The organism is Amycolatopsis sp. NPDC104587 (assembly GCF_055583645.1).
On sequence record NZ_JBVJNO010000007.1, the window covers coordinates 1 to 54690 of the forward strand.

At 71.4% G+C, this 54690-nt stretch carries 60 protein-coding genes; 40 read left to right on the plus strand and 20 right to left on the minus strand.

Annotation, left to right across the window (positions count from 1 at the left end; translation table 11 throughout):
* Positions 1-170: 170 nt before the first annotated feature.
* From ACZ61C_RS21835 to ACZ61C_RS21875, 9 genes are all read right to left on the minus strand, one after another.
* Positions 171-944 carry an enoyl-CoA hydratase family protein gene (locus ACZ61C_RS21835; protein ID WP_465309461.1) on the minus strand — a complete coding sequence of 258 codons (774 nt, stop codon included), beginning with the start codon at positions 942-944 and terminating at the stop codon, positions 171-173.
* Between the two features lie 161 nt (positions 945-1105).
* Entirely contained in the window at positions 1106-1735 is a 630-nt protein-coding gene (locus ACZ61C_RS21840; protein ID WP_465309463.1) for a cyclase, read from the minus strand.
* Positions 1736-1887: 152 nt separating this feature from the next.
* Positions 1888-2625 (minus strand): sirohydrochlorin chelatase, encoded by a 738-nt coding sequence (locus ACZ61C_RS21845; RefSeq protein ID WP_465309465.1) that lies wholly within the window; start codon positions 2623-2625, stop codon positions 1888-1890.
* Positions 2622-3884, minus strand: a complete 1263-nt coding sequence (locus tag ACZ61C_RS21850) for a sulfate adenylyltransferase subunit 1 (protein ID WP_465309467.1) — start codon at positions 3882-3884, stop codon at positions 2622-2624. The genes ACZ61C_RS21845 and ACZ61C_RS21850 overlap by 4 nt, the downstream gene beginning before the upstream one ends.
* Positions 3884-4804 (minus strand): sulfate adenylyltransferase subunit CysD, encoded by a 921-nt coding sequence (cysD, locus tag ACZ61C_RS21855; RefSeq protein ID WP_465309469.1) that lies wholly within the window; start codon positions 4802-4804, stop codon positions 3884-3886. Before cysD ends, ACZ61C_RS21850 begins: the two co-directional genes overlap by 1 nt.
* A gap of 10 nt (positions 4805-4814) precedes the next feature.
* Positions 4815-5510: a phosphoadenylyl-sulfate reductase gene (locus tag ACZ61C_RS21860; RefSeq protein ID WP_465309471.1), complete on the minus strand. Its 696-nt coding sequence runs from the start codon at positions 5508-5510 to the stop codon at positions 4815-4817.
* Entirely contained in the window at positions 5507-5662 is a 156-nt protein-coding gene (locus tag ACZ61C_RS21865) for an Insertion element protein (protein ID WP_155545716.1), read from the minus strand. Before ACZ61C_RS21865 ends, ACZ61C_RS21860 begins: the two co-directional genes overlap by 4 nt.
* Positions 5659-7347, minus strand: coding sequence for a nitrite/sulfite reductase (locus ACZ61C_RS21870; RefSeq protein ID WP_465309474.1), 1689 nt, complete (start codon positions 7345-7347; stop codon positions 5659-5661). The genes ACZ61C_RS21865 and ACZ61C_RS21870 overlap by 4 nt, the downstream gene beginning before the upstream one ends.
* Positions 7348-7455: 108 nt before the next feature.
* Positions 7456-7590 (minus strand): putative leader peptide, encoded by a 135-nt coding sequence (locus tag ACZ61C_RS21875; RefSeq protein WP_465309476.1) that lies wholly within the window; start codon positions 7588-7590, stop codon positions 7456-7458.
* A gap of 116 nt (positions 7591-7706) precedes the next feature.
* Between ACZ61C_RS21875 and ACZ61C_RS21880 the strand changes: the two genes are divergently transcribed.
* The 3 genes from ACZ61C_RS21880 (at position 7707) to ACZ61C_RS21890 (ending at position 10337) form a co-directional block, all read left to right on the plus strand.
* Positions 7707-8123, plus strand: a complete 417-nt coding sequence (locus tag ACZ61C_RS21880) for a VOC family protein (RefSeq protein WP_465309478.1) — start codon at positions 7707-7709, stop codon at positions 8121-8123.
* Between the two features lie 14 nt (positions 8124-8137).
* Positions 8138-9355 carry a radical SAM family heme chaperone HemW gene (gene hemW, locus ACZ61C_RS21885; protein WP_465309480.1) on the plus strand — a complete coding sequence of 406 codons (1218 nt, stop codon included), beginning with the start codon at positions 8138-8140 and terminating at the stop codon, positions 9353-9355.
* Positions 9356-9416: 61 nt separating this feature from the next.
* The gene (locus tag ACZ61C_RS21890) at positions 9417-10337 is read left to right on the plus strand and encodes an NADP-dependent oxidoreductase (protein ID WP_465309482.1); all 921 of its coding nucleotides are present in this window, start codon (positions 9417-9419) and stop codon (positions 10335-10337) included.
* Here the strand turns inward: ACZ61C_RS21890 and ACZ61C_RS21895 are convergent.
* Complete coding sequence (locus ACZ61C_RS21895) at positions 10334-11038, minus strand: TetR/AcrR family transcriptional regulator (RefSeq protein WP_465309484.1); 705 nt, start codon at positions 11036-11038, stop codon at positions 10334-10336. The genes ACZ61C_RS21890 and ACZ61C_RS21895 overlap by 4 nt on opposite strands.
* A gap of 84 nt (positions 11039-11122) precedes the next feature.
* Here ACZ61C_RS21895 and ACZ61C_RS21900 point away from each other — a divergent pair, with 84 nt between their 5' ends.
* From ACZ61C_RS21900 to ACZ61C_RS21915, 4 genes are all read left to right on the plus strand, one after another.
* Complete coding sequence (locus ACZ61C_RS21900) at positions 11123-11539, plus strand: SgcJ/EcaC family oxidoreductase (RefSeq protein ID WP_465309486.1); 417 nt, start codon at positions 11123-11125, stop codon at positions 11537-11539.
* Positions 11540-11631: 92 nt separating this feature from the next.
* Positions 11632-11871 (plus strand): hypothetical protein, encoded by a 240-nt coding sequence (locus tag ACZ61C_RS21905; RefSeq protein ID WP_465309488.1) that lies wholly within the window; start codon positions 11632-11634, stop codon positions 11869-11871.
* 65 nt (positions 11872-11936) lie between these two features.
* Positions 11937-12749, plus strand: a complete 813-nt coding sequence (locus tag ACZ61C_RS21910) for a siderophore-interacting protein (protein WP_465309490.1) — start codon at positions 11937-11939, stop codon at positions 12747-12749.
* A 113-nt stretch (positions 12750-12862) separates the two neighbouring features.
* Positions 12863-14092 carry a serine hydrolase domain-containing protein gene (locus ACZ61C_RS21915; RefSeq protein WP_465309492.1) on the plus strand — a complete coding sequence of 410 codons (1230 nt, stop codon included), beginning with the start codon at positions 12863-12865 and terminating at the stop codon, positions 14090-14092.
* Between the two features lie 66 nt (positions 14093-14158).
* On the opposite strand, the gene ACZ61C_RS21920 is transcribed toward ACZ61C_RS21915, so the two are convergent.
* Positions 14159-14749, minus strand: coding sequence for a GNAT family N-acetyltransferase (locus tag ACZ61C_RS21920; protein WP_465309494.1), 591 nt, complete (start codon positions 14747-14749; stop codon positions 14159-14161).
* A 93-nt stretch (positions 14750-14842) separates the two neighbouring features.
* Here ACZ61C_RS21920 and ACZ61C_RS21925 point away from each other — a divergent pair, with 93 nt between their 5' ends.
* Positions 14843-16078: a styrene monooxygenase/indole monooxygenase family protein gene (locus tag ACZ61C_RS21925; protein WP_465309496.1), complete on the plus strand. Its 1236-nt coding sequence runs from the start codon at positions 14843-14845 to the stop codon at positions 16076-16078.
* Here ACZ61C_RS21925 and ACZ61C_RS21930 read toward each other — a convergent pair.
* The 5 genes from ACZ61C_RS21930 to ACZ61C_RS21950 all read right to left on the minus strand — a co-directional run bounded on the left by ACZ61C_RS21930 (position 16075) and on the right by ACZ61C_RS21950 (position 22328).
* Positions 16075-17520 carry an alpha/beta hydrolase gene (locus ACZ61C_RS21930; RefSeq protein ID WP_465309498.1) on the minus strand — a complete coding sequence of 482 codons (1446 nt, stop codon included), beginning with the start codon at positions 17518-17520 and terminating at the stop codon, positions 16075-16077. The genes ACZ61C_RS21925 and ACZ61C_RS21930 overlap by 4 nt on opposite strands.
* Before the next feature lie 71 nt (positions 17521-17591).
* Entirely contained in the window at positions 17592-18590 is a 999-nt protein-coding gene (locus tag ACZ61C_RS21935) for a TIGR03842 family LLM class F420-dependent oxidoreductase (protein WP_465309500.1), read from the minus strand.
* Positions 18591-18599: 9 nt separating this feature from the next.
* Positions 18600-19982, minus strand: coding sequence for a dihydropyrimidinase (gene hydA / locus ACZ61C_RS21940; RefSeq protein ID WP_465309502.1), 1383 nt, complete (start codon positions 19980-19982; stop codon positions 18600-18602).
* A complete protein-coding gene (locus ACZ61C_RS21945) occupies positions 19982-20764 on the minus strand; it encodes a nitrilase-related carbon-nitrogen hydrolase (protein WP_465310201.1) in 783 nt (260 codons plus the stop codon). Before ACZ61C_RS21945 ends, hydA begins: the two co-directional genes overlap by 1 nt.
* 10 nt (positions 20765-20774) lie before the next feature.
* Positions 20775-22328, minus strand: coding sequence for an NCS1 family nucleobase:cation symporter-1 (locus ACZ61C_RS21950; RefSeq protein ID WP_465309504.1), 1554 nt, complete (start codon positions 22326-22328; stop codon positions 20775-20777).
* A gap of 220 nt (positions 22329-22548) precedes the next feature.
* Here ACZ61C_RS21950 and ACZ61C_RS21955 point away from each other — a divergent pair, with 220 nt between their 5' ends.
* From ACZ61C_RS21955 to ACZ61C_RS21965, 3 genes are all read left to right on the plus strand, one after another.
* Positions 22549-23235: a response regulator transcription factor gene (locus ACZ61C_RS21955; protein WP_465309506.1), complete on the plus strand. Its 687-nt coding sequence runs from the start codon at positions 22549-22551 to the stop codon at positions 23233-23235.
* A 2-nt stretch (positions 23236-23237) separates the two neighbouring features.
* A complete protein-coding gene (locus ACZ61C_RS21960) occupies positions 23238-24224 on the plus strand; it encodes a HAMP domain-containing sensor histidine kinase (RefSeq protein WP_465309508.1) in 987 nt (328 codons plus the stop codon).
* 529 nt (positions 24225-24753) lie between these two features.
* Positions 24754-26160, plus strand: a complete 1407-nt coding sequence (locus ACZ61C_RS21965; RefSeq protein ID WP_465309510.1) for a DUF4153 domain-containing protein — start codon at positions 24754-24756, stop codon at positions 26158-26160.
* A 93-nt stretch (positions 26161-26253) separates the two neighbouring features.
* Here ACZ61C_RS21965 and ACZ61C_RS21970 read toward each other — a convergent pair whose 3' ends face one another.
* Both ACZ61C_RS21970 and ACZ61C_RS21975 read right to left on the minus strand, forming a co-directional pair.
* Positions 26254-26586 (minus strand): SSI family serine proteinase inhibitor, encoded by a 333-nt coding sequence (locus tag ACZ61C_RS21970; protein WP_465310202.1) that lies wholly within the window; start codon positions 26584-26586, stop codon positions 26254-26256.
* Between the two features lie 58 nt (positions 26587-26644).
* On the minus strand, positions 26645-28279 hold the full coding sequence (locus ACZ61C_RS21975; RefSeq protein ID WP_465309512.1) for a PucR family transcriptional regulator: 1635 nt from the start codon (positions 28277-28279) through the stop codon (positions 26645-26647).
* A 134-nt stretch (positions 28280-28413) separates the two neighbouring features.
* Here ACZ61C_RS21975 and ACZ61C_RS21980 point away from each other — a divergent pair, with 134 nt between their 5' ends.
* From ACZ61C_RS21980 to ACZ61C_RS22075, 20 genes are all read left to right on the plus strand, one after another.
* Positions 28414-29910, plus strand: coding sequence for a CoA-acylating methylmalonate-semialdehyde dehydrogenase (locus ACZ61C_RS21980; RefSeq protein ID WP_465309514.1), 1497 nt, complete (start codon positions 28414-28416; stop codon positions 29908-29910).
* Positions 29911-30070: 160 nt separating this feature from the next.
* On the plus strand, positions 30071-31093 hold the full coding sequence (gene hrcA, locus ACZ61C_RS21985; protein ID WP_465310203.1) for a heat-inducible transcriptional repressor HrcA: 1023 nt from the start codon (positions 30071-30073) through the stop codon (positions 31091-31093).
* Between the two features lie 31 nt (positions 31094-31124).
* Positions 31125-32294, plus strand: a complete 1170-nt coding sequence (gene dnaJ, locus ACZ61C_RS21990; protein WP_465309516.1) for a molecular chaperone DnaJ — start codon at positions 31125-31127, stop codon at positions 32292-32294.
* A gap of 3 nt (positions 32295-32297) precedes the next feature.
* Positions 32298-33050 (plus strand): 16S rRNA (uracil(1498)-N(3))-methyltransferase, encoded by a 753-nt coding sequence (locus ACZ61C_RS21995; RefSeq protein ID WP_465309518.1) that lies wholly within the window; start codon positions 32298-32300, stop codon positions 33048-33050.
* A gap of 435 nt (positions 33051-33485) precedes the next feature.
* Positions 33486-33845 carry a histidine triad nucleotide-binding protein gene (locus ACZ61C_RS22000; protein WP_465309520.1) on the plus strand — a complete coding sequence of 120 codons (360 nt, stop codon included), beginning with the start codon at positions 33486-33488 and terminating at the stop codon, positions 33843-33845.
* A 90-nt stretch (positions 33846-33935) separates the two neighbouring features.
* The gene (locus ACZ61C_RS22005) at positions 33936-35012 is read left to right on the plus strand and encodes a PhoH family protein (protein ID WP_465309522.1); all 1077 of its coding nucleotides are present in this window, start codon (positions 33936-33938) and stop codon (positions 35010-35012) included.
* Positions 35009-35581: an rRNA maturation RNase YbeY gene (gene ybeY, locus ACZ61C_RS22010; protein ID WP_465309524.1), complete on the plus strand. Its 573-nt coding sequence runs from the start codon at positions 35009-35011 to the stop codon at positions 35579-35581. The genes ACZ61C_RS22005 and ybeY overlap by 4 nt, the downstream gene beginning before the upstream one ends.
* 9 nt (positions 35582-35590) lie before the next feature.
* Positions 35591-36937 (plus strand): hemolysin family protein, encoded by a 1347-nt coding sequence (locus ACZ61C_RS22015; RefSeq protein WP_465309526.1) that lies wholly within the window; start codon positions 35591-35593, stop codon positions 36935-36937.
* Positions 36930-37268: a cytidine deaminase gene (locus ACZ61C_RS22020; protein WP_290060591.1), complete on the plus strand. Its 339-nt coding sequence runs from the start codon at positions 36930-36932 to the stop codon at positions 37266-37268. Before ACZ61C_RS22015 ends, ACZ61C_RS22020 begins: the two co-directional genes overlap by 8 nt.
* The gene (gene era / locus ACZ61C_RS22025) at positions 37265-38161 is read left to right on the plus strand and encodes a GTPase Era (RefSeq protein ID WP_465309528.1); all 897 of its coding nucleotides are present in this window, start codon (positions 37265-37267) and stop codon (positions 38159-38161) included. The genes ACZ61C_RS22020 and era overlap by 4 nt, the downstream gene beginning before the upstream one ends.
* A 190-nt stretch (positions 38162-38351) precedes the next feature.
* Positions 38352-38720: a CD225/dispanin family protein gene (locus ACZ61C_RS22030; RefSeq protein WP_465309530.1), complete on the plus strand. Its 369-nt coding sequence runs from the start codon at positions 38352-38354 to the stop codon at positions 38718-38720.
* Positions 38721-38746: 26 nt separating this feature from the next.
* A complete protein-coding gene (locus tag ACZ61C_RS22035; protein WP_465309532.1) occupies positions 38747-39100 on the plus strand; it encodes a CD225/dispanin family protein in 354 nt (117 codons plus the stop codon).
* Positions 39097-39570 (plus strand): DUF2752 domain-containing protein, encoded by a 474-nt coding sequence (locus ACZ61C_RS22040; RefSeq protein WP_465309534.1) that lies wholly within the window; start codon positions 39097-39099, stop codon positions 39568-39570. Before ACZ61C_RS22035 ends, ACZ61C_RS22040 begins: the two co-directional genes overlap by 4 nt.
* 194 nt (positions 39571-39764) lie before the next feature.
* Entirely contained in the window at positions 39765-40808 is a 1044-nt protein-coding gene (locus tag ACZ61C_RS22045; RefSeq protein WP_465309536.1) for an RDD family protein, read from the plus strand.
* A gap of 69 nt (positions 40809-40877) precedes the next feature.
* Positions 40878-41348, plus strand: a complete 471-nt coding sequence (locus tag ACZ61C_RS22050; RefSeq protein ID WP_465309538.1) for a CD225/dispanin family protein — start codon at positions 40878-40880, stop codon at positions 41346-41348.
* A gap of 49 nt (positions 41349-41397) precedes the next feature.
* Positions 41398-42159 (plus strand): DNA repair protein RecO, encoded by a 762-nt coding sequence (gene recO / locus ACZ61C_RS22055; RefSeq protein ID WP_465309540.1) that lies wholly within the window; start codon positions 41398-41400, stop codon positions 42157-42159.
* 42 nt (positions 42160-42201) lie between these two features.
* Entirely contained in the window at positions 42202-43014 is an 813-nt protein-coding gene (locus ACZ61C_RS22060; RefSeq protein ID WP_465309542.1) for an isoprenyl transferase, read from the plus strand.
* Positions 43011-43433: a YbjN domain-containing protein gene (locus ACZ61C_RS22065; protein ID WP_465309544.1), complete on the plus strand. Its 423-nt coding sequence runs from the start codon at positions 43011-43013 to the stop codon at positions 43431-43433. The genes ACZ61C_RS22060 and ACZ61C_RS22065 overlap by 4 nt, the downstream gene beginning before the upstream one ends.
* A gap of 112 nt (positions 43434-43545) precedes the next feature.
* Positions 43546-44544, plus strand: a complete 999-nt coding sequence (locus tag ACZ61C_RS22070) for a permease (RefSeq protein WP_465310204.1) — start codon at positions 43546-43548, stop codon at positions 44542-44544.
* Positions 44541-45329 carry a TIGR03943 family putative permease subunit gene (locus ACZ61C_RS22075; protein ID WP_465309546.1) on the plus strand — a complete coding sequence of 263 codons (789 nt, stop codon included), beginning with the start codon at positions 44541-44543 and terminating at the stop codon, positions 45327-45329. The genes ACZ61C_RS22070 and ACZ61C_RS22075 overlap by 4 nt, the downstream gene beginning before the upstream one ends.
* 97 nt (positions 45330-45426) lie before the next feature.
* On the opposite strand, the gene ACZ61C_RS22080 is transcribed toward ACZ61C_RS22075, so the two are convergent.
* Together ACZ61C_RS22080 and ACZ61C_RS22085 are read right to left on the minus strand one after the other, a co-directional pair.
* Entirely contained in the window at positions 45427-45840 is a 414-nt protein-coding gene (locus tag ACZ61C_RS22080) for a Fur family transcriptional regulator (protein ID WP_465309548.1), read from the minus strand.
* The gene (locus ACZ61C_RS22085) at positions 45840-46205 is read right to left on the minus strand and encodes an ArsR/SmtB family transcription factor (protein ID WP_465309550.1); all 366 of its coding nucleotides are present in this window, start codon (positions 46203-46205) and stop codon (positions 45840-45842) included. Before ACZ61C_RS22085 ends, ACZ61C_RS22080 begins: the two co-directional genes overlap by 1 nt.
* Positions 46206-46464: 259 nt before the next feature.
* Here ACZ61C_RS22085 and ACZ61C_RS22090 point away from each other — a divergent pair, with 259 nt between their 5' ends.
* From ACZ61C_RS22090 to ACZ61C_RS22130, 9 genes are all read left to right on the plus strand, one after another.
* Positions 46465-47550, plus strand: coding sequence for an LPXTG cell wall anchor domain-containing protein (locus tag ACZ61C_RS22090; protein ID WP_465309552.1), 1086 nt, complete (start codon positions 46465-46467; stop codon positions 47548-47550).
* A complete protein-coding gene (locus ACZ61C_RS22095; RefSeq protein ID WP_465309554.1) occupies positions 47551-48189 on the plus strand; it encodes a class F sortase in 639 nt (212 codons plus the stop codon).
* A 79-nt stretch (positions 48190-48268) separates the two neighbouring features.
* Positions 48269-48910 carry a class F sortase gene (locus ACZ61C_RS22100; protein WP_465309556.1) on the plus strand — a complete coding sequence of 214 codons (642 nt, stop codon included), beginning with the start codon at positions 48269-48271 and terminating at the stop codon, positions 48908-48910.
* Positions 48911-48999: 89 nt separating this feature from the next.
* Positions 49000-50388 carry a glycine--tRNA ligase gene (locus ACZ61C_RS22105; RefSeq protein WP_465309558.1) on the plus strand — a complete coding sequence of 463 codons (1389 nt, stop codon included), beginning with the start codon at positions 49000-49002 and terminating at the stop codon, positions 50386-50388.
* Between the two features lie 94 nt (positions 50389-50482).
* Entirely contained in the window at positions 50483-51415 is a 933-nt protein-coding gene (locus ACZ61C_RS22110; RefSeq protein WP_465309560.1) for an ABC transporter ATP-binding protein, read from the plus strand.
* Positions 51412-52152, plus strand: a complete 741-nt coding sequence (locus ACZ61C_RS22115) for an ABC transporter permease (protein ID WP_465309562.1) — start codon at positions 51412-51414, stop codon at positions 52150-52152. Before ACZ61C_RS22110 ends, ACZ61C_RS22115 begins: the two co-directional genes overlap by 4 nt.
* Before the next feature lie 16 nt (positions 52153-52168).
* Positions 52169-53374: a sensor histidine kinase gene (locus tag ACZ61C_RS22120; RefSeq protein ID WP_465309564.1), complete on the plus strand. Its 1206-nt coding sequence runs from the start codon at positions 52169-52171 to the stop codon at positions 53372-53374.
* Complete coding sequence (locus ACZ61C_RS22125; protein WP_465309566.1) at positions 53371-53976, plus strand: response regulator transcription factor; 606 nt, start codon at positions 53371-53373, stop codon at positions 53974-53976. The genes ACZ61C_RS22120 and ACZ61C_RS22125 overlap by 4 nt, the downstream gene beginning before the upstream one ends.
* A gap of 32 nt (positions 53977-54008) precedes the next feature.
* Positions 54009-54662, plus strand: a complete 654-nt coding sequence (locus ACZ61C_RS22130; RefSeq protein ID WP_465309568.1) for a YdcF family protein — start codon at positions 54009-54011, stop codon at positions 54660-54662.
* The last annotated feature ends 28 nt before the right edge of the window (positions 54663-54690 follow it).

The following is a 54690-nucleotide window of genomic DNA, read 5'->3' on the forward strand; positions in this document are numbered from 1 at the left end:
AATGTTTGGGTTGGGGGGGGGCGAGATAGCGGGGAAAAGAAAAAACAAAGAACGCCTTGTGGGCCCGGGGTTTTTTTTTCGGGGAAGGGGGGGGGGGGGGGGGCGGGCCCCCCGCCCCCCCCCCCCCCGGTTCGTGGCGGCTCACCGTCGTGCTGCCGGACGCCTGAGCCTCAGTCCTGCGGGACCCAGTTCGGCTTGCGCTTCTGGGCGAAGGCGAGGATGCCCTCCTGGCCTTCCTCGCCGGCGAAGAACTTCGCGGACAGGCCGAGCATCTCCTCGAAGCCGTCCGACGGCGTCGCCGCGCGCGGGCGGCTCAGCAGCGCCTTCGTCTCGGCCAAGGCCTTCGGCCCGCCCTGCGCGAGCGCCTTGACGAACCGGGCGACCTCGCCGTCGAGCTCGTCGGCGGGGACGGTGGAGTTCAGCAGGCCGATCTCGACCGCGCGGCGGGCGTCGAACGTGTCGCCGGTCAGGAAGAGCTCGTGCGCCGCACGGGCGTTGAGCCGGGGCAGCACGGTCAGGGAGATCACCGCGGGCACCACGCCGATGCGGACTTCGGAGAAGGCGAACGTCGCCTCCGGCACCGCCACGGCGATGTCGCACGCGGCGACCATGCCGATCCCGCCGGCGCGAGCAGGGCCGGCGAGCCGGGCGACCACCGGCTTCGGGCTGGTCCACAGCTGGTCGAGGATCTTCGGGAACTCGTTCACGCCCTGGTCGCCCGCGCCGGCGCCGCGGGCCTCCTTGAGGTCCATCCCCGCGCAGAACACCGGTCCGGTGTGGGTCAGCACGACCACGCGCACGGCGTCGTCCCCGGCGGCCTTCGTCAGCGATTCCGCGAGCTCCCGGCGCAGCTGGGACGACAGCGCGTTGCGGTTGTGCGGGGAGTCCAGGGTGATCGTGGCGGTGCCGCCCACCACGTCGTAGTGCACCAGTTCGTCAGCCATGACCGACACCCTTGCACACTCCCCGCACGCCGCCGGTGTTACGCGGGGCACAGCCGATCGGGATCACCCTCGCGGGCTTCGGCGACTGGCGAGAAGTGCCCATTCCCCCTGCGGCCACCCTGCGGGCGGTTACGCCCGCAGGGTGGCTTTTTCTGCCGTGCTCAGCCGATGGTCGTCGTGGTGAAGACCGGGCTGGGGTTGGGGAAGCAGGCGGTCGGGGCGGTGATGTCACCGATGAAGGTGCCCGCCACCGCCTTGAAGGTCAGGCCGGGGTCGCTGTAGCTGGTGCCGGACAGCTTCGTCTCGATCGTGCCCGACGAGCCGGCGGTCAGGTGGACGGTGATGGTCGGCAGCTCGAAGGTGGCGCCGCCGGCGATCGGGCCGGGGAAGCTCAGGGTCGCGACGCCGTTCGCGGCGCCGATGGTCGGAGCCGTGCTGCCGAGGCCGGACCCGCCGGCGAGGTCGGCGCCGACGTAGGTGGAGTTGGCGGGGACCGGGAACTTCAGGGCGAAGGTGTTGATGTTCTTGACGGTGTTCCCGGCCACCTCGCTCGGCACCTCGTTCGGCGCCGGGTCGATGACCACGTCGAAGGCGCCGCCGGGCGCGACGGTGGCGGGCGCGGTGACGTCGGCGTCCTGGTTGAGCGACACCTGCTGCGGCCCGACGATCGGGGCGTCGGCCTGACAGTCGAAGGCGATCGTGGTGGCCGCCTGGGCCGGGGCGGCGAGGGCGATCGGGAGGGCCGCGGCCGCGGTCAGAGCAGCCAGCCGGGAAAAGTGAAGCGCTTTCATCTGTATCCACCTACCTGCGGTTTTGGAGGGGAGGAGAGAGCGCTTAGAGAGTTACCGGCAAGTTAAGTAGCACGTCAAGGATTTTCCGTTCCCAGGCACGCTGGGTAACAGAAATGTGAATAAGACTCGCCTTTTGGCGGTGTCGGCGTGAGCTACGCGTGCTGGCGGAGCAACCCGCTCGTCGCCGTGGCGTAGCGGCTGATGACAACGTCGGCGACGCGCGGATCGTCGGCCAGCGGCTCCGCGACGAACGCGCGCGGGTCGGCCTCGCGGGCCAGCCGGGCGATCCGGTCCGGCAGCAACCCCGGCGCGAGGAACCACGACGCCACGACCAGGTGCCGCGCACCCCGGTCCCGCAACCGGGCCGCCGCCGTCGGGATGTCCGGCTGGGTCGCCGACGCGAACGCCTCGCTCACCGGCACACCCAGCCGCGACTCCCACCGCGAAGCCAGCGAAGCGACGACGGCGTTCGCCGAGGCGTTGGACGAGCCGACCGCGCTCAGCAGCACGCCCGTCCCGCGACGGCGAGGCGCGGCCGCCAGCCGGTCCAGGGCCACCGCCTCCAGGGCCGGGTCCGCGCCCAGCACGTCCGACACCTCGACGCGGAAACCCGGGCACTCGGCAACGACCTGCTCGATCAACGCCGGCAGGTCGACACGGGCGTGGAACGCGCTGCCCAGCAGCAAGGGCACCACGACCGCCGTCCGGTGGCCGGCCGCGTGCACCGACCGCAGCACGTCCGTGAGCCGGGGCTCCGACAGGTCCAAAAAGGACTCGTGCACCGCAAGCCCGGGCGCCTGCGCGCGCACGACGTCGACGAGCGCCCGCACGGTCGCGGCCGAGCGGGGGTCGCGGCTGCCGTGCGCGACGGCGACCAGGGGAGGCGTCACGAGAAGCGCTCACCGACCAGGCCCGCGGCGAGCGTGTCGCCGTCCTTCGGGTCGATCACCAGGAACGCGCCGGTGCGCGGGCTGACGCCGTAGTCGTCGACGCTCAGCTCTTCGGCCAGCGTCAGCGTCACCAGCCCGATGTCGTTCAGCTCCAACGCGGCCGGAGCGTCCACACTGGACAGCTTCTGCTCGTCGAACCGCGCGTGCAGCTCGCCGGCCAGCGCCTGGACCGTGCGGGCGCCGTGCTTGACGAGCACCCGCGCCCCGGGCTTCAGCGGCTTCGACGACAGCCAGCACAGCGTGCCGGTGATCTCGGCGGTCACCCGTGGCGGCGCGTCCGCGGCGGCGATCAGGTCACCGCGGGAGATGTCGATGTCGTCGGTGAGCAGCAGCGTCACCGACGTCCCGGCGCCGGCCTCGGCCAGCGGCCCGTCGGCGGTGTCGATCTGCTCGACGCGGCTGCGGATGCCTTGGGGCAGCACGACGATCTCGTCACCCGGGCGCACCGTGCCCGCCGCGATCTGGCCCGCGTAACCGCGGTAGTCCGGGTGCTCGGGCGTGCGCGGGCGGATCACGTACTGCACCGGGAAGCGCAGCGCCTGGTCGTGCGGGTCCGGCGCCACCGGCACCTCTTCGAGGTGCTCCAGCAGGCTCGGCCCGGCGTACCACGGCGTCCGCTCCGACCGCGTCGCGACGTTGTCGCCCTCCAGCGCCGACACCGGGATCGCGAGCACCGAGCCGCGCTCGTAGCCCAGCGATTCGGCGTGCGTGGCGAACTCCTCGGCGATCACCGTGAACGTCGCCTCGTCGTAGCCGACCAGGTCGATCTTGTTCACCGCCAGCACCAGCTGCGGCACCCCGAGCAGCGCCAGCACGGCCGCGTGCCGCCGGGTCTGCTCGATGACGCCCTTGCGCGCGTCGACCAGCAGCACGGCCAGCTGCGCGGTGGACGCGCCGGTCACCGTGTTGCGCGTGTACTGCACGTGCCCGGGCGTGTCCGCCAGCACGAACGACCGCTTCGGCGTCGCGAAGTAGCGGTACGCGACGTCGATGGTGATGCCCTGCTCGCGTTCCGAGCGCAGGCCGTCGACGAGCAGGGACAGGTCCGGAGTGGACAGTCCTTTGTCGACGGACGCGCGGGTGACCGCGTCCAGCTGGTCCGCGAGCACCGACTTGGTGTCGTACAGCAGCCGCCCGACCAGGGTGGACTTGCCGTCGTCGACGCTCCCGGCCGTGGCCAGGCGAAGCAGCGAGCTCATCAGAAGTACCCCTCACGCTTGCGGTCTTCCATGGCCGCCTCGGACATCCGGTCGTCGGCGCGGGTCGCGCCGCGCTCGGTCAGCCGGGACGCCGACACCTCGGCGATGACCTCTTCGACGGTGGCCGCGGTGGATTCGATCGCGCCGGTGCACGAGCCGTCGCCGACGGTCCGGTAGCGCACGGTCCGCTCGGTCACCTCTTCACCCGGCCGCGGGCCGCCCCACGGACCTTCGGCCAGCCACATGCCGTCGCGCAGGTACACCTCGCGCCGGTGCGCGTAGTAGATCGAGGGCAGCTCGACCTTCTCGCGGGCGATGTAGTTCCAGACGTCGGCCTCGGTCCAGTTGGACAGCGGGAAGACGCGGACCTGTTCACCCGGGCGGTGCCTGCCGTTGTAGAGGTTCCACAGCTCGGGCCGCTGCCGCCGCGGCTCCCACTGGCCGAAGGCGTTGCGGAGGCTGAAGATCCGCTCCTTCGCCCGGGCGCGCTCCTCGTCGCGGCGGCCGCCGCCGAACACCGCGTCGAACTTGTTCTCCGAGATGGTGTCCAGCAACGGCGTGGTCTGCAACGGGTTCCGCATGCCGTCGGCGCGCTCTTCGAGCCGCCCGTCGTCGATCCAGTCCTGGACCTTCGCGACGACCAGGCGCAGCCCGTGCCGCTCGACGACGCGGTCGCGGAACTCGATGACCTCGTCGAAGTTGTGCCCGGTGTCGACGTGCAGCAGCGGGAACGGCACCGGCGCCGGCCAGAACGCCTTGATCGCCAGGTGCAGCAGCAGCGTCGAGTCCTTGCCGCCGGAGAAGAGGATCACCGGCCGGTCGAACTCGCCCGCCACCTCCCGGAAGATGTGGATGGCCTCCGACTCCAAAGCCGCGAGGTTGTCTTGCGCCGCATCGGTGGCGGGCTCCAAGGTCGTCATGCGTCCTTCCTCAGCCGTGCAGTCCGCACTCGGTCTTGCTCTGCCCGGCCCAGCGGCCGCTGCGCGGGTCCTGGCCCGGCTCCACGCGGGCGGTGCACGGCGCGCAGCCGATCGACAGGTACCCGATCGAGACCAGCGGGTTCTCCAGGATCGAGTGCTCCTGGATGTAGCCGGTGAACTCGTCGTCGGTCCACGCCGCGATCGGGTTGATCTTCACCAGCCCGTTGCGGTCGTCCCAGGTGACGATCGGGGTGTTCGCGCGGGTCGGCGCGTCGACGCGGCGGACGCCGGTCACCCACGCCGAGTAGTTCGCGAGGGTCTTGCGCAGCGGCACGACCTTGCGCAGGTTGCAGCACAGCGTCGCGTCCCGGTCGTGCAGCTTCGCGCCGTACTCGGCGTCCTGCTCGGCGACGCTCTGCTCGGCCTGGGCGTTGACGATGCGCACGTCCGGGTAGACGGCCTGCACCGCGTCGCGGGTGCCGATCGTCTCGGGGAAGTGGTACCCGGTCTCCAGGAACAGGACGTCCACATCGGACTTCACCTTCGTGGCGAGGTCGATGAGCACGGCGTCCTGCATGTTGGACGCGACGATGAAGTCGTCGCCGAACGTCTCGGTCGTCCAGCGCAGCGCTTCTTCCGCGGTGGCCTCGGCGAGCTCCTTCGAGGCACGCTCGGCGAGGGTCTTGTAGTCGGCTGTGGCGGTCATCGGGACACCTCCGGGAGGGACAGTCCGAGGAACTTCACCGAGAAGACCCGGCGACAGGCGGAACACAGCCAGCCGCCGTTCTCTTCCGGCCGCAGGTCTTCGTCGCCGCAGTACGGGCAGTGGTACGGCACCGCGCGTTCGGTGGAGGTCACTGCAGGGCACTCTCTTCGGCCCGGGCGGCCCACTGCGGGAACCGCTCGCCGGGTTCGCGCCCGGTCACGTAGTTGCGCACGACGCGTTCGACGTACCCGGTCAGCTCGTCCGAGGTCACCTTGTGGCCGCGCAGCTTCCGGCCGAACCCGGCGTCGAGGCCGAGGCCACCGCCGAGGTGCACCTGGAAGCCTTCGACCTGGTTGCCCTCGGCGTCGGTGACGATCTGGCCCTTGAGCCCGATGTCCGCGGTCTGGATCCGCGCGCAGGAGTTGGGGCAGCCGTTGAGGTGCACGCTCACCGGCGTGTCGAGGTCCGCCTGGATGTCCGCGAGGGACTTCTCGAGGTCGGCGACGAGCTGGTGCGCGCGGGCCTTCGTCTCGACGATGGCGAGCTTGCAGAACTCCAGCCCGGTGCAGGCCATCACGCCGCGCCGCCACGGCGACGGCTTGGTCTCGAGGCCGATTTCGCTCAGCTCGGCCTCGAGGGAGGGGACCTGCGCTTCGGGGACGTCGAGCACCACGAGCTTCTGCTGCGGGGTGAGCCGCACCCGGTTCGAGCCGGCCCGCTCGGCGGCCTTCGCGACCGCGACGAGCGTGGCGCCGGAGGAGCGGCCGGCGATCGGCGCCGCGCCGACGTAGAACTTGCCGTCGACCTGCGGGTGCACGCCCACGTGGTCGATCGGCTGGGCGGGCTGCTCGGGCGCCGGGCCGTCGACCAGCTCGCGCTTGAGGTACTCGTCCTGCAGCACCTGGCGGAACTTCTCCGCGCCCCAGTCCTTGACCAGGAACTTGATCCGGGCGCGCGAGCGCAGCCGCCGGTAGCCGTAGTCGCGGAAGATCGAGATGACGCCTTCCCAGACGTCGGGGACCTCGTCGCGCGGCACCCAGGCGCCGAGGCGCTGCCCGAGCATCGGGTTGGTGGACAGGCCGCCGCCGACCCAGAGGTCGAAGCCGGGCCCGTGCTCGGGGTGGTTCACCCCGACGAACGCGATGTCGTGGATCTCGTGCGCGACGTCGGACTGGCCGGAGATCGCCGTCTTGAACTTGCGCGGCAGGTTCGCGTACTCCGGCTTGCCGATGTAGCGGCGCTTGATCTCGTCGATCGCCGGGGTGCCGTCGATCACCTCGTCGGCCGCGATGCCCGCGACCGGCGAGCCGAGGATGACCCGCGGGCTGTCGCCGCAGGCCTCCATCGTGGTCATGCCGGCGTTCTCGAGCTTCGCCCAGATCTTCGGGACGTCTTCGATCCGGATCCAGTGGTACTGGATGTTCTGCCGGTCGGTGATGTCGGCGGTGTCGCGCGCGTAGTCCTGCGAGATCTCGCCGAGCGCGGTGAGCTGGCCGGTGGTCAGCGCACCGCCGTCGAGCCGGACCCGCAGCATGAAGTAGCTGTCGTCGAGCTCTTCGGGCTCCAGCGTCGCGGTGCGGCCGCCGTCGATCCCCGGCTTGCGCTGGGTGTAGAGGCCGAACCAGCGGAACCGGCCGCGCAGGTCGCCCGGGTCGATCGCGTCGAAGCCGCGGTGGGCGTAGATGTTTTCGATCCGCGCCCGCACGTTGAGCGGGTGGTCGTCCTTCTTGGACCGCTCGTTCGGGTTCAGCGGCTCCCGGTATCCGAGCGCCCACTGCCCTTCGCCGCGCTTCTGCTTGACGCGCGCGGGGCGGGCGGGGGTCTGGGGCGTGGCCATGGCGGCGTCCTCCGAGAGGCTCTTCGTGGCGGCGGAGGGCCACCGGCTCGCGGGGGCTTCTCCGGCGCCGGCTGTCCAGGTTCGTGGCAGGTGGTGGCGATCGGTCAGTCAGCGAACGGGTGCGCAGAGGGCGCTGGCGACCCGCAGGAGGTCGACGTGGCGGCGGGCCACGAGGAGAACACCGGCATGAGTCACAGCGCCAGCGTGCCACGTGTCCACAATGTGGTCCAGGCCTGACCGCATGCTGGGAGAAGCGTCACCTGCCTGCGAAAACAGTGTCAACCGGGTCTCTTGCGGAGTTCATACCACTACGTCTAGAGTACTATGAGCTAAGTGGTTCGAAGAGAGGACTCCAGGGGATGCAGGTCAAGGGTTTCGGGGCGGGGTACCTGGTCGACGACGTCGCCGCGACCACCCGCTTCTACGCGGACGTCGTCGGGCTGCCGGTCACGGTCGAGCTCGACTGGTTCGCGAGCATCAACGCCGGGGCACCCGGCTACGAGATCAGCTTCGTCCAGCGCGGTCACGAGTCGGTCCCGCCGGCCTACCGCGCGAGCGAGACGACCGGGCTGATGTTCGGGCTGGTCGTCGACGACGCCGCGGCCGAGGCGAAGCGGCTGGTGGACGCGGGTGTCGAGCTCGTCACCCCGGTCGTCGACGAGGTCTACGGGCAACGGCACTTCTACTTCGCCGACCCCAACGGCGTCCTGCTCGACGTCATCGAGATGATCGCGCCGGACCCGGACTGGGCGGCGGCGAACCTCCCGGCGTCGTAGGGGACAATCCGGGGGTGCCCGTACTGCGTTCCGACCCCGCCACCTCGATCGATCCGGCCTTGCCGGAAAGCGCGCTGAAGGGGCTCGGCAGCAGAGCGTTCGGGGTCTACGTGCACGTCCCGTTCTGCGCGACACGCTGCGGTTACTGCGACTTCAACACCTACACCGCGGGAGAGCTCGACTCGGGCTCGTCGCCGCAGTCCTGGCTCGACGGGCTGCGGCGCGAGCTGGAGCTCGCCGCGAAGGTCCTCGTCGTGCCGCCCGCCGCCGACACCGTGTTCGTCGGCGGCGGCACCCCGTCGCTGCTCGGCCCCGACGGCCTGCGCTCGGTGCTCGACGCCGTCCGCGACGTCTTCGGGCTCGCCCCGGGCGCGGAGGTGACCACGGAGTCGAACCCGGAGTCGACATCGCCGGAGTTCTTCGCCGGGATCCGGGACGCGGGGTACACGCGGGTGTCGCTCGGCATGCAGTCGGCCGCGCAGCACGTGCTGAAGATCCTCGACCGCGTGCACACCCCGGGCCGGCCGGGCAAGGCCGCCGCCGAGGCCCGCGCGGCCGGGTTCGAGCACGTGAACCTCGACGTGATCTACGGCACGCCCGGCGAGCGCCCGGACGACCTGCTCGCGACGCTCGACGCCGTGCTGGCCGCGGGGGTCGACCACGTGTCGGCGTACGCGCTGATCGTCGAGGAGGGCACGGCGCTGGCCCGCCGGGTGCGCCGCGGCGAGCTGCCCGCGCCGGACGACGACGTGCTGGCCGCGGACTACGAGATGATCGACGCGACGCTGTCGGCGGCCGGGCTGCGCTGGTACGAGGTCTCGAACTGGGCGGCGTCCGACGCGGCCCGCTGCCGGCACAACCTCGGCTACTGGCGCGGTGACGACTGGTGGGGCGCCGGGCCGGGCGCGCACAGCCACGTCGGCGGCGTGCGCTGGTGGAACGTCAAGCACCCGGCGCGCTACACCTCGCTGCTGGCCGCCGGCGAATCGCCCGCCGGCGGGCGTGAGGTGCTCACCGAAGACGACCAGCACCTCGAGCGGATCATGCTCGAACTCCGCGTCGCCGAAGGGCTTCCGCTCGACGTGCTCGACGAGCCCGGGCTGGTCGAAGCGCGGTCGGCCGCGGCCGAAGGCCTGCTCGACCCGTCCGCTTTGGACTCCCGGGGCCGCGCGGTGCTCACCGACCGCGGGCGGCTCCTCGCGGACGGCGTCGTCCGCCGCCTGGCCGGCTGACGGGATTAAAACCGGGGACCCGGTCGTTGCTTGTATTCAGCAACGACTTAGAGGAGGGCCCATGGCGCGCGCGATCAGGTTCGACGAGTACGGCGACGTGGACGTCCTGCGGGTCGCGGAGGTGCCGCGGCCGGCGCCGGGCCCCGGGCAGGTGCTCGTCGAGGTGCGCGCCGCCGGGATCAACCCCGGCGAGGCCGCCACCCGCCAGGGGTTGATGCACGAGCGCTTCCCGGCGACGTTCCCGTCCGGCCAGGGCAGCGACTTCGCCGGCGTGGTCGCCGAGCTCGGTGACGGCGTCGAGGAGATCCAGGTCGGCGACGAGGTCATCGGGTTCGTCGAGACGCGCTCGAGCCACGCGGACCTCGTCGTGGCCGAGGCGGAGAACCTGACCCCGCGCCCGGACGGCGTCGAGTGGGAGGTCGCCGGATCGCTGTTCGTCGCCGGGACCACCGCGTACGCCGCGGTGCGCGCGGTCTGCCCGCGTGAGGGCGAGACCATCGTCGTGTCGGGCGCGGCCGGCGGCGTCGGATCTCTGGTGGTGCAGCTGGCGAAGCTGTCCGGCGCCACGGTGATCGGCCTCGCCGGGGAAGCGAACCACGACTGGCTGCGCGAGTTCGACGTGCTCCCGGTGGCCTACGGCGACGGTGTGCTGGAGCGGATCCGGGCCATCGCGCCGGACGGCGTGCACGCGTTCATCGACACCTTCGGCTCCGGGTACGTGGAACTGGCCCTGCACCTGGGCATCCACCCCGGACGCATCAACACGGTCATCGACTTCGCGGCGGCCCGGAAGTACAACGTGAAGACCGAGGGCAACGCCGCGGCGTCGTCGGCCGAGGTGCTGCGCGAGCTGAGCCTGCTGGCGGCCAAGGGGCTGCTGGAGGTGCCGGTCGCCGCCGTCTACCCGCTCGCCGACGTCCGCGACGCCTACCGTGAGCTGGAGAAGCGGCACACGCGCGGCAAGATCGTGCTGCGTCCCTAGTTCTTCGCCGCGAGGACCTTCAGGCCGGCCAGGTACGTCTCGAGCGCGAACTCGAGGCGTTCCTGCGCCGTCTCGGCGGAGAAGAACTCACCGATGTGGAGCATGTTCGGGAAGGCTTCGGGCGGCAGCGACCGCATGTAGGCCACCATCTGCTCACCGCGTTTCGCCGTCTCGGCTTCGTCGATGTCGCCCCAGGTCCAGCCGCTCGCTTCGTAGGCGTACGCCTTGGCGTACAACGACAACGCGTCACCCGCGAAGGTCGCCTGCCGGAGCGTCAGGCCGCCCGCGCGCAGCAGGGCCAGCATCGCCTCGCCCTGACGCAGCGAGCTGGGGGTGACCGGCACCGCGATGTCCCACGCGACGCGGGCGATGCCGGGGTGGGCGACCATCACCCTGATCTGGTCGCGGACCAGCTCCTTCACCTGCTCGTCCCAGCGCGCCGGGTCCGGTTCCGGCAGCGCGGCTTCGGCGAGCACGGCGTCGAGCATCAGCTCCGCCAGCTCGTCCTTGTTGGCCACGTGCGCGTAGAGCGACGCGGGCCCCGTCTCCAGCTCTTGGGCGACCCGTCGCATGGTCACCGCCTCGAGCCCCTCCTCGGCGAGGATCCCCAGCGCCGTCTTCACGATCAGGTCCTGGGAAAGCGCGGGCTTCGCGGCGCGGCGACGAGGGGCACTGCGCCACGGCGGCGGGGGAACGGTCACACGAACACTGTACTTGACGCGAACGCTGTTCGTAAGTAGAACTGCGTTCGCCGAACGAACGCCGTTCGCGAAAGGGGACTTCTGATGACCACGACCACCGCCGAAGCCGACGTCCGCGCCGTGCTGGGCCGGCTCACCGACGCGTGGAACGCCGCCGACGCCACCGCGTACGGGCGGCTCTTCACCGAAGACGCGGACTACATCACCTTCTTCGGGATGAACTTCCCGGGCCGGGAGGCGATCGAAAGCTCGCACCGCGCCCTGTTCGAAGGGCCGCTCAAGGGCTCGAAGCTGACCGGGCAGCTCGGCGTCACGGCGAAGGTGCGGTTCGTCCGCCCGGACGTCGCAGTCGTCGTGGTGGGCGGCGGCTCTTCGCTCGACGGCTCCGACACTGCCGACGAAGGCCGGGAATCGACGGTCAGCTTCGTGCTCGTCGAGGAGGACGGCGAGTGGCTGATCACGGCGTTCCAGAACACGCGCGTTTCGGATCCGCGCGGGTGAAAACGCTTGCGGAGGCCTCGGGGGTCGTCGCACGGCCGCCGGCGGAGGTGTTCGAAGCGGTGCGGCGCCGGGTGACCGGGGGTGGTCACCCGATGAAGACCGAAGTGGACCCCGACCGCGGGTTCGTCGCGGTGCAGGGCGGCTGGTGGTACCGCGGCGAATACCGCGTCACGCCGGATCCCGCCGGCGCCCGGGTGGAGCACCGGGTCGTCAACGCGGCTTCGTGGTGGCGCTGGGGAGTGCCACTGGCGAACCGGTTCTTCGTCGGGTTCCGGGCGAAGACGGCTGCCGGTTTTGCCCGGATGCTGGAAGAACTGGGTTCGGGCGGGTAGGCGTCGGCCGTCCGGGGCGCGTAGGGTGACTTAGGCAAGCCTTAGTACGAGCGAGGAGTTGGCCGATGGCCGAAGCACCCCGGCGGTCCGGACGGCCCGCGGTGAAACTGCGAGTGCTGCGCACCGAGCGGCTCACCCCGCACATGCTCCGGATCGTCGCGGGCGGTGAGGGCATCGCCGACTTCACCCCCAACGCGTTCACCGACGCCTACGTGAAGGTGCTGTTCAAGGTCCCGGGGGTCGAGTACCCGGAGCCGTTCGACGTCCAGGAGTGCCGGGCCACGCTGCCGCGGGAGCACTGGCCGCGGATGCGCTCCTACACCGTCCGGGCGTTCGACCCGCAGGCCGGCGAGCTCGTCTTCGACTTCGTGCACCACGGTGACGAAGGCATCGCCGGCCCGTGGGCCGCCGCGGCCCAGCCGGGTGACGAGCTGCTGCTGTCCGGTCCGGGTGGCGCGTACGCGCCGGGTTCCGAGGCGGACTGGCACCTGCTGGCCGGCGACGAAAGCGCGTTGCCCGCGATTGCGGCGTCGCTCGAAGCACTCCCGGCCGGCGCCGTGGCCCACGCCGTGATCCTGGTCGAGGACGCGGCTGAGGAGCAGGAGCTGCTCACGAAGGCGGACGCGCAGATCACGTGGCTGCACCGCTCCGCCGGGGACGACATCGCCGAGGCGGTGCGGGCGCTGCCGTGGCGCGACGGCGTCGTGCAGGCGTTCGTGCACGGCGAAGCGGGCTTCGTGCGCGACCTGCGCCGGTACCTGCTCGACGAGCGCGGGGTGCGGCGCGAGCTGCTGTCCATTTCGGGCTACTGGCGGCTGGGGAAGAACGACGAAGCCTGGCGCGAGGAGAAAGCGGCCGAGCGGGCGCGGGAAGGGTAGCGATCCGGCCAAAAGCAGGCCGACCCGCGAGCGAGGAAGCAACCGTTGCCACGAAAGCCATTCGGCCGTGGCTGTGGTCGGATCGGGACCGAACGGCAGAGTAACCTCGCGGCATGGCAGAACTCAAGGTGGACGTCGACCCGGCCGAAGCCGGGTTCGACGCGGCGCGGCTTTCGCGGCTGGACACGCATTTCGACCGGTACGTCGAGGATGGACGGTTGCCGGGCTGGCTCGCGGTGGTGAGCAGGCACGGCCGGATCGTGCACGTGGGCAGCGGCGGCCACCGCGACGTCGAAGCCGGCGCGCCGGTGGAGACCGACACGCTGTGGCGGATCTTCTCGATGACCAAGCCGGTCACCTCGGTCGCGGCGATGATCCTCGCCGAAGAGGGCCTGCTGGAGCTGGACGACCCGATCTCGCGGTGGCTGCCGGAGTTCGCTTCGCCGCAGGTGTTCGTGAAGGGGTCTTCGCTCAGGCCGCTGACCGAGCCCGCCACGTCGCCGATCCGGGTGTGGCACCTGCTGACGCACACAGCGGGCCTGACGTACGGCTTCCACCACGGCCACCCGGTGGACGCGATGTACCGCGCGGCGGGCTTCGAGTGGGGCACGCCGCCGGGCCTGGACCTGGCCGCGTGCTCCGAACAGTGGGCGAAGCTGCCACTGCTGTTCCAGCCCGGCGCCGAATGGAACTACTCGATCGCGTCGGACGTGCTCGGCCGGCTGGTCGAGGTGGTGTCCGGGCTGCCGTTGGACGAGTTCTTCGCGACGCGCATCTTCACGCCGTTGGGCATGACGGACACGGGCTTCTGGACGTCCACCCCGGACCGCCTGGCGGCGTTGTACATCCCGGACCCCGCTTCGGGGCGCGCGACCCGGAACGAGGCGTTCGGAAGCCTGGGCAAGTCCCGCCCGGACTGCCTCTCCGGCGGCGGCGGCCTGGTGTCGTCAGCGGCGGACTACTGGCGGTTCACGGAGATGCTGCTGCGCGGCGGAGCTCTCGACGACGTCCGCCTGCTGTCGCCGCGCACGGTGTCGTTGATGGCCAGCAACCACTTGCCGGGCCACGTGGACCTGGAGTCCTTCGGCCGCCCGCTGTTCGCGGAGATGCCGTTCGACGGGCACGGGTTCGGCCTCGGGTTCTCGGTGCTGGAGGACCCGGTGAAGGCCCGGACTCTGTCGTCGGCGGGGGAGTTCGCCTGGGGTGGGGCGGCTTCTACCGCTTTTTGGGTGGATCCGGATGAGGATCTGACTGTGGGGTTCTATACACAGCTGTTGCCTTCGAGTACCTATCGGTTGCGGTCGCAGCTGAGGCAGCTGGTTTACCAGGCGCTGGTGGACTGAGCGGCGTCGGCGCCGCGGTGAGATACCTCGCCACGGCGCCGCGTCCCGGCCTCCGGCGGTCGTCCGTTACGGATTCCGCTCGAAAAACGAAAACCCCGAAGCCCGCCTCATCTGTTCCGCGGCGACGTACGCCGGGGCAGCCGGGTGGTCGGCCAACCTGACCTCGGCCTCCGCCACTCCCTCCGCGATCACCTTGCGCCCGCGGGCGAAGTCCAGCAGTTCCGACACCGGCCGGTTGTCCGCCGAAAACACCGCCGTGAACCGGTCGAACCCCCTCTCCAACGCCGCCAGCCCCAGCATGTGCAGCAGTGCCGATGCCAAACCCACCCGGCGCCAGGCCGGGGCCACCGCCACCGCTATCTCCGCCACCCTTCGGCCCGTTGCCTCGTAACGCGCTATCGCCACACCCGGGCCCTCCTCGCTGCGGGCCACCAGGGCGAACCGGCGCTCGTAGTCCAGGACCGTCAGGCGCTCCAGGAGCCGGGGGGTCACCCTGGGCGCCGTGCCGCAGAAGCGGCGGCGCAGCGTCTCCGGGTCGGCCGTGCGGATCGCTTCGCCCAGCTCCGGCGCGTCCTGCGGGGTGAGGGGGCGGACCCGCACGCGACGGCCGTCGCGGAGGAGGAGTGTTCGGTCGAATCCCGGCGGCGGCTGCGTCACCGGGTCACCCTAGCGGCTGCCCTTTCGGGCAGGGCGGACTTCGGCCGGACGAGTACGTTGGGAACAAAGGGGTTTCCGGGGGGAAGGGCGGCCATGCGGCGGATCGGGATCGTCGGAGCGGGGCAAGCGGGACTGGTCCTCGCGATCGGGTTGCGGCAACGGGGGTACGACGTCACCGTGTTCGCCGAACGTCCTGCCGCCGAGGTGCGGGCGGGGCGGCTCGTCTCGAACCAGTGTCTCTTCCACCCCGCGCTCGAACGCGAGCGTGAGCTCGGCATCAACTTCTGGGACGCCGACGCGCCGCCGGTGCGGGAGGTCGCCTTCGCCGCCGCCGGGGAGACCGGGGATCCAGCCGTCTCCTGGCGGGTCGCGCTCGACCGGCCGGCGCAGTCGGTCGACCAGCGCGTCAAGGTTTCCGGCTGGCTGGCCGAGTTCGAACGCCTCGGCGGTGACCTGCGGCTCCGCCGGGTGAGCCCGGCCGAGCTCGACGAGTGCGCCCGCGAGTTCGAGCTGCTCGTGGTCGCCGCCGGGCGCGGGCCGCAGTTCGACGCGCTCTTCCCGCGGGACGACGAGCGTTCTCCCTACCGCGAGCCGCAGCGCGCGATCGGCGTGTTCTACGTCGCCGGGCCGGTGGACGCCGTTCCCGGGCTCACCTTCGGGATGTCGCCGGTGGGCGAGTTCTTCCTGCTGCCGGTGTTCTCGGTCCACGGCCCGGTGCACGGCCTCGGCTTCTTCGGCGTCCCCGGCGGCCCGCTCGACGTCTGGGACGGCGTCACCGACGTCGAGCAGCACCACGAGACGGCCCGGAAACTGCTGCGCACGCACTACCCGTGGCAGGCCGGCTTGCTCGACCACACGCAGCCCGCGGCGCCGGGCGACCTGCTGCACGGCCGGATCACGCCGGTCGTGCGCCACCCCGTGGGCACCCTGCCGTCCGGGGCGAAGGTCCTCGCGATGGGCGACACCGCGGTGACCAACGACCCGGTCGGCGGTCAGGGCGCCAACATGGCCGCCCGCGCGGCCCGGGCGTACCAGGAGGCGATCGTCGACCACGCCGACCGGCCGTTCGACGAAGAGTTCATGTACGGCACCTTCGCCCGCTACTGGCGGCACGCCCGGCACGCGACACTCTTCAACAACGACCTCCTGGCCCCGCCGGCCGACCACGTACTGGCCACTTTGGACACCGCGCAGCGGGTTCCCGAAGTGGCGCACCGGTTCGCGCACCTCTTCGAGAACCCCGCCGACTACGAGGGCTGGCTCGCCGACCCCCGGGCGTCGTACGGGTTCCTCGAAGAGGCGACGGCCCGGCTCGTCGCGACGCGCTAGCCGAACGGGCCGTGGTCCGGGGCGCAGACCGTGCCCCGGGCCGGCATCGAGCCGGCGACGAAGTAGCGGTCCAGCCACCCGTCCACACACGCGCTCTTGCCGCGCGAGCCGTGGCCGTACGTGTCGAGGCTCAGCAGCCGCGCGTTGCCCAGGAGCCGTTCCGTCCGCTGCGCCCCGGCGTACGGCGTTTCCAGGTCACCCTGGCGGTTGGCGAGGAGCAGGATCGGGGCGGTCGGGCGGTTCCACGGCCCGGTGTAACGACCGGGGTCCGCGACGTCCCAGGTCGCGCACGGGAGCGTCTTGTAGACGTCGTACCGGCCGAAGCCGCGTCCGACCTGGTCCGCGCGCCGGGCGTAGTCCCACCAGACCGCCGGGTCGCGCGGGTTCGCCGCGTCCGAGCACAGGGTCGCGCCGCCGCCCAGCAGCGAGTCGACGTCCGGCGGGCCGCCCGCGACGACCGGCGCCCGGGAAGCCGGATTCGCCAGCGCCTGCAGGTACGCCGCCAGCTGCGGCGCGGCCTGGGCGTCGGTCAGGTAGGTGTGGATCTGGCCGATCGCGCTCTGGTAGGTGACGGTCACCTGCTTGCCGGCGGTGTCCGTCACCGTGATCGGGCCGCGCTGGAGGCGGTCGAGGATCGCGTTGTAGTCGAAGGCGCAGCGCGACGCGCAGGCGTCCAAAAAGGACTTGATCGAACGGGGGCCGTCCTCGAAACCGCCGAGCCGGTAGCTCATCGGCCCGGCGCCGGTCGTCCAGCGCGACGGGTCGTCGACGGCGTCCAGCGCGAGGGTGCCGACCCGGCCCGGGAACAGGTTCGCGTACGTCTCGCCGATGTAGGTGCCGTACGACTTCCCGTAGAACCGCAGCCTGCTCTCACCGAACGCCGCGCGCAGGCGGTCGAGGTCCCGCGCGATCGTGCCGGTCGAGAGGTGGTTCACGAGCGGCCCGGCGTTCTGCTCGCACAGGTCGGTCACCGTCCGGGTGTCCGCGATCTGCTGCTGTTCGGCGTCACGGGTCAGCGGGAACGTGCCGAGCGCGCGCTGCAGCACTTCGAGCTGCGAGGGATCGGTGAAGCAGTGGATCTTCGAGCTCGCCCCGACGCCACGCGGGTCGATCCCGACGATGTCGAAACGCGCGTGCAGCTGCGGGGTGAGCGCCGGGGCGAAGCGCCCGGACGAGCCGGGGCCGCCGGGGTTGTAGAAGATCGTGCCCAGCTTGTGGGCCTGGTCGGTGGCCGGGAGGCGGCCGACCGCGATGGTCACCGTCCCGGCGGACGGGTCCTGGTACGACATCGGGACGTCGAGGTGGCCGCACTGGTAGCCGGCCTGACAGGTGTCTTCCCAGACGATTCCGGCAGGGCTCGCCGACGCCGCGGGTGCGCTCAACGCCACCACGCCCGCCGCGGCCCCCAGAGCCAGCGCAGCACGGAGTTTCGGAGATTTCATGCGCCGATCGTCCCGCCGCCGGGACCGGGGGCGCGCTGGTGCGCACCCCCGGAACCGGGGTAGGGCGAGCCCTACGCGGTCAGCTTCGGGATGATCTGCGACCCGTACGACGCCAGGGTGGCCTCGCGGTCGTCGTGCATCAGGTACAGCGAGAACTGGTCCACGCCCAGCTCGGCCAGCTCCTGCAGCCGGGCGATGTGCGCCGACGGCGGGCCGAGCAGGCAGAACCGGTCGACGATCTCGTCCGGGACGAACTCCGTCGACGGGTTGCCCGCCTTGCCGTGGTGGCTGTAGTCGTAGCCTTCCCGCTCACGGATGTAGTCCGTCAGCTCCTTCGGCACCGCACCGGAAGAGCCGTAGCGCGCGACCAGGTCCGCGACGTGGTTGCCGACCATCCCGCCGAACCAGCGCAGCTGTTCCCGCTGGTGCGGCAGGTCTTCGCCGACGTACGCCGGGGCCGCGACGCAGATCGTGATCCCGCCCGGGTCGCGGCCCGCGGCCCGCGCGGCGTCGCGGACCGCGCCGATCGTCCAGCGGGCGATCGCCGGGTCCGCACACTGGAGGATGAAGCCGTCGGCGTGCTCGCCGACCGTCTTCAGCGCCTTCGGCCCGTACCCGGCCATCCACATCTCGAGCCGGCCGTTGCGGATCCACGGGATCTGCACGGTCTTCTCGTTCATCGTCACCGCGCGGCCTTCGGCGAGGTCCTTCACGACCTGCATGCAGTCGCGCACGGTGGCCAAGGTGGACGGTGGCTTCCCGACGACCCGGTGCGCCGAGTCGCCGCGGCCGATGCCGCAGACCGTCCGGTTGCCGTACATGTCGTTGAGCGTCGCGAACGTCGACGCCATCACCGACCAGTCCCGCGTGCCCGGGCTGGTCACCATCGGCCCCACGACCAGCGACGACGTCGCGGCCAGGATCGCCGAGTAGATGACGAACGGCTCCTGCCACAGCACGCAGGAGTCGAAGGTCCAGCCGTAGCGGAACCCGGCGGCCTCGGCGTCCTTCATCAGCCGCACGACGTCCCGCGCGGGCGGGTCGGTCTGCAGCGCGATCCCGAAGTCCATGGCCCGCTCCTAATTCAGGTACTGGTTCAGCGAGCGGGACAGGAACTTCCCGTGCGACGTCGACCCGGTGAACCCGTCCGGCGACACGATCACGCGCCCCCGCGACAGCACCGTGTGCACCCGGCCGGTCAGCTCGAACCCTTCGTACGCCGAGTAGTCCACGTTCATGTGGTGCGTCTCGGCCGACAGGGTCTGCTTCGCCGACGGGTCGTAGACGACGATGTCCGCGTCCGAACCCGCCGCGATGACACCCTTGCGCGGGTACAGCCCGAACATCCGCGCCGGCGTCGCCGAGCACGTCTCGACCCAGCGCCCGAGCGTCAGCTCACCGGCGACGACACCCTGGTGCAGCAGGTCCATCCGGTGCTCGACCCCCGGCATCCCGTTCGGGATCGCCCGGAAGTCGCCCCGGCCCAGCTCCTTCTGGTCCTTGAAGCAGAACGGGCAGTGGTCCGTCGACACCACGGACAGGTCGTTGGTCCGCAGCCCGCGCCACAGGTCGGCCTGGTGCGACTTCTCCCGCAGCGGCGGCGAAGCAACGTACTTCGCGCCTTCGAAGTCGGGCTTCGCCAGGTCCTCAATGGACAGGTAGAGGTACTGCGGGCACGTCTCGGCGAAGACGTTCTGGCCGTCGTTGCGCGCTTCCGCCACCGCCGCCAGCGCTTGCGACGCCGACAGATGCACGATGTACAACGGCGAGCCGGTCACCTTCGCGAGCTGGATCGCCCGCGACGTCGCTTCTCCTTCCAGTTCCGGGGGCCGGGTGAGGCCGTGCTGCACAGGATCGATGTTGCCCGCTTCGAACGCCTGCGCCGCCAGCTGGTCGATCGCGATGCCGTTCTCCGCGTGCATCATGATCGTAGCGCCGATTTCCCGCGCTTTCTGCATCGCGAGCAGGATTTCCCCGTCCGTGGAGTAGAACACCCCCGGGTACGCCATGAACATCTTGAAGCTGCCGACCCCGCCGTCGACACAGGCTTCCATCTCCTTCAACGACTGGTCGTTGACGTCGGATACGATCATGTGGAAGCCGTAGTCGATCGCGCAGTTGCCGTCGGCCTTCGTGTGCCACTTGTCCAAAGTGGACAGCAGCGACGTGCCCTTGGCCTGCACGGCGAAGTCGATGATCGTGGTCGTCCCGCCCCACGCGGCCGCCGTGGTGCCGGTCGAGAACGTGTCGACCGAATGCGTGCCGCCGAAGGGCATCTCCATGTGCGTGTGCGCGTCGATGCCGCCGGGCAGCACGTATTTCCCGGTGGCGTCGATCGTCTCGTCGCCGGCCAGCGTCCCGGGCGCCCCGACGGCGGCGATGGTTTCGCCGTCGACGAGGACGTCCGCCAGGAGCGCGCCGGACGGCGACACGACCTGGCCGCCCGTGATGAGCGTGGTCATCAGGCCTCCGTGAGGGGGCCGTAGGTGTCCGGCCGGCGGTCTCGGTAGAACGCCCACAGGTCCCGGACCTCGTCGAGGAGCGTCATGTCGAGGTCGCGGATGACCACCTCGTCGTCGGTGTCGGACGCGGCGTCGCCGATCAGCTGCCCGCGCGGGTCGGCGAAGTACGTCTGGCCGTAGAAGTCGTTGTCGCCCAGCGGTTCCACGCCGACGCGGTTGATCGCGCCGACGAAGTACTCGTTCGCCACCGCGGCCGCCGGCTGCTCCAGCCGCCAGAGGTACTGCGACAGCCCGCGGCTGGTCGCCGACGGGTTGAACACGATCTTCGCCCCGGCCAGGCCCAGCGCACGCCAGCCCTCGGGGAAGTGCCGCTCGTAGCAGATGTAGACGCCGATGCGGCCCACGGCGGTGTCGAACACCGGGTAGCCGAGGTTGCCGGGCCGGAAGTAGAACTTCTCCCAGAAGCCCTTGACCTGCGGGATGTGATTCTTGCGGTGCTTGCCCAGGTACGTCCCGTCGGCGTCGATCACCGCGGCGGTGTTGTAGTAGACGCCGGGCTGCTCGACCTCGTACATCGGCACGACCAGCACCACGCCGTGGCGCTCGGCGACCTCCTGCATGAGCTGGGTCGTCGGCCCGTCCGGGATGCCCTCGGTGTAGGAGTAGAACTCGGTGTCCTGAACCTGGCAGAAGTAGGGGCCGTAGAACAGCTCCTGCAGGCAGACGACCTGGGCGCCCTGCGAGGCGGCGGTGGCGATGTGGTCGACCGCCGCCTTGATCATGGACTCCTTGTCACCCGTCCACCGCTGCTGGATCAATCCGGCTCGGACCGTGGTCACTGGCTACCTCCTTGGTCGTGGAACGCGACAGGGCGGCGAAGACGACGAGCGCGCCGACGAAGCCGACCACCCAGTTGTAGTCGTAAAGCGGCTTGAGGAACGGGATCAGCCCGCCGTCGGGGAACGGCCCGCCGTACGCGCCGCCGACCGCGAGGACGGCTCCCACCAGCGTCGCGACCAGCGCGCGCCAGTTCCAGCCGCCGGAGAACCAATACACCCCATCGGGTGTGTAGAGGTCCTTCAGCTTGAGCTGGGTGCGGGCGATCACCCAGTAGCCCGCGACGAGCACGCCGGCGACCGCGCCGAGCAGGCCGCCGTAGAAGCCGAGCCAGGCGAAGATGTAGATGTTCGGGTCGGAGTAGAGGCGCCACGGCTGGATCAGGATGCCGATGACCCCGGTGATGCCGCCGCCGACCGCGAAGGTGATCTTCTTCGGGAAGGCGTTCGAGAAGTCGTAGGACGGGCTCACGACGTTGGCCGCCAGGTTCGCCGAGATCGTGGCGAGCACCAGCGCGACCAGCGCGACGACCACCACGACCGGGCTGGCGAACTTGTCGGCCAGCTGCGCCGGGTCCCAGATGTCCTCGCCGTAGAGCACGTGCCCGCCCGACGTGGTCAGGATGGCGACGATCGCGATGAACGTCATCGTCGTCGGCAGGCCGAGGATCTGGCCGCGGACCTGCTTGCGCTGGCTGCCGCCGAAGCGCGTGAAGTCCGGCATGTTGAGCGAGAGCGTCGACCAGAACGCGATCATCGCCATCAGCGACGGCGCGAACACCTTCCAGAAGTCCGGGCCCCAGCCGAGCTTGCCGCCGTCGGACAGGATCGGGCCGAGCCCGCCCGCCTTGACCAGCACGTACCCGAGCATGATCAGGAAGCCGACGGACACCAGCGGCGCCGTCCAGTTCTCGAACCGGCGGACCGCCTCCATGCCGCGCCAGATGATCAGCATCTGGCCGATCCAGAAGACCACGAACGACAGCCACAGCGTCCAGTGCTGCCCGGCGACCTCCGGCGCGTCCCGCCACCACGAGCCGAGCAGGCGCCCGAGGATGACGTAGATGGCCTCGCCGCCGACCCAGGTCTGGATGCCGAACCAGCCGCACGCGATGAACGCGCGCAGCAGCGCGGCGAGGTTGGCGCCGCGCAGGCCGTAGAACGCGCGGGCGAACACCGGGAACGGGATGCCGTACTTCGTGCCCGCGTGGCTGTTGAGCAGCATCGGCGCGAGCACGACCAGGTTGCCGATCGTGATCGTGATGAGCGCCTGCACCCAGTTCATGCCGAGCGCGATCAGCGACGCGGCCAGGGCGTAGCTGGGGATGTTGTGGGCCATCCCCATCCAGAGCGCGAAGTAGTTGTAGGTGGTCCAGGTCCGCTTTGCGACGGGGACGGGGGCCAGCTCTTCGTTGAAGAACCGGCTGCCTTCGAGAGACCCGGCGTCGGCGGGGTCGAGCTCGACCCGGCCGTCGTCGTGCACGCGCTGGTCTGCGGGTGTCGGCGCCATTGCGGCATCCTGCGCGCCTGGTCATCGCCGGGGCAACGGCAGACTGTTCACTCTTCCCTGATCAGGAGTGCAGTCTGTCGATTGCGCGAACGGCCGTCGGAGTGCATGACCTGCGTCACACATCCGCTCGTCACGAACCGGCAAAGCGGGTGAAACGTCTCCACAGGATCTCCACACTTCACGCGAACCGTCTCCACCGGGGGTGCTTAAGGTCGTGACCATGGAACCGGGAGCAAGACGGGTGCTGGTCGTCGAGGACGACGTCACGATCGCCGCGTCGATCACGGCCCGGCTGCGGGCCGAAGGGTTCACCGTGGACGTCGCCCACGACGGGCCGGCCGCGGTCGAGGCGGAAGCGGCCGCGGAGCCGGACCTCGTCGTGCTGGACGTGATGCTCCCGGGGTTCGACGGCCTGGAGGTCTGCCGCCGGATCCAGGGGCGGCGGCCGGTGCCCGTGCTCATGCTGACCGCGCGGGCCGACGAGACGGACATGCTGGTCGGGCTGGGGGTCGGCGCCGACGACTACCTCACGAAGCCGTTCTCGATGCGGGTGCTCACGGCGCGGGTGCACGCGCTGCTGCGGCGCGTCGAGCGGTCTTCGTCCGGGCACGGCGCCCGGATCGTGCTCGGCGACCTCGAGATCGACGTCGACCAGCGGCGCGTCGCGCGGGCGGGGGTGGCGGCACAGCTGACCCCGATCGAGTTCGACCTGCTGGTGCACTTCGCGCGGCGGCCGCGGGTCGTGCAGCCGCGGGAACGGCTGCTGTCGGAGGTGTGGGACTGGGACGTCCACGGCACCTCCGCGGGGACGCGGGCGGTGGACAGCCACATCAAGGCGCTGCGGCGGAAGCTCGGCGCCGACCTCATCCGCACGGTGCACGGCGTCGGCTACGCGTTGGAGGCGTGATCGTGAACCTCGTTCCGCGGCCGCTGGACCGGATCCGGTCGATCAAGCTGAAGCTGGCGATCCTGATGGTCGCCTCGGGCGGCGTCGCGTTCGCGTTCTTCAACTGGCAGATCGGCTGGCTGCCACCGCGGACCACGCTCACGGCGATGGTGCTGGCCCTGGTGTTGTCGCAGGTCCTGGCCCACGGCATGACCCGGCCGCTGCGCGAGATGACGGCGGCGGCGCGCGCGATGGCCAAGGGCGACTACACGCGGCGCATCCGCGCGACCACCCGCGACGAGGTGGGGACGCTGGCCCGCGCGTTCAACCAGATGGCAGGCGACCTCGGCGACGCGGACCGGCAGCGCCGTGAGCTGGTGGCGAACGTGTCCCACGAGCTGCGCACACCGATCACAGCGTTGAGCGGAGTGCTCGAGAACCTCGTCGACGGCGTCGAGGACCCGGACCCGGCGACGCTGAAGACGGCGTTGCAGCAGACCGAGCGCCTGGCGACGTTGGTGGACGAGCTGCTGGACCTGTCGCGCCTGGACGCGGGGGCGATCCCGCTGCACAAGACGACGTTCCCGGTGGCGGAGCTGCTGTCGGAGGCGGTGTCCGAGGCCGCGTTGGTGCGCGGGGTGAGCTTCGAGGTGTCGGTGTCCCCGCCGGACGCGACGGTGTTCGCGGACCGCGGCCGGCTGTTCCAGGTGGTGGCGAACCTCCTGGAGAACGCGGCCCGCCACGGCCCGGCGGGCGGCTCGGTCCGCGTGACGGCGGAGGTGCGCCCGGGCGAGGTGCGCATCGAGGTGTGCGACGAGGGCCCGGGCATCGCCCCGGCCGACCGGGTCCGGGTGTTCGAGCGCTTCACGCGCGGTGAGCGTCCGACCGGGGGCGGGACGGGGCTGGGGCTGGCGATCGCCCGGTGGGCCGTGGATCTGCACGGCGGGACCATCGGGGTCGTGGATTCGGCGCCGGGGTGCCGGATCCGGGTCAGTCTTCCGACGGTTTAGCGCTCTTCGGTTCGGGTGGCCGGTTGACACGCTGCGGTTATTTGCAAAAGCGAACATGTGTGCGGGAAATGCTGACGAGAGAGCAGGCGAGATGCCGAAGAGCAGGTTTGGTGAGCCCGGGGAGTCGGGCGTGCCGCGGGGGAAACGGCGGCCGGGAGCCGCGGCAGGCGCGGTCGATGTGGCGGGAGGGGAGGCTGGTGTCTCGGTTGGTGGGCGCGCCGATGGTGGGGGAGGCTCGGCGGGCGGGGGAGGCTCGGCGGGCGGTGACGCCTCGGGCGGTGGGGTCGCCGGTGGTAGGGAAGGCTCGCCGGGCGCGGGCGCGGGCGGTGGCGGTGGTGCCTCGGTTGGTGGGCGCGCCGGTGGTAGGGAAGGCTCGGCGGTCGGTGGCGCCTCGGTCGGCGTGGCGGATGGCAAGCCGTCCGGCGGACCTCTGCGTCCTGATGGGGTTTTCGCCGGAGCGCCGGCGGGCGGGGTCGCCGTAGCCGCGCCTCCTCTTCTCCTCCGGCCCCTCCCGCCGCCGAAGTCGGTCGTGGTTCCTCTTCCTCCCGCCGTCCTTCCCGCTGCCGGGCTCGCCGGAGTAGCCGCCGCCCTCGTTCTCCCCGTCGATCGGCCCGGGATCGGCTGGCTTCTGTCCGGGATCGCCGTCACAGCAGCCGTTTTTGTCGCCGATCGGCGGTCAAGGGACCAAAGCGCCGCTCAACCCTTCACCTGGGCGAGCGCCGGCTGGGCGCTCCTCACCCTCGCCCTCCTCGGCATGGGCGCAGTCCGCGCTTCCGGGTGGCTCTTCGTCCTCTGCGTCCTCGCCGCCGCCGTCACCGGATCCCTTGCCGTGGTTGGGAAGCGGACTGTCAACACCTTCCTCTACGACATGTTCGCCGTGCCCGTCGAAGCTCTCCGCGCGATCCCATGGGCCGGGCGCGGGGTCGGGCGGTTCACCGCCCGCCGGGACGGCGTCGCGCGCCGGATCGCTCTGGCCGTGCTGGCGACCGCCGCGATCGTGGCCGTTTTTGTCCCGCTGCTGGCCAGCGCCGACGCCGCCTTCGCCGCCATCGTCAACGCCATGATCCCCGACCTGAGCCTCGCGACCCTCGTGCGCTGGTGCCTCGTGTTCGCCGCTGTCGCACTACTGGTCTCCGGCGCTTGTTACTTCCTCGCCGCGCCACCGCAAAGGTCTCCCCGCGACCGTCCACGAAGGACAAAACACGGTCTGGAATGGACGGTCCCGCTCACTGTTCTCGTCCTGCTCTTCAGCGTCTTCGTCGGCGTCCGGCTGGTCGTGCTCTTCGGCGGCACCGAATACGTCCTGCGCACCAGCAACCTGACCGCGGCCGAGTACGCCCGCAGCGGCTTCTGGCAGCTGTGCGCCGTCACCGTCCTGACGCTCGCCATCGTCACCGCGGCCCTGCGCTGGGCGCCGGACACGACCAGGGGCGACCGGCTCCGCCAGCGCGTCCTGCTGGGGGCGCTCAGTGCGCTGAGCCTGGTGCTCGTCGGGTCGGCGTTGAGTCGCATGTGGACCTACCAGCAGGCCTACGGCTTCACCGTGCTCCGGCTGCTCGTCGAGGTCTGCGAGCTCTGGTTCGGCGCTGTGTTCGTGCTGGTGTGCGCGTCGCTGGTCAAGCTGCGCTCGACCTGGCTGCCCCGCGCCGCGATCGGCACCGCGGCCGCGGCGCTGCTGACGCTGGCCGTCCTCGATCCCGAACGGCTCATCGCGAACGAGAACCTCGACCGCGCCGCCGCCGGCGAGCCCCTGGACCACGACTACCTCGCGGGCTTCTCCGCCGACGTCGTCCCGGTGGTGTCGGCGCGGCTGCCGGAACCGCTGCGGACGTGCGTGCTGCGGCAGGTCCTCGACGGCGACACGCCGGACGGCTGGCCCGCCTGGAACCTGAGCCGCGCCTCGGCGCGGGACGTCCCGCTCGGCCGGTGCACCTGAACCGAACCGGGGTCCGTTGCGTAATGAACAACGGTGCGCGGAAGTCACCGGGTCGTCGTGGGGGCGGCCCGGCGGCTTCCGCGCCCCCGGCATTCAGAACGCGAAGACGTCGTCCGAATCGCGGTTGGCGACGCAGCGGTTCGGGAACGTGGCGCGGAACGAAACCGGCTTGCCGCGCCAGGAACCGACCACCGTGACGTCGACCGGGGCGTAGATCAGCGTGCACGCCTGGTGCCGCGGCGTGATCTTCGTGAAGTCGCCGCCGGCGCCGGAGAGGACCGCGCACGCGTTGTCGCGCTTCGGGTGCGTGCCGCCGGTCGGGTCGCAGGTCAGCACCACCGAGCCGATCCGGTTGGCGGTGTCGTGGCTGCTGAGCTGCAGCGTCGACGCCGGCGGCTGCGCGGGCGCGAGGCAGCTCAGGCTCATCAGGCAGGCAGCAAGGGGGAGGAGGGCCATATCGGTTCCATCGGCAGCCCGGACCCGATCACTGTGCTCCCCGTCCGGGTGAGTCTTCTTCGCTCGGCCGGGTGATGTCGAGGGCCAGCAGCGCGACGTACAGCGAGAGCATCGACTCCGGGTCCTCCAGCCGGACGCCGAGGACCTGCTCGATCCGGGCGAGCTGCTGGTAGTACGCCGTCCGTGAGGTGTGCACCGCGACGGCCGCCGCGGACTTGTTGCCACCTTGCGCGCAATAGTGCCGCAACGCCTGCACCAGCCGGCTGCCCGAAGCCGCGTCGCGCTGCAGCAGCGGCCCGAGCTCCCGCACCGCGAACGCCGTGACCCGCTCGTCGCCCGCCAGCAGGTGCAGCAGGCCCCGCAGCCGGACGTCGGAGAGCCGGTGCACCACCCGCTCCTCGCCCGACCCCAGGGCCGCGGCCGCGACCTGCCCGGCTTCCAGCAGCGTGCGGCCCGCTTCGGCCGGCGTCAGCACCGTCGTGCCGACCGCCAGCACGCCCGGCGCGCTGCCGCGGGCCTCGTGGACGTCGGTGGCGAGCCGGTGCAGCACGGTGTCGGCGTTCGCCTCCGGGGACAGCGCGAGCAGCGCCCGGACGCCGAGGTCGTCGGTCGCCACCAGCGCCGACACCTTCGCGCGGCGCGCCGCGAGCACTGTCGCCTCGGCCAGCTCGCGCAGCACCGGCGGCGTGGAAAGCGCGGGACGGTTGCCGGCCAGGCGTGGCCGCACCGCCAGCCCGACCAGCTGCCGCCCGGTGAGCGGCACGGCCAGCGCCGAGGCGCGCGCCAGCAGCTCCGCCGACGGCGCCGGCGAGGTCAGCAGCTCGGCGAGCACCGCGCGGTGGGCCTGCCGTTCGAGCCCGTCGGTCTCCTTGGCGACCAGCCGGTGCACGGCCAGCGCGGACGCGGCCCGCTCGGCGACCACCCGGTGGCGGTGTGGTGGCGGGTCCGCGCAGACGACGACCAGCCGTCCCCAGTCGTGCCCGCGCGCGCCGACCACGGTGACCAGCCAGCCCGACCCGGGGTGGTAGCCGGTCCGCTCGCCGACCTGGACCACGCGCGAACGGCCCGGCCAGCCGGCCAGCAGCTCGGCCGGGTCGGCGCCCGCCGCGTCGTAGGCGAGCACCTCGTGCGCCAGCGTCTCCAGCACCACCGGCTGCTCGGTCAGCCGGGCGACCTCGGCCAGCACGACGCCGGGTTCGGCGCCCGCGACCGTCAGCGCGGTGAACGTCTCGTGCACCCGCTCGGCGGCGCGCAGCTCGGCGACCTGGGCGTCGACGATCTGGCCGTTCACCGCCTCGGTGACGCTCACGTACCGCGTCTCGCGCGAGAGCGTGACCAGCGGCAGGCCGTGTTCCTCGGCCGCCTCGACCAGGGCGGCGGGCAGCTTGTCGCTCCAGTGCCGGACCAGCTCGATCACCAGGCCGGCCGCGCCGACCCCGGCCAGGTCGGCGACGTACCGGGCCAGCGACGGGCCGTCGTCGGGCAGCGCGACGCCGGTCGTCAGCACCAGCTCGCCGCCGCGCAGCAGGTGCGCGATGTCGGCGATCTCGGCGACGTGCGCCCAGCGCACCGGCGCGTCCAGGCCGGCGACCCCGGCGACCACGTGCGGGCGCCCCTGGCGCAGCACCGGCAGCGCGAGCACCTCGGCGACGGTCGGGTACATGGCTCCTCGCGAATGATCGGCAGGGACAGACTGTACGGCCGGGACGCGGAGTCCGTACACGTTGTCGATGGCGTCCGCGTGGCGCGCGCCCGGACACTCGCAGGAGACGTCCCCGACCGAAGGAGCGCACCGTCGTGACCGACCGCATCACCCACTGGATCGACGGCAAGCTGTTCGCGGGGCCGACCGAGCGCTCCGGCGAAGTGTTCGACCCCGCCACCGGTGAGGTCCGGGGCCAGGTCGACTTCGCCGGGCAGGCGGAGGTCGACGAGGCCGTCGCCGCCGCGGCGGCCGCGCTGCCGGGCTGGCGCGGGACGTCGCTCGCCGGGCGGACGCGGGTGCTGTTCGCCTTCCGCGAGCTGCTCTCCGCCCGCAAGCACGAGCTGGCCAAGATCGTCACGAGCGAGCACGGCAAGGTCGAGTCGGACGCGGCGGGCGAGATCGCGCGCGCGATCGAGAACGTCGAGTTCGCGTGCGGCGCCGCGCAGCTGTTGAAGGGCGGTTTCAGCGAGAACGCCTCGACCGGCGTCGACGTCTACTCGATCGCCCAGCCGCTCGGCGTGGTCGGGGTGATCTCGCCGTTCAACTTCCCGGCCATGGTGCCGCTGTGGTTCGTCCCCAACGCGCTGGCCTGCGGAAACACCGTCGTGCTCAAGCCGAGTGAAAAGGACCCGTCGGCGGCGGTGTTCCTCGCGGAGCTGTTCGCCGAAGCCGGCCTGCCCGCGGGCGTGCTCAACGTGCTGCACGGCGACAAGGTCGCCGTCGACGGGCTGCTGGAGCACCCGGACGTCAAGGCGATCTCGTTCGTCGGGTCGACGCCGATCGCGCGCTACGTCTACGAAACCGGCACCCGCAACGGCAAGCGCGTGCAGGCCCTCGGCGGCGCGAAGAACCACATGGTCGTGCTGCCGGACGCCGACCTCGACCTGGCCGCCGACGCCGCGGTGTCGGCCGGCTTCGGCTCGGCGGGCGAGCGCTGCATGGCGGTGTCGGTGGTCGTGGCCGTCGACCCGGTCGGCGACGAGCTGGTCGCGAAGATCGCCGAGCGGATCTCCCGGCTGAAGGTCGGCGACGGCCGTGACCCGTCGTCGGAGATGGGACCGCTGGTGACCGCCGCGCACCACCGGCGCGTCGAGTCCTATGTGGACGCCGGGGTCGAGGCGGGCGCGTCGCTCGTGGTCGACGGCCGGGGCGTCGAGGTGCCCGGTTCGTCGGACGGCTTCTGGCTCGGCCCGACGCTGTTCGACCACGTCCGCCCGGAGATGTCGATCTACACCGACGAGATCTTCGGCCCGGTGCTGGCGGTCGCGCGCACGGCGTCCTACGACGACGCGCTGGCGCTGATCAACGCGAACCCGTACGGCAACGGCACGGCGATCTTCACCGGCGACGGCGCGGCGGCGCGGCGGTTCCAGAACGAGGTCGAGGTCGGCATGGTGGGCGTCAACGTGCCCATCCCGGTCCCGGTCGGCTACTACTCGTTCGGCGGCTGGAAGGACTCGCTGTTCGGCGACAGCCACGCGTACGGGCCGGAGGGGTTCCACTTCTTCACGCGGACGAAGGTCGTGACCTCGCGCTGGCCGGACCACTCGCACGCCGGGGTGAACCTGGGCTTCCCGCGCAACTCCTGAGGACGACCTGCGCCGAGCGTTCTGGCCTGACCCTTGCTGCCGGCGCCGGGTTCGACGCGCTCTCCGGGGCCGTGCCGCGCTGAGCCGCCCGCGTTGAGCACCTCTCGCTCAGGTTTCCGTAAACTCGGGATGAGCAGCGAGCGAAGTGGGTGAGGAACCGGTGGCCAACGCGGACGAACGCCGCTTCGACGTGCTGCGCGCGATCGTGGCCGACTACGTCTCCAACCAGGAGCCGGTCGGGTCCAAGGCGATCGTCGAGCGGCACAACCTGGGCGTTTCGAGCGCCACCGTGCGCAACGACATGGCCACCCTCGAAGAAGAGGGCTACATCACCCAGCCGCACACCAGCGCCGGCCGGGTGCCGACCGACAAGGGCTACCGGCTCTTCGTCGACCGGCTCTCCGAGATCAAGCCCCTGAGCGCCGCCGAGCGCCGGGCCATCACCACCTTCCTCGACAGCGGCACCGACCTCGACGACGTCCTCCGCCGCTCGGTGCGGCTGCTCGCGCAGCTGACCCGGCAGGTCGCCGTCGTCCAGTACCCGATGCTGACCAACGCCAAGGTGCGCCACCTCGAGGTGGTGCCGCTCACCCCGGCGCGGCTGATGCTGGTGCTGATCGCCGACAACGGCCGGGTCGACCAGCGCACGGTCGACCTCGGCGACGTCGTCACCGAAGACGACGTCGCCCGGCTGCGGTCCGTGCTCAACACGGCCATGTCCGGCCGGCGGCTCAACGAAGCGGCGGCGCGCGTCGCCGAGCTGCCCGACCAGGCGCCCGGCGGGCTGCGCGACGCGCTCATCCGCGTCACCACGGTCCTCGTCGAGTCACTGGCCGAACACCCCGAAGAACGCCTGGTCCTGGGCGGCACCGCGAACCTCACGCGCAACGTCGCCGACTTCCCGGGATCACTGCGCCAGGTCCTCGAAGCCCTCGAGGAACAGGTCGTCGTGCTGAAGCTCCTGGCCGCCGCGCGCAACCCCGGTGCGATCACGGTCCGCATCGGTGAGGAAAATGAAGACGAGCAGATGCGCAGCACCTCGGTCGTGTCCATCGGGTACGGCCAGGACATGGTGCTCGGCGGCATGGGGGTGGTCGGCCCGACCCGGATGGACTACCCCGGCACGATCGCCGCGGTGCGCGCGGTCGCCAACTACGTGGGGCAGATCCTGCACGGCCGCTGAGCCGGGCAGAGCAGAAGGAGAAGCAGAGACGGTGGCGAGGGACTACTACGGCATCCTCGGGGTGGCGAAGAACGCGAGCGACCAGGACATCAAGCGCGCGTACCGGAAGCTGGCCAGGGAGCTGCACCCCGACGTCAACCCGTCGGAAGACGCCCAGCACCGGTTCGGCGAGGTCACGACGGCCTACGAGGTGCTGTCCGACCCGCAGAAGCGCAAGATCGTCGACCTCGGCGGCGACCCGATGGACGGCGGCGCGCGCGGCGGGGGAGGCGGCGACCCGTTCGCCGGGTTCGGCGGCCTCGGCGACATCATGGACGCGTTCTTCGGCGCCGCGGGCGGCGGTGGCGGCGGCCGCGGGCGCGGTCCGCGCAGCCGCGTCCAGCCCGGCTCCGACGCCCTCATCCGGCTCGGCCTCTCCCTCGAGGAGTGCGCCACCGGGGTCGACAAGGAGATCGCCGTCGACACGGCGATCGTCTGCGACCTCTGCCGCGGCGCCGGCACCACCGAGGGCACCGGCGTCAAGACGTGCGACACCTGCGGCGGCGCCGGCGAGGTCCAGTCCGTGCAGCGGTCCTTCCTGGGCCAGGTCGTCACCGCGCGGCCCTGCCCGGTCTGCCGCGGCTTCGGCGAGGTCATCCCCGACCCCTGCCGCCAGTGCGGCGGCGACGGCCGCATCCGCGCCCGCCGCAACGTCACCGCGAAGATCCCGCCGGGCGTCGGCGACGGCATGCGCATCCGGCTGTCCGGCCAGGGCGAGGTCGGCCCCGGCGGCGGCCCGGCCGGCGACCTGTACGTCGAGATCGACGAGACCCCGCACGAGGTCTTCGTCCGCCAGGGCCACGACCTGCACTGCAACTTCCGCATCCCGATGACCACCGCGGCGCTCGGCGCCACCGTGCCGATCGCGACGCTGGTCGACGGCGACTACGAGCTCGACGTCGAACCGGGCACCCAGCCCAACGCCGAGCTCGTCCTCACCGGCAAGGGCATGCCCCGGCTGCGGTCCTCCGGCCGCGTCGACGGCCGCGGCGACCTGCACGTCCACATCGACGTCGTCGTCCCGACCAAGCTCGACGAAGCCCAGCGCGACCTGCTGGTCGAGCTCGCCCAGCAGCGCGGCGAGGAAGTGCCCACGCTGGCGTCCAACGGCAGCAAGCACGGCGGCCTGTTCTCCAAGCTGCGCGCCAAGAACCACCGCTGACCCGTGCCCGACACCACCCTGCCGGTCTTCCTCGCCGCCTCCGTGCCCGCCTCGGGGAGCACGGTCCTCGACGGCGAGGAAGCCCGGCACGCGGCGACCGTCCGGCGCCTGCGCGCGGGGGAGCGGCTCGTCCTCTCCGACGGCGCCGGCACGATGGCCCGTTGCGTCGTCGACGCCGTCCAGCCGGGCCGAGACGCCCGGCTGAGCCTCACGGTCGAGGAGAGCTGGACCGAGGAACCCCCGGCCCTGCGCGTCGTCGTCGCCCAGGCCCTCGCCAAAGGTGACCGCGGCGAGCTGGCGGTCGAGCTCGCCACCGAAGCCGGCGTCGACGCCATCGTGCCCTGGCGCGCCGCCCGCAGTGTTACCAAATGGGACGACGGCGGCCGCGGCGACAAGGCCCTCGCCCGCTGGCGCGCCACCGCCCGCGCCGCCGCGAAACAAGCCCGCCGCGCCCACGTCCCCGACGTCACCGAACCCGTCGGCACCCGCGAGCTCGCCGGCCTCGCCACGACGATGTCCCTGGTCATCGTCCTCGAATCCGACATCGAGGACCGGCTGGCCGACCTCGAGCTCCCCGACACCGGCGACCTCCTGCTCGTCGTCGGCCCCGAAGGCGGCATCACCGACGAAGAGCTCCACACCCTGCGCGAAGCCGGCGCCCGAGCCGTCCGCCTCGGCACGACGGTCCTGCGCACCTCCACCGCCGCGGCCGTCGCCCTCGGCGCGCTCGGCGCCCTCACCACCCGCTGGCACTGAAAAGATCACCACAAAAAAGAGGCCACATTTTGCGCCCAGTTATGGCGCGATCACACTCCGACCCGTTACTCTCGTTTACTAACGCGCCACGCACCGTTTAGGCGCGCCACTGGGAAGACGCAGACCCCGCCGGGCACCTCCCCCCTCGGTCCGGCGGAGCCGCGGATGCGGTAGATCGACCCCCAGGATCTACCGCTCCGCGGCGTTCCTTCCTCGCTTCGCTCGTTCGGTACGCCTTCGCGTTCGTCGTGTCTTCTGGGGGTCAAACCCCCAGACCCCCAGCCGGGGCTAGCCCCGGACCCCCGCGGGTTTTGTCTTTTCTCTGTTCAAAAGGCGCCTTGCTTTGCTCGGCGGCCTTCGGCCTTCTCGCAGCGTGTGGTTGCGTGCTCGCGGCCTTCGGCCGCCTTGCGTGCCGGGGTCGGTAGGGTTCTTGGCATGAGTGAGGATGAGACCCTCTTTGAGCGGATCATTGCTGGTGAGATTCCTGCTGATGTTGTGTATCAGGATGCTTCCACCTTTGCGTTTCGGGATATTCGGCCTCAGGCGAAGGTGCATGTGCTCGTTGTGCCCAAGACGCGATATCGGAACCTCGGGGAGCTTGCTGCCGCTGATCCCGGCTTGCTGAGTGATGTTGTTGCCACCGCTCGCAAGGTTGCCGAGATCGAGGGCATCGTCTCCAGTGGGTACCGGGTGGTCTTCAACACCGACTCCGATGCCGGGCAGACCGTCTTCCATGTGCACGCCCACGTGCTGGGTGGGGAGCCGCTCGGCTTCTTCGGAGCTCACGAGGGGTGAGTCGGGAAACCGGCCTGCGTCTTGTCGGGGGGTGCCAGTAGCATCGGAGGGGTCCGTAGTCCCTCACCGAGAAAGCAGGGCCGAGGCCACGTGGCCGGAACCGCACCGGGTGGAGCCGCCCGACCCGACGTCCCCGGAGACGTCCCCAAGACCGACGACAGCGCCGCCCAGGCAGCACAGTCCCGGTTCCCGATCCCCGACGCCGCCGCCCTCAGCCTGCTCGGCTCCCGCGACGAGAACCTGCGTGTCGCCGAGGAGCTCCTCGCCGCCGACGTGCACGTGCGCGGCAACGAGGTCACCCTGACCGGCACCCCCGCCGACGTCGCCTTCGCCGAACGCGTCTTCGCCGACCTCGTCACCCTCGCCACCGGCGGGCAGCAGGTCGGCCCGGACACCGTCCGCCGCACCATCGGGATGCTGAGCACCGGCGACGCCTCGCCGGCCGAGGTCCTCAGCCTCAACATCGTCTCCCGCCGCGGCAAGACCATCCGGCCCAAGACGCTCAACCAGAAGCGCTACGTCGACGCCATCGACAAGCACACCGTCGTCTTCGGCATCGGCCCGGCCGGCACCGGCAAGACCTACCTCGCCATGGCCAAGGCCGTCCAGGCCCTCCAGGCCAAGCAGGTCACCCGCATCATCCTGACCCGCCCGGCCGTCGAAGCCGGCGAGCGCCTCGGCTACCTGCCCGGCACGCTCAACGAGAAGATCGACCCCTACCTGCGGCCGCTCTACGACGCGCTGCACGACATGGTCGAGCCCGAGTCGATCCCGCGCCTCATGCAGGCCGGCACCATCGAGATCGCGCCGCTGGCCTACATGCGTGGTAGGACGCTCAATGACGCCTTCATCATCCTCGACGAGGCCCAGAACACCACGCCCGAGCAGATGAAGATGTTCCTCACCCGCCTCGGCCAGGGCTCCAAGATCGTCGTCACCGGTGACGTCACCCAGGTCGACCTCCCCAACGGGCAGCGCAGCGGCCTCCGCGTGGTGCGCGACATCCTCGGCGGCGTCGAAGGGCTCCACTTCTCCGAACTGACCAGCCAGGACGTCGTCCGGCACAAGCTCGTCGGCGACATCGTCGACGCCTACGAGAAGTGGCAGGCCGTGCAGGACGCCCAGGACCAGCAGCAGGGCAACGGCTGGAAGGGCAACCGGCGGTGAGCATCGAGATCGCCAACGAGTCCGGCGTCGACGTCGACGAGACGTCCATCGTCTCGGCGGCCCGCTACGCCCTCGACAAGATGGAGGTCAGCCCGCTCGCCGAGCTGTCCATCCTGCTCGTCACCCTCGACGTCATGGAAGACCTGCACGAACGCTGGATGGACCTGCCCGGGCCCACCGACGTCATGGCCTTCCCGATGGACGAGCTCGACTCCTCCCGCCGCCCGGACGCGCCCGACGCGTCACCGGCGCTGCTCGGGGACATCGTGCTCTGCCCGGCGTTCGCGAAGGACCAGGCCAAGACGGCGGGGCACCGGCTGATCGACGAGCTGCACCTGCTCACCGTGCACGGCTGCCTGCACCTCCTCGGCTACGACCACGCCGAACCCGCCGAGGAACGCGAGATGTTCGCCCTCCAGAAGCGCATCCTCGGCGAGTACCAGGACGCCGTCTCCGCGCTGGAGAAGCGGGACGCCCAGCGCAACACCGACGACCGCGTGCTCGGCATCGCCGGGCTCGACGCGGGCGTCGCGCCGGCCGGGGAGCCACCCACCGGGGAAACGCCCTAGGCGCCAGCCATGGTCCAGCTCCTCTTCGCGATCGCGCTCGTGCTCCTCGCGGGCGTGTTCGCGGCGGCCGACGCCGCCGTCAGCACCGTGTCGCAGGCCCGGGCCGAAGGCCTCGCCCGGCTCGGGCTGCCCGGCGCCCGCCACCTCGCCGCCGTCGTCGCCGAACGCCGCCGGCACATCAACCTGTTGCTCCTGCTGCGCCTCGGCTGCGAGCTCACGGCCACCGTGCTCGTCACCGTGTTCGTCGGCACCCGGCTCCGCCCGCTCGGCGTGGCCGTGCTCGTCGCGGCGGTCGTCATGGTCGTCGTCAGCTACGTCCTCATCGGCGTCGGCCCGCGCACCCTCGGCCGCCAGCACCCCTACCGCATCGGCCGGTACGTCGCCGGGCCGGTCCGCGTCCTCGGTTCGGTCCTCGGGCCGCTGTCCCGGCTGCTGATCCTCATCGGTAACGCCATCACGCCCGGCCAGGGGTTCCGCGAAGGCCCGTTCACCTCCGAGGTCGAGCTGCGCGAGCTCGTCGACATGGCGCAGGAACGCGGCGTCGTGGAGGACTCCGAGCGCGAGATGATCCACTCGGTGTTCGAGCTCGGCGACACCATCGCGCGCGAGGTCATGGTGCCGCGCACCGAGATCGTCTGGATCGAGCGCACCAAGACCGTCCGGCAGGCCCTCGCGCTGGCGCTGCGCACCGGCTTCACCCGGGTCCCGGTGATCGACGAGTCGGTCGACGACATCGTCGGCGTCGTCAACATCAAGGACCTCATGGCCGCGTACATGGACCCGGACGGCCCGAGCACCGTCGTCGACACGCTGATGAACGAAGCCGGCTTCGTCCCCGACTCCAAGCGGCTCGACGAGCTGCTCAAGGAGATGCAGCGCTCGCACAACCACATGGCGATCGCCGTCGACGAGTACGGCGGCACCGCCGGCCTGCTCACCATCGAAGACGTCATCGAGGAGATCGTCGGCGAGATCACCGACGAGTCCGACGGCGACGAGCGCCCCGAGGTCGAGGAGCTCGACGACGGCGCCGTGCGCGTGTCGTCCCGGATGGGCGTCGACGACCTGGGCGAGCTGTTCGGCATCGACCTCGAAGACCACGACGTGGAGACCGTGGGCGGGCTGCTCGCGGAGCGACTGGGTAGGGTCCCGCTACCGGGGGCCGAAGCCGAGGTCGCCGGCCTCCGGCTCTTCGCCGAAGGCGGCAAGGACCGGCGCGGCCGCATGCGGATCACCTCGGTGGTCGTGCACCCGGCCGACGCCGAAGCGATGACCGACCCGGCCGACCGCACCACCCGGCGCCGGACGCGCCTGCCCCACCCCGACGAACGCGACAGGAGCGTCGAACATGCCTGACCTCGAGGCGGAGGACCAGAAGCTGGTCACCCTCGCCCGGTCCTCGCGCGCCCGCATCCAGGCCCCCGAAGGCGCCGCGGTCCGCGACACCGACGGCCGGACCTACGCCGCGGGCACGGTCGACCAGCCGTCGTTCAAGCTCACCGCGCTCCAGGCCGCGGTCGCCGCCGCGCTCTCCAGCGGCGCCGAAGGCATCGAAGCGGCCGCCGTCGTCAGCGAAGAAGGACTGCTCAAGGGCGCGTCCGTGCACGCCGTGCGCGACATCGCGAAGTACGCGCCGATCATCCTCGCCGCCCCGGACGGCACAGTGCTCGAGGTGCTCGAGCGATGACCGAACACCGCTCCGGCTTCGCCTGCTTCGTCGGCCGCCCCAACGCGGGCAAGTCGACGCTGACCAACGCCCTCGTCGGCACCAAGGTCGCGATCACCTCCAGCAAGCCCCAGACCACCCGCCACGCGATCCGCGGCATCGTGCACCGGGAGGACGCCCAGCTCGTCCTCATCGACACCCCCGGCCTGCACCGCCCGCGCACGCTGCTGGGCGAGCGGCTCAACGACATCGTGCACACGACGTGGTCCGAAGTGGACGTTGTCGGCTTCTGCGTGCCGGCCAACGAAAAGATCGGCCCCGGTGACAAGTTCATCGCCGCGGAGCTGCAGAAGATCGCGAAGCGGACGCCGGTCATCGGCATCGTCACCAAGACCGACCTCGTCCAGCCCCAGCAGGTCGCCGAACAGCTCCTGGCGCTGCAGAACGTCATGGAGTTCGCCGAGCTGATCCCGGTGTCCGCAGTGGACGGTTTCCAGGTGGGCGCGCTCGCGGACCTGCTGGTCGGCAAGCTGCCCGAGGGCCCGCAGCTCTACCCGGGTGGCGAGCTCACCGACGAACCCGAGCAGACGCTGGTCGCCGAGCTGATCCGCGAAGCGGCGCTGGAAGGCGTCCGCGACGAGCTGCCGCACTCGATCGCCGTCACCGTCGAGGAGATGCTGCCGCGCGAAGGCCGGGACGACCTCATCGACGTGCACGCGTTCCTCTACGTCGAGCGCCCCAGCCAGAAGGGCATCATCCTCGGGCACAAGGGCGAGCGGCTGCGCGAGGTCGGCGCCACCGCGCGCAAGAACATCGAGGCGCTGCTCGGCTCGAAGGTCTACCTCGACCTGCACATCAAGGTCGCCAAGGAGTGGCAGCGCGACCCCCGTCAGTTACGCCGACTGGGCTTCTGACCCGGCCATTCCCCGCACGGGGGATGATCAGCGGAATTCCTGGTCTCGATTCGGTCGCGGCGGGAGGAATCACCGCACGCGCGACCGCGGCGCCCCCTACAGTCGCGGCTTCGACCACACCGCGGCCGGTCGGGGCGGCCCGCGGAACCGGTGGTCGTCCACGGAGCAAGACGAAGGGGAACAACCGACCATGACCGACAGCCAGGGCATGCCCAACTACCCCGGCGACCAGCCGAACCAGCCCGGCGGCCAGCCGAACTACCCCGGTGGGCAGCCGGGTGGCTACCAGCCGGGCCCGCCCCCGAGCAACAACCTCGTCTGGGCCATCCTCACCACCCTCTTCTGCTGCCTCCCGTTCGGCGTCGTGTCGATCGTGCAGGCCGCGAAGGTGAACGGGCTGTGGGCGCAGGGCCAGACCGCCGCCGCGCAGGAAGCCTCCGACTCCGCCAAGAAGTGGGCGATCATCTCGGCGGTCGTGGGTGTCGCGTGGATCGTGCTGGTCGTCATCCTCTCGATCGCCGGTGTCTTCACCTTCGGCACGACGTCGTCGTCATACTGACGTAGCCGAACAGCAGGAGGAACCCGGTGACCGACCAGTACCCGCCGCCGTACCCGCCCCCGGGCGGGCCGCCACCCGGCTACGGCTACGGCTATCCGCCGCCGAACTACGGGCCACCGCCGGACAACAACATGGTGTGGGCGATCCTGAGCACCGTGCTGTGCTGCCTGCCCCTCGGTGTCGTCTCGATCGTGAAGTCGAGCCAGGTCAGCTCACTCTGGTTCCAGGGCTTCCACGCCGAGGCGCAGAAGGCCGCCGACGACGCCCGCAAGTGGGCGATGTGGTCGGCCATCACCACCGGGATCCTCCTGCTGCTCTACATCGCCTTCATCGTGGTGATGGTCGTGATCGGCGTCTCCGCGGACCGGTACACGCCGTGACCACGACGACCGTCCACACCGGACACCCCGTCTACACCGGGCACCCGGCGCGGGGAGCCAGGGCCAAGCTGCGCGCGGTGAGCGCGCCGCTGGCCGTCGTGGCCGGGCTCGGCGTGTGCTGCGCCGTGGTCTGGGCCGGCGACCCGACGACGCCGGGCGGCTTCCTGCCGGTCTGCCCGACCAAGGCGCTGTTCGGGATCGACTGCCCGGGCTGCGGCGGCCTGCGGATGGCGTACAGCCTGATGCACGGGAACATCCCCGCGGCCGTGCACTACAACGCGGTGTCGTTCGTCGTCGTGCTCCTGTTCGTCTGGAGCATGGCGGCGTGGACGGTCGGCAGGCTGCGCGGCCGCGCGGTCGCCAGCTGGCTGCACTGGCGCTGGACGCCCCTGGCGTTTTCGGTCGTGTTCGTCGTCTGGTTCGTGATCCGCAACCTGCCGTTCGCCCCGTTCAGCGGCTTGCGCGTCTGAACGACAGCGGAGGGGAACCGGGTCCGGACCCGGCGCGTCGGACGGCGTGACGGGGTCACCCGGACAGCTGAAGCCTGGGAGGCGCGGCCGTCACCGGAGCGAGTACGCTCCCGCGGACGGTCCGCACCGCACCACCGGGCCGGACCCGTGCGAGGCTCCGCACGGGAGAGTGACCAACGAGGGGGAATACCGCGATGACCGATCCCTACGGTCAGCAGTCCTTCGGGCAGCAACCCGGTGGCCAGCAGCCGTTCGGACAGCCGCAGCCGGGCCAGGCGCCGCCGCCGTACGGGCAGCCGTACGGGCAACCGGAGCCGTTCGGGCAGCCGGGCATTCCCTTCGGCGCGCCGCGGAACTACGCGAGCTGGGGCCAGCGCGCGCTGGGCTGGCTCGTCGACTTCGGCCCCATCGTGGGGCTGTACCTGGTGCTGGGCATCATCGCCCTGCTCACCCGGGGCAACTTCATCTTCCAGATCCTGGCGATCCTCGGGTTCGTCGCCTGGATCGCTTGGACGGTGTACAACCGCTGGATCCAGGCGGGCAACACCGGCCAGTCCATGGGCAAGCGGGTCGCCAAGATCAAGCTCGTCCGCGAGGACAACGGGCAGCCGATCGGCGCCGGCATGGCGTTCCTGCGCGACCTCGCGCACTTCGTCGACAACTTCCTTTGTTACATCGGCTGGCTGTGGCCGCTCTGGGACGACAAGTCCCAGACGCTGTCGGACAAGATCGTCGGCACCGTCGTGATCCAGGCCGACGAGTCGGCGGCGCCGAACCCGTTCGCGCAGCCCGGCGGGTTCGCCGGTGGTTACCCGCCGGCGGGACAGCCCCAGTTCGGCCAGCCGCCCTCGGGCGGTTTCCCGCAGCAGCAGCCGCAGTCCGGTGGGTTCGGCCAGCCGCAGCCGCCTTCGGGCGGGTTCGCGCAGCCGCCGCCCTCGGGTGGTTTCCCGCAGCAGCCCGCTTCCGGCGGGTTCCCGCAGACGCCGCAGCCGGGCGGGTTCGGCCAGCAGCCGGGCCAGCCGCTCGCGCCGCCGCCGGGCGGGTCCCCGTTCGACGAGCAGGCCGAGCGCACCCAGATGCTGCGCCCCGACTCCGCCGGGGGCGCGTCGCCGTTCGACGAGCAGGCCGAACGGACCCAGATGCTGCGGCCCGAAGCCCACGACGAGGCCGAGGCGACCCGCAAGATCGACCCGGGCCAGTTCGGGCAGCCGCCGAAGGACCAGCCGCCGCACCACTGACCGACCTTTTCCGCGCAGCACCGCCGGAGCCACCCGGCGGAAGTTCACGAGTAGTTGGGGTACAAGTTCATGACCAATCCCTACGGCCAGCAGCAGCCCTATGGCCAGCAGCCGCAGCAGCCGCAGCAGCCCGGTTACGGCACGCCGTCCGGCGGCATGCCGGCGGCGCCGTACGGTCAGCCCGCACCCTACGGCCAGCCCGCCCCGTACGGCCAGCCGCCCACCGGCGGCTTCGGCGCCCCGGGGTACGGCATGCCCGGCGGCGGCGACATCAACCAGATCAAGGACTACAAGGGCTGGGCGATCGGCTGCATCTTCCTCTTCTGGATCCTCGCGATCTTCGCGATCATGAAGTCCAACGAGGTCCAGACGTACAAGATGCAGGGCAACTACATGATGGCGGAGCAGGCGTCGAAGACGACCCGCACGCTCTGCCTCATCGCCACCATCGTCGGCGGCCTCAGCTGCGTCACCGTGATCATCATCTGGATCGTCGCGGCCGCGACCGCCGTCAGCTACTGCTCGGGCTACTACTGCTGAACCCGGGTCGGTCCACCCCGGCATCGCCCACAGGTGGGACGATGTCGGGGTGGTGAACCTCTACCGCGACACCGGGGTGGTGTTGCGCACGCACAAGCTGGGTGAGGCCGACCGGATCGTCACCCTGCTGACCCGGCGGCACGGCAAGGTCCGCGCCGTGGCGAAGGGCGTGCGGCGGACGTCGTCGCGGTTCGGGGCCCGGCTGGAGCCGTTCGGCCACGTCGATGTGCAGTTCTACACCGGCCGCACGCTCGACGTGATCACCCAGGTCGAGACCGTGGACGCCTTCGCGCTGCCCCTGGTCGCCGACTACCAGCGCTACACCGCGGCCAGCGCGATCGCCGAAACCGCGGACCGGCTCTCGGCCGAAGAGGGCGAGCCGGTGCTCAAGCTCTACCTCCTCGTCTGCGGCGCGCTGCGCTCGCTCGCCGCGGGAGAGCGTGACGCGTCCCTGGTGCTCGACGCGTTCTTCCTCCGCGCGATGTCCTACGCCGGCTGGGCGCCCGCGCTCACCGAGTGCGCCCGCTGCGGCCTGCCCGGCCCGCACGTCGCGTTCAGCGTCGCCGCCGGCGGCTCGATGTGCCAGGACTGCCGCGTGCCCGGGTCGGTGCACCCGGCCCCCGAGGTCCTGGACCTGCTCACCGCCCTGCTGCACGGCGAGTGGACGATGGCCGAGTCGACCCTGCCCGGCACCCGCCGGGACGCGAGCGGCCTGGTCGCGGCGCACCTGCAGTGGCATCTGGAGCGGCAGCTCCGGTCCCTTCCGCTGGTCGAGCGACGTGCCCGGGAGACCGTGGTGCCCGGGCAGTAGTGTCGAGCCTGATCGGATTCACCCCATCCAGGGAGGCTCGCAGTGCTGCGCAGGGGACGCGAGAACAAGGCGTCGCGATACGAGCTGCGGGCCCCGGATCCGCACCCGTCGGGCGCGACACCGCCGGAAATCCCGCGTGAGCTGGTACCCAAGCACGTCGCGCTGGTCATGGACGGCAACGGCCGCTGGGCCAACCAGCGCGGCCTGCCGCGCATCGAAGGCCACAAGCGCGGGGAAGCCGTCATGATCGACGTCGCCGCGGGTGCGGTCGAAATCGGCGTAAAGTGGCTCTCGGTGTACGCCTTCTCCACGGAGAACTGGAAGCGCAGCCCCGAAGAGGTGCGGTTCCTGATGGGCTTCAACCGCGACACCATCCGCCGTCAGGTCGACTACCTCGGGTCGATCGGCGTGCGCATCCGCTGGGCCGGGCGCCGGCCGAAGCTGTGGGCGTCGGTGATCAAGGAGCTGCAGGCGGCCGAGGAGAAGACCAAGCACAACACGGCGCTGAACATGACGATGTGCGTCAACTACGGCGGCCGCGCCGAGCTGGGCGACGCGATGCAGCGGATCGCGCGCGACGTCGCGGACGGTCGTTTGGACCCCGCGAAGGTCACCGAGAAGACCATCGGCAAGTACCTGTACCAGCCGGAGATGCCGGACGTGGACCTGTTCCTGCGGCCTTCGGGCGAGCAGCGGACGTCGAACTTCCTGCTGTGGCAGTCGGCCTACGCCGAGATGGTCTACCAGGACACGCTGTTCCCGGACTTCGACCGGACCCACCTGTGGCGGGCCTGCCTGGAGTTCGCGAAGCGGGACCGCCGCTTCGGCGCGGCCGTCGACCAGGCGTCGTCATGAGCGCGACCGAAGCGGCCGAGACCGCGGAGCTGCTGACGCAGGCGAAGGAGTCCCTCGAGCGGTACCTCGAGGTGCACGTCGACGACGACGGCGCGCTGACGTTCTCCCACGGCGACGTCCCGTGCGTGATCCAGGCGACCCGGCTCGGTGAGGGGCTCACTGTCCTTTCGCTCACCTGCGTGGTCGGCTGGGACCTGGCGGACCGCCCGGACCTGTCGGTCGCGGTCGCCGAGCGCGCGGGGCAGGGGCTCTTCGGCACGCTCGGGGTCGGGCATTCGGACAACGGTCTCGACGTCACCCTGCGGTACGCGTTCCCGGCCGCCGGGCTGGACGAGGCGGCGCTGGGGACGTTGCTGATGCTGGTGGTGTCGACGGCCTCGCAGCTGCGGACCGAGCTGCCCGGCGTCGTCCCGGAGTAGGTTTTTTCGCCGCGAACGGTGGATTCCGGGCCGAAACGGACCGGATCCGACCGTTCGCGGCGCACGCGGCCGCGTCTTGTCGGCGGGCCCTGGCATAGTCGTCGCCGTGAACATGGTTTCCACTTCCGGCGCCCGGCGCACCCGGCGGTTCCGGGTCAGCTCGGTCGAAGTGCTGTGCGCGATCCTGCTGGTCGCGATCCTCGGCCAGGGCTGGCTGCAGCAGGCGTTCGACGTGCCCGCGTTGCGCACGGGCTCGACGGTGTTCGTCGCCGTCTGCGTGCAGGCGCTGCCGTTCCTGGTGCTGGGGGTGCTGATCAGCGGGGCGATCGCGGCGTTCGTGCCCGCGCGGGTGCTGGAGAAGGTGCTGCCGCGGCGAGCGGGTGCGGCCGTGGGTGTCGCCGGGCTCGCGGGGGTCGCGCTGCCGGGCTGTGAGTGCGCGTCGGTGCCGGTGGCGCGCCGGCTGATGGGGCAGGGCGTGGCGCCGGCGGCGGCGTTGACGTTCCTGCTGGCGGCGCCGGCGGTGAACCCGGTGGTGCTGGTGGCCACCGCGGTCGCGTTCCCGGGCCGGCCGGAGATGGTGCTGGCCCGGTTCGCGGGGTCGCTGGCGACGGCGATGGTGATGGGCTGGCTGTGGGCCCGCTGGGGCAAGCTCGAGTGGATCACTTCGCGTGCACTGCGTCGGCTGCCGGACGTGGCCGGCGGGCAGCGGTGGCGGGTGTTCGCGGAGACGGCCCGCACGGACCTGGTCGAGGCGGGCGGTTTCCTGGTGCTGGGCGCGCTGATCTCGTCGGCGCTGAACGTGCTGGTGCCGGCCCGCTGGTTCGGGGTGCTGGGCGAGCAGCTGGTGCTGGGCATCGTGGTGATGGCGGTGCTGGCGGTGGTGCTGGCGCTGTGCAGCGAGGCGGACGCGTTCGTGGCGGCGTCGCTGACGGCGATGCCGATGCTCCCGAAGCTGGTGTTCCTGGTGGTGGGGCCGGCGGTGGACGTGAAGCTGTTCGCGTTGCAGGCGGGCACGTTCGGCCGCTCGTTCGCGACCCGCTTCGCCCCGGCGACGTTCGTGGTGGCCGTGGGGTGCGCGGTCGTGGCCGGGCTGGTGGTGGGGGTGTCGTGAAGCGCGAAACGCAGAACATCCTGCTGCTCCTCCTGGGCGGCGCGCTGATCAAGATCGCGGCGAACGGCGACTACCTGAGGTACGTCAAGCCGGCCCAGCAGCCCTGGATCATCACGGGCGGCGCGGTGATGGTGCTGCTCGGAGCGGTGGCAATCGTCCGCGACCTCCTGGCGGCGCGCGGCAAGTCCGGCGGTGCGGCGGAGGGGCGCCCGAACGGCGCGGGTGACTCGGACGGCGGCCATCTCGACGGCAGCGACCACGGCGCGGGTGACGGTCACTCACACTCCGCCCGCCCGGCGTGGCTGCTGCTGGTCCCGGTGCTGGCGGTGTTCCTGGTCGCCCCACCGGCGCTGGGCGCCGACTCCGTGATCCGCACCGAAGCCCGGGTGCCGGCGAGCGCGGCCGCGGCCAATGCGGCGGCTTTCCCGCCGCTGCCGGCGGGGAACGTCGTCCCGCTGGCGGTCAACGAGTTCGTCAGCCGAGCGGGCTGGGACGCGGCGGGCACGCTCAACGGCCGCACGGTCTCACTGACCGGCTTCATCGTCCACACCGACGGCGCGACGCTGCTGGCCCGCCTGGTGATCAGCTGCTGCGCGGCCGACGCGTTCCCGGTCACGGTCCGCCTCCGCGACGGCCAAGCCGACCACCTCGCGAGCGACGCGTGGATCCAGGTGACGGGCCAGGTGGTCCCGGGCACGGCGACCAAGGCCAACAGCTACACCCCGGACTTCACCCCGGCCTCGGTCACGACGGTCCCGGCCCCGAAGGACCCGTACGAGTACTAGCCCCGGCCACCCCCACCCGGCCGCCTCACGCACCCAGCCGGACGACTCGCGTACCTCGGGCGGACGACGTAGCCGCGGGCCGACAGCAGCCCGAGAGTCAGTGGCGGGCGCAGGTGCCGGTGATCTCCACCGTGTGGGAGATCTCCGAAAAGCCGTGCTCGGCCGCGATCTTCTCCGCCCAGCGCTCGACCGCCGGGCCCTCGACCTCCACCGTCCGGCCGCAGACGCGGCACACCAGGTGATGGTGGTGGTGCGCCGAACACCGGCGGTAGATCGCCTCGCCGGAGTCGGTGCGCAGGACGTCGATCTCGCCGGCCTCCGACAGGGACTGCAGGGTGCGGTACACCGTCGTCAGGCCGATGCCGTCGCCGCGTTTGCGCAGCTCGTCGTGCAGTTCCTGGGCGGAGCGGAAGTCGTCGACGGTGCTCAGCAGCTCGACGACCGCGGCCCGCTGCTTCGTCGAACGGCGGCCCGGCACCGGGGCCTGGCCGCGCGGGGCGACGGCGTTCATCACTTTCCTTCCTGCACGTGGGCGACGGCGTCGACGACGATGTGCGCCAGGTGGTCGTCGGCGAGGCGGTAGACGACCTCGCGGCCGCGGCGCTCGCCCTGGACCACTCCCGCCGTCTTCAGCACCCGCAGGTGCTGGCTGATCAAAGGCTGCGCGACGTCGAGGGCGTCCACCAGCTCGTGGACGCACCGGTCGGCCGCGCGCAGCTGGAGCACGATCGCGATCCGGACCGGCGCGGCGAGCGCGCGCAGGAGGTCACCCGCGTCGGACAGGACCGCCGCCGGCGGGTGCGCCGGTGGCGCGGCCGCCGCCGGGGCGCACTCCGCCAGTGCCGGCTGGGCGCCGCTCCCGGCCACCGTCGCCATAACCGCCTCCCCCGTGACCATGAATTCCGTAGTCATTACCGACAACGGCGTCGCCCATCCTAGTGTTCCCCCGGCCGGGTGCCCCGTCCGTCACCGGTCTCTGCGGGGTACGGCCGGTCGTATTGCTCCATTCGGGTGAGTTCGTGGGATATTGGCTCTTCGGCTTCGCATGTAGTGGCCGACGGTGCAAGGTTGTCGCGGAGCGTTTCGTCGCTTCTCGTACGCCGGCGACCCGCCCTGAGCAAAGCAGTGGGGAGACATGACGCGTTTCGTGACCAAGGCAGCCGTGCTGACGGCCGTCCTGTTCCCGCTGGTCGGAGCCGGGGTGGCCGGTGCGCAGAGCCAGGCCGTCGACGAGAAGACCGGGCCGGTCGCGTTCGCGAACATCGCGTCCGTCCGGATCGGCAGCGAGGGCCAGCGCGGCGGCGCGCTCATCACCGAGACCCAGCGCTCACCGCTGCTGCCCGGCCAGTCGAAGCTCGGCACGGACCGCGTCTCGGTGCCGAAGGACGACGGCGAGCGGAACACCTTCGGCGGGCACTACCAGATCGACCTCGGCCGCTACAGCAACGGCGACCCGTACCCGTCGGGCGTCGCGAGCCGGGACCACAACGTCGTCGCCGCGCTGCAGGCGACCACCGTGCCCACCGCCGTCGCGGAGACGAACTACGCGCTGCGCGACACCTGGCAGGGCGGCGCGAAGCCGATCGACAACACCGTGCTCGTGCTGGAAGGCGCGAAGACCGCCGTGGACTGCACCGGCCCGGCCAAGCTCACCGGCACGTCCTCGGTCGCCCGGCTGTGGGTGCGCCAGGCGGACGGCTCGCTCGGCATCGTCCCGATGCCCGGCGGCAACGCCGGCCTCCAGCTGCAGAACCTGCGCCTCGGGCCGCCCGGTGACATCCAGAACGCCGCCGAGGCCACCACGGTCTCCGACCTGAAGCTGACCCGCGTCGCCGCGTTCGACCAGCTGATCCGGCAGGACGGCTGGCGCGGCGGCGACTTCACCGCCGTCGCCGGCTGGCGGGTCGAGATCACCACCCACGTCAAGGACGCCGCGGGCGCCGCGCTGCAGGACGTCGTGACGACCATCGTGCTCGGCGGGGTCAGCTGCTCGGTCCCGAAGGGGTTCGTCGCGAAGGCCGGCGGCCCCGCGGGCGGCACGACCGCCTCCCAGGCCGCGGTGCCGACGCAGGTCCCGGCCGGGTACCTCGGCGCGGCCGCGCCGGACACCGGCGGTGACGGCTCGCGCGTCCCGCTGGGCATCGGCCTGCTCTTCGGTGGGGTGTTCTTCGCCGCGGTCGCGCTGCTGCTCGGCAGGCGGCGCAAGTCCGGGACGGACTAGGTGCTCCGCACCGGGCTGGCCGCCGTCTCGGCGGCGCTGGCCGTGGCGGCCTTCGCCGCCGGCGTCATCCTGCTGACCTGGCTCCCGCCGACGGCCACGCCGGCCGCGGCGCCGCCCCCCGGCACGCTGCCGGGCGAGAACGCCGCCCCCGCCGTGCTGCCCGCGGACAGCGAGTCCGCCGCGCAGCAGCGCCCGGGCACGGTCCGGCTACCCGACGGCGCCACCGCCCGGCTGGTCCGCACCGAGCTCACCGGCACCGGCGTGCTGCCGATCCCGCGCGGCCTGGGTGACGCGGCCTGGTGGGGCGCCAAGCTCGGCGCGGCCCGGGGCGCCGCGCTGCTGTCCGGGCACGTGAACTGGGAGGGGCAGCGCGGGCCGTTCGACGAGCTCTGGCGGATGCGGGACGGGGACGACGTCAGCGTCGTCGACGCGCGGGGCGGCCGGTGGGTCTACCGGGTCGACGACGTCGTCACGCTGCCGAAGGAGGCGCTGCCGGCGCAGGCCGCGAAGTGGTTCGGCCAGGACGGGCCGCACCGGCTGGTGCTGGTGACCTGCGGTGGCGACTACGTCGGCGGCACCGAGGGGTACGACGAGAACCGCCTGGTCACGGCCACCCTGGTGACGCGTCCGACCGGCTGATCGACTCCGGTGCAACCTTCTCCGCCCGGCACGGCATGTCTGTCTGTGCCCTGGTCACGGAGTGAAGGAGCACAGGCGCATGCAGGAGCAGAACCCGGTGGAGCGGAAGAAGGCCACCGGCCGCTGGTGGATCGTCGGCGTGGCCGGCGCGTTCGTGATCGCGGCGCTGGTCGCGACCCTGCTCGTGTTCACCGGAAAGGATGAACCCGCCGGCGCGAACGGCACGACGACGCCGGTCGCGGCCGCGGACCAGCCGGCGAAGCAGGACACCGGTCAGGCCCCCGCGACGCTGGCGGTGCCCGGCGGCGGCACCGCGAAGCTGGTCCAGGAGGACCTGGACGCCGACGGCGCGTTGAAGATCCCCGAAGGCCTCGGCGAAGCGGCTTGGTGGGGCGCGAAGCTGGGCGCGGACCACGGCGTCGCGCTGCTGTCCGGGCACGTGAACTGGAAGGGCTCGAAGGGGCCGTTCACCGAACTGTGGCAGGTCAAGCAGGGCCAAGAGGTGAAGCTGACCGACGCCGCCGGCGGTGCCTGGGTGTACCGGATCGACAAGACCGAGACGGTGCACAAGTCCGAGCTGGCCGGCCGCTCCGAGCAGCTCTTCGACCCGGACGGCCCGCACAAGCTGCTCCTGGTCACCTGCGGCGGCGAGTACGTCGGCGGCAAGGAGGGCTACGAGGACAACCGCGTCGTGACGGCGTCGCTGGTGACCCGGCCGTAGGCTCACCTGGGCGAAAACCGGTGGGCCTCGGCGGATACCCTGGAGGTTCTAGTCCGCCAACCGTCCCCGCAAGCTTTCCGGAGCGTGGAGTGCCCACGAACACCATCGATACCGTAGTCAGCCTGTGCAAGCGCCGTGGTTTCGTCTTCCCCAGCGGAGAGATCTACGGCGGTACCCGCTCGGCGTGGGACTACGGGCCGCTCGGGGTCGAGCTGAAGGACAACATCAAGCGCCAGTGGTGGAAGACCGTCGTGCAGGGCCGGGACGACGTCGTCGGCCTCGACTCGTCGGTCATCCTGCCGCGCCAGGTGTGGGTGGCCTCGGGGCACGTCAACGTGTTCACCGACCCGCTCATCGAGTGCCTGTCCTGCCACAAGCGGTTCCGCGCCGACCAGCTCGCCGAGGAGTACGCGGCGCGCAGCGGCAAGGAGACCTCCGAGGACGACCTGTCCGACGTGCCCTGCCCGAACTGCGGCACGCGCGGCAAGTACACCGCGCCGCGGGACTTCAACATGATGCTGAAGACCTACCTCGGCCCGGTGGAGTCCGAAGAGGGCCTGCACTACCTCCGCCCGGAGACGGCGCAGGGCATCTTCGTCAACTTCCTCAACGTGCAGACGACGTCGCGGAAGAAGCCGCCGTTCGGCATCGGCCAGATCGGCAAGTCGTTCCGCAACGAGATCACGCCGGGCAACTTCATCTTCCGGACGCGCGAGTTCGAGCAGATGGAGATGGAGTTCTTCGTCGAGCCGGGTGAGGACGAGACCTGGCACCAGTACTGGATCGACCAGCGCACCGAGTGGTACACCGACCTCGGCATCAAGCCGGAGAACCTGCGCCACTTCGAGCACCCGAAGGAAAAGCTCTCGCACTACGCGAAGCGCACGGTCGACATCGAGTACCGGTTCGCGTTCAACGCCGGGCAGGAGTGGGGTGAGCTCGAGGGCATCGCCAACCGCACCGACTTCGACCTGACCACGCACTCGAACCACTCGGGTGTGGACCTGTCGTTCTTCGACCAGGCGTCCGGCCAGCGCTACCGGCCGTTCGTCATCGAGCCGGCGGCGGGTGTCGGCCGGTCGATGATGGCCTTCCTGGTCGACGCCTACCACGAGGAAGAGGCGCCGACGGCGAAGGGCGGCGTCGAGAAGCGCGTCGTGCTGAAGCTCGACCCGCGGCTTTCGCCGTTCAAGGTCGCGGTGCTGCCGCTGTCGCGCAACGCCGACCTGACCCCGAAGGCCAGGGAGGTCGCCGCGACCCTGCGCAAGCACTGGAACGTCGACTTCGACGACGCGCAGGCGATCGGCCGCCGCTACCGCCGCCAGGACGAGATCGGTACGCCGTACTGCGTCACGGTCGACTTCGACTCGCTCGAGGACAACGCCGTGACGGTGCGCGAGCGCGACACGATGTCGCAGGAGCGCATCGCGATCGACAAGCTCGAGGCCTACCTGGCGGGCCGCCTGATCGGCTGCTGAACCACCCGGAGCCCGGGTACCCCTGACACCTGTCACGGCCAGGACGTGACGCACGGTCTGGGGTCCCGGGCCTCCCGGGCGGCAGCCTGGGGGTATGCGAGAAACAGACATCCGGTCGGTCGCGGCGGGGGCCGCGGTCCACCTCACCGGCCTGCGGAAACACTACGGCGACGTGCACGCGGTCGACGGCGTCGACCTGACCATCGCCCCGGGCGAGGTGGTCGCCCTGCTCGGCCCCAACGGCGCGGGCAAGTCCACCACCGTCGACATGATCCTCGGCCTGACCACCCCGGACGCGGGTGAGGTGCGGGTGTTCGGGCGGAAGCCGATCGACGCCGTCCGCGCCGGGCTGATCGGCGCGATGCTGCAGGGCGGCGCCCTGATGGACGACCTGACCGTCGGGGAAACCGTCGGCATGGTCGCGGCGCTGCACCGCAAGCCGATGCCGGTGGCCGAGGCCTTGGCGGCGGCCGGGATCGGGGAGCTGGCCGGCCGTCGCGCCAACAAGCTTTCCGGCGGCCAGAAGCAGCGGGTCCGCTTCGCCGTCGCCCTGGTCAGCAACCCCGACCTGCTGCTGCTCGACGAGCCGACCGCCGCGATGGACGTCGGCACCCGGCGCGAGTTCTGGCAGTCGATGTACGCCTTCACCGAGTCCGGCCGCACGGTCCTGTTCGCCACGCACTACCTCGAAGAGGCCGAGGAGTTCGCCGACCGGGTCGTGCTGATGCGCCGCGGCCGGATCGTCGCCGACGGCTCGGTCGCCGAGGTCCGCGCGCTGGCCGGGGGCCGCACCGTGCGGGCCGCCGTGCCGGGCGCCACCGAAGCCGTGATCGCGGCACTTCCGGGGGTCAAGGAGTTCGAGCTGCGCGGCGACCGCGTCGCGATCTCCAGCGGCGACTCCGACGCGACGCTGTGGGCACTCAAGTCCGCCGTCCCGGGTGTGCACGACGTCGAAATCAGCGCCGTCGGCCTCGAAGGCGCTTTCCTTTCCCTGACCGCCGACGACACCGCGGAGGCCGTGCGATGAACGCCACCTACCTGTTCACCGAGATCCGGCGGAACTTCCGGGCGCCGCGGTTCCTGATCTTCGTCGTCGCCTTCCCGGTGCTGATGTTTCTCCTGCAGACCAACGTCTTCGTCAAGGCGGACGCGCCCGACCACGCGCAGATCGCCGCCGTGATCATGATCAACATGATGACCTTCGGGACGTTCGCCGCGGCCAACACCAGCGGCGCCCGGCTCGCCCTGGAGCGCGCGCTCGGCTGGCAGCGGCAGCTGCGGCTGACCCCGTTGACCGGGACCGGCTACCTGGCGGGCAAGGGCCTGTCCGGGATGCTCGTCGGGCTGCCCGCGCTGATCCTCGTGCCGCTGCTCGCCGTGACCATGGAGGGCGTCCACCTCGACGCCGGCGGCTGGGTGCGGATCTTCGCCGGGATCTGGCTCGGCACCATCCCGCTGGTGCTGCTCGGCCTGCTGATCGGGCAGTTCGGCACGCCGGAGTCGATGCAGCCGATCAGCATGCTGGTCACCCTCGGCATGGGCTTCCTGGGCGGGCTGTGGATCCCGATCGAGGGCATGCCCGGCTGGCTGCACGACGTCGCGCAGATCATGCCGACCTACTGGGTGCTGCAGCTGGCCCGGCCCGCGGTGACCACCGACATGGTCGTGTCGCTGCCGCAGGCCGCGGGGGTGCTGGCGGCGTGGACGGTCGTGCTGGGAGCCCTGGTGATCAGGCGTTACCGTAAGGACAGCGCCCGCGTCTGAGGGCCGGAGGGAAAAGATGGCCGACGACGACGTGAACCGGAAGCACGGGCTGGGCACGAAGGAAACGTGGTGGGAGGACCCACCGCCCAACCGGGGCCGGAGCGGGCCGGACAAGCTCCGGTGGCCGGTCCTGTCCGTTGTGTTCACCCTGCCGTACCTCATCCCGGCGACGAAGCGGCTGCTGGCCGTGGACCAGGTGACGCCCGGCGTGGTGGTGCTGTGGGTGCTCATCTACGGCGTCGCGGTCTCCTATGCGCTCTTCCCGGTGGCGTTCGACCGCAGCCGGCCGGTCCGCTTCGCCTACAGCTTGTGGATGCTCGGCCTGGGGCTGGCCGTGGTCGCGGCGGCGGACACCAGCCCGTTCGTGATGCTCTACGGCACCGCGGCGCTGGTGTTCCTGCTGCCGCTGGCCTGGGTGGTCGTCCTCGACGGCGTGGCTCTGCTGCTCGGGGCCGGGATCCTGCTGCTGGAGGGCCGGTTCGGTGACAACTACGGCGACCTGATCACCGTCGGTTCGGTGACGATGGCGATGTTCTTCATGTCCAGCCTGATCCGGGCGATCCGGCGGCTGCAGCTGGCCAACGAGGAGATCGCCACCCTGGCGGTGGCGAACGAACGCGAGCGCGTCGCCCGCGACCTGCACGACCTGCTCGGGCACAGCCTCACCACGATCACCGTCAAGGCGGGGCTGGCCCGGCGGGTGCTGGAGAGCTCGGGGGACATCCCGCGCACGGTCGAGGAGATCCGCGAGATCGAGAGCCTCACGCGCAGCGCGCTCTCCGACGTCCGCGCGACCGTGTCGGAGTACCGCGAGGTGTCGCTCTCCGCCGAAGTCGCCGGGGCCCGTGCGGCGCTGCGGGCCGCCGAGATCGACGCCGACCTGCCGCACGCCGTCGACAACGTCCGGCCGGAGCTGCAGAACACCTTCGGGTACGTGCTGCGCGAAGCCGTGACGAACGTGCTGCGGCACTCGGGGGCCAAGCAGGTCAAGGTGAAGCTCGGCGACACCTGGCTGGAGATCGAGGACGACGGCACCGCCACCGAGGTCGTCGCGGGCAACGGCCTGCGCGGGCTCACCGAGCGGCTGGCCGCGGTCGGGGGGACGCTGCGGACGTCGGTGCGGCCCGGGGGAGGATTGCTGGTGCGGGCGGAGGCCCCGCAGCCGGAACCTCGCGCCACGGCCCCGGCCGTGCGCGCCGAACCCGCGGGAGGACTCGCTTGATCCGGGTGTTGCTGGCCGACGACCAGGCCATGGTGCGCGGCGCGCTGGCGACCGTGCTCGGCCTCGAATCCGACATCGAGGTGGTCGGGCAGGTGGGCTCCGGCGACGAGGTGGTGGCCGCCGCTCGCGAGGCCAAGCCCGACGTCGCCCTGCTGGACGTGCAGATGCCGGGCAAGGACGGCCTGGAGGCGGCCGCCGAGCTGCGGGCCGCGCTCCCGTCGTGCCGGGTGATCATCTGCACGACGTTCGGCAGGCCCGGGTACCTCGCCCGCGCGATGGCGGCGGGCGCGGCCGGGTTCGTCGTCAAGGACGCGCCGCCCGAGCAGCTCGTCGAAGCCGTCCGGCGAGTCCACAGTGGACTCCGGGTGGTGGACCCGGCGCTGGCCGCCGAGTCGCTCGCCACCGGCGCCAGCCCGCTCACCGGGCGGGAGCGGGACGTGTTGCGGGAAGCCAAGGACGGCAGCACGGTCGCCGACGTCGCCCGCGCGCTGCACCTGTCGGAAGGAACCGTGCGCAACCACCTGTCCGCGGCGATCGGCAAGACCGGCGCTCGCACTCGGGCCGAAGCGGTGCGGGTCTCGGAGGAGCGCGGCTGGCTCTGAGCGGCCGGCGGCGGTCTGACAAGATGGGCCGGGTGGGTACCGCTGAACGCAGGAAGCCGTCGCGCGCGAGCTGGGCGCGCCGGATCGCGCTCGGCACGGTCCTCGTGCTGCTCGCGCTCGTCGGCGGCACGGCGTTCCGGATCTGGCAGGTCGCCCGCGAAAACGACCGGACGCGGGCCGACGTCATCGTCGTGCTCGGCGCGGCCCAGTACAACGGCAAGCCGTCGGACATCTACGCCGCGCGGCTGACCAAGGCGAAGCAGCTCTACGACGCCGGTGTCGCGAAGACCATCGTGACCGCGGGCGGCAAGAAGGCCGAAGACAACTTCACCGAGGCCCGGGCCGGGCAGCTGTGGCTGACCCGGCGTGGCGTCCCCGCGACGGCGACGCTGGCCGTCGGGGAGGGCAGCGACACGCTGCGGAGCCTGCGCGCGGTCGCCGGGCAGGTCGAGGCGCGCGGCTGGCGCACGGCGGTGCTGGTCAGCGACCCGTGGCACTCCTTCCGCGCCCGGACCATGGCCGACGACCTGGGCCTGGACGCCTGGACCGCGCCGACGCACAGCGGGCCGATCGTGCAGGAGCGCGTCACCCAGGTGCGCTACATCGTCCGCGAGACCGGCGCGCTGCTGTACTACCGGCTGACGAAGACCCCGGCCGACGACCTGTTCGCCACGTTCCTCGGCTGACGTTCTTGTCGGTCCGCCCGCCTAAGCT

Bases quoted from the DNA above. Each gene is read 5' to 3' on its own strand.
- ACZ61C_RS21835 (WP_465309461.1), bottom strand. From the start codon at position 944: ATGGCTGACGAACTGGTGCACTACGACGTGGTGGGCGGCACCGCCACG.
- ACZ61C_RS21840 (WP_465309463.1), bottom strand. From the start codon at position 1,735: ATGAAAGCGCTTCACTTTTCCCGGCTGGCTGCTCTGACCGCGGCCGCG.
- ACZ61C_RS21850 (WP_465309467.1), bottom strand. From the start codon at position 3,884: ATGAGCTCGCTGCTTCGCCTGGCCACGGCCGGGAGCGTCGACGACGGC.
- cysD (WP_465309469.1), bottom strand. From the start codon at position 4,804: ATGACGACCTTGGAGCCCGCCACCGATGCGGCGCAAGACAACCTCGCG.
- ACZ61C_RS21860 (WP_465309471.1), bottom strand. From the start codon at position 5,510: ATGACCGCCACAGCCGACTACAAGACCCTCGCCGAGCGTGCCTCGAAG.
- ACZ61C_RS21870 (WP_465309474.1), bottom strand. From the start codon at position 7,347: ATGGCCACGCCCCAGACCCCCGCCCGCCCCGCGCGCGTCAAGCAGAAG.
- ACZ61C_RS21875 (WP_465309476.1), bottom strand. From the start codon at position 7,590: ATGCGGTCAGGCCTGGACCACATTGTGGACACGTGGCACGCTGGCGCT.
- ACZ61C_RS21880 (WP_465309478.1), top strand. From the start codon at position 7,707: ATGCAGGTCAAGGGTTTCGGGGCGGGGTACCTGGTCGACGACGTCGCC.
- ACZ61C_RS21890 (WP_465309482.1), top strand. From the start codon at position 9,417: ATGGCGCGCGCGATCAGGTTCGACGAGTACGGCGACGTGGACGTCCTG.
- ACZ61C_RS21900 (WP_465309486.1), top strand. From the start codon at position 11,123: ATGACCACGACCACCGCCGAAGCCGACGTCCGCGCCGTGCTGGGCCGG.
- ACZ61C_RS21905 (WP_465309488.1), top strand. From the start codon at position 11,632: ATGAAGACCGAAGTGGACCCCGACCGCGGGTTCGTCGCGGTGCAGGGC.
- ACZ61C_RS21910 (WP_465309490.1), top strand. From the start codon at position 11,937: ATGGCCGAAGCACCCCGGCGGTCCGGACGGCCCGCGGTGAAACTGCGA.
- ACZ61C_RS21915 (WP_465309492.1), top strand. From the start codon at position 12,863: ATGGCAGAACTCAAGGTGGACGTCGACCCGGCCGAAGCCGGGTTCGAC.
- ACZ61C_RS21925 (WP_465309496.1), top strand. From the start codon at position 14,843: ATGCGGCGGATCGGGATCGTCGGAGCGGGGCAAGCGGGACTGGTCCTC.
- ACZ61C_RS21930 (WP_465309498.1), bottom strand. From the start codon at position 17,520: ATGAAATCTCCGAAACTCCGTGCTGCGCTGGCTCTGGGGGCCGCGGCG.
- ACZ61C_RS21935 (WP_465309500.1), bottom strand. From the start codon at position 18,590: ATGGACTTCGGGATCGCGCTGCAGACCGACCCGCCCGCGCGGGACGTC.
- hydA (WP_465309502.1), bottom strand. From the start codon at position 19,982: ATGACCACGCTCATCACGGGCGGCCAGGTCGTGTCGCCGTCCGGCGCG.
- ACZ61C_RS21945 (WP_465310201.1), bottom strand. From the start codon at position 20,764: ATGATCAAGGCGGCGGTCGACCACATCGCCACCGCCGCCTCGCAGGGC.
- ACZ61C_RS21950 (WP_465309504.1), bottom strand. From the start codon at position 22,328: ATGGCGCCGACACCCGCAGACCAGCGCGTGCACGACGACGGCCGGGTC.
- ACZ61C_RS21955 (WP_465309506.1), top strand. From the start codon at position 22,549: ATGGAACCGGGAGCAAGACGGGTGCTGGTCGTCGAGGACGACGTCACG.
- ACZ61C_RS21970 (WP_465310202.1), bottom strand. From the start codon at position 26,586: ATGAGCCTGAGCTGCCTCGCGCCCGCGCAGCCGCCGGCGTCGACGCTG.
- ACZ61C_RS21975 (WP_465309512.1), bottom strand. From the start codon at position 28,279: ATGTACCCGACCGTCGCCGAGGTGCTCGCGCTGCCGGTGCTGCGCCAG.
- ACZ61C_RS22000 (WP_465309520.1), top strand. From the start codon at position 33,486: ATGAGTGAGGATGAGACCCTCTTTGAGCGGATCATTGCTGGTGAGATT.
- ACZ61C_RS22015 (WP_465309526.1), top strand. From the start codon at position 35,591: ATGGTCCAGCTCCTCTTCGCGATCGCGCTCGTGCTCCTCGCGGGCGTG.
- ACZ61C_RS22020 (WP_290060591.1), top strand. From the start codon at position 36,930: ATGCCTGACCTCGAGGCGGAGGACCAGAAGCTGGTCACCCTCGCCCGG.
- era (WP_465309528.1), top strand. From the start codon at position 37,265: ATGACCGAACACCGCTCCGGCTTCGCCTGCTTCGTCGGCCGCCCCAAC.
- ACZ61C_RS22030 (WP_465309530.1), top strand. From the start codon at position 38,352: ATGACCGACAGCCAGGGCATGCCCAACTACCCCGGCGACCAGCCGAAC.
- ACZ61C_RS22045 (WP_465309536.1), top strand. From the start codon at position 39,765: ATGACCGATCCCTACGGTCAGCAGTCCTTCGGGCAGCAACCCGGTGGC.
- ACZ61C_RS22050 (WP_465309538.1), top strand. From the start codon at position 40,878: ATGACCAATCCCTACGGCCAGCAGCAGCCCTATGGCCAGCAGCCGCAG.
- ACZ61C_RS22065 (WP_465309544.1), top strand. From the start codon at position 43,011: ATGAGCGCGACCGAAGCGGCCGAGACCGCGGAGCTGCTGACGCAGGCG.
- ACZ61C_RS22070 (WP_465310204.1), top strand. From the start codon at position 43,546: ATGGTTTCCACTTCCGGCGCCCGGCGCACCCGGCGGTTCCGGGTCAGC.
- ACZ61C_RS22080 (WP_465309548.1), bottom strand. From the start codon at position 45,840: ATGAACGCCGTCGCCCCGCGCGGCCAGGCCCCGGTGCCGGGCCGCCGT.
- ACZ61C_RS22085 (WP_465309550.1), bottom strand. From the start codon at position 46,205: ATGGCGACGGTGGCCGGGAGCGGCGCCCAGCCGGCACTGGCGGAGTGC.
- ACZ61C_RS22090 (WP_465309552.1), top strand. From the start codon at position 46,465: ATGACGCGTTTCGTGACCAAGGCAGCCGTGCTGACGGCCGTCCTGTTC.
- ACZ61C_RS22100 (WP_465309556.1), top strand. From the start codon at position 48,269: ATGCAGGAGCAGAACCCGGTGGAGCGGAAGAAGGCCACCGGCCGCTGG.
- ACZ61C_RS22110 (WP_465309560.1), top strand. From the start codon at position 50,483: ATGCGAGAAACAGACATCCGGTCGGTCGCGGCGGGGGCCGCGGTCCAC.
- ACZ61C_RS22115 (WP_465309562.1), top strand. From the start codon at position 51,412: ATGAACGCCACCTACCTGTTCACCGAGATCCGGCGGAACTTCCGGGCG.
- ACZ61C_RS22120 (WP_465309564.1), top strand. From the start codon at position 52,169: ATGGCCGACGACGACGTGAACCGGAAGCACGGGCTGGGCACGAAGGAA.